This window comes from Pseudoalteromonas sp. S16_S37, from assembly GCF_014694405.1.
Lineage (GTDB): Bacteria > Pseudomonadota > Gammaproteobacteria > Enterobacterales > Alteromonadaceae > Pseudoalteromonas.
In genome coordinates, this window is the sequence record NZ_JAAUWV010000019.1 from 1 (window position 1) to 57,671 (window position 57,671).

General features: G+C 43.1%; 50 protein-coding genes. 30 read left to right on the forward strand and 20 right to left on the reverse strand.

The annotated features are described in order from the left end of the window. Positions 1–275: 275 nt before the first annotated feature. Positions 276–1,778 carry a guanosine-5'-triphosphate,3'-diphosphate diphosphatase gene (gene gppA / locus HC733_RS10285; RefSeq protein WP_190364961.1) on the reverse strand — a complete coding sequence of 501 codons (1,503 nt, stop codon included), beginning with the start codon at positions 1,776–1,778 and terminating at the stop codon, positions 276–278. Positions 1,779–1,823: 45 nt separating this feature from the next. Beyond that, complete coding sequence (rhlB, locus tag HC733_RS10290; protein ID WP_190364962.1) at positions 1,824–3,095, reverse strand: ATP-dependent RNA helicase RhlB; 1,272 nt, start codon at positions 3,093–3,095, stop codon at positions 1,824–1,826. A gap of 91 nt (positions 3,096–3,186) precedes the next feature. On the opposite strand from rhlB, the gene trxA reads away from it, so the two are divergent. The 3 genes from trxA (at position 3,187) to HC733_RS10305 (ending at position 6,384) form a co-directional block, all read left to right on the forward strand. After that, positions 3,187–3,513, forward strand: a complete 327-nt coding sequence (trxA, locus tag HC733_RS10295) for a thioredoxin TrxA (protein ID WP_190364963.1) — start codon at positions 3,187–3,189, stop codon at positions 3,511–3,513. Between the two features lie 214 nt (positions 3,514–3,727). Beyond that, positions 3,728–4,987: a transcription termination factor Rho gene (gene rho / locus HC733_RS10300; RefSeq protein WP_190364964.1), complete on the forward strand. Its 1,260-nt coding sequence runs from the start codon at positions 3,728–3,730 to the stop codon at positions 4,985–4,987. A 125-nt stretch (positions 4,988–5,112) separates the two neighbouring features. After that, on the forward strand, positions 5,113–6,384 hold the full coding sequence (locus tag HC733_RS10305) for a methyl-accepting chemotaxis protein (protein WP_190364965.1): 1,272 nt from the start codon (positions 5,113–5,115) through the stop codon (positions 6,382–6,384). On the opposite strand, the gene HC733_RS10310 is transcribed toward HC733_RS10305, so the two are convergent. Beyond that, positions 6,361–9,165, reverse strand: a complete 2,805-nt coding sequence (locus HC733_RS10310; RefSeq protein WP_190364966.1) for a response regulator — start codon at positions 9,163–9,165, stop codon at positions 6,361–6,363. The genes HC733_RS10305 and HC733_RS10310 overlap by 24 nt on opposite strands. A gap of 95 nt (positions 9,166–9,260) precedes the next feature. On the opposite strand from HC733_RS10310, the gene HC733_RS10315 reads away from it, so the two are divergent. Further along, on the forward strand, positions 9,261–9,845 hold the full coding sequence (locus tag HC733_RS10315) for a DNA-J related domain-containing protein (protein ID WP_190364967.1): 585 nt from the start codon (positions 9,261–9,263) through the stop codon (positions 9,843–9,845). Here HC733_RS10315 and dbpA read toward each other — a convergent pair. Then, on the reverse strand, positions 9,838–11,223 hold the full coding sequence (gene dbpA / locus HC733_RS10320; protein WP_190364968.1) for an ATP-dependent RNA helicase DbpA: 1,386 nt from the start codon (positions 11,221–11,223) through the stop codon (positions 9,838–9,840). The genes HC733_RS10315 and dbpA overlap by 8 nt on opposite strands. A gap of 155 nt (positions 11,224–11,378) precedes the next feature. On the opposite strand from dbpA, the gene HC733_RS10325 reads away from it, so the two are divergent. Together HC733_RS10325 and HC733_RS10330 are read left to right on the forward strand one after the other, a co-directional pair. Next, positions 11,379–12,773, forward strand: a complete 1,395-nt coding sequence (locus tag HC733_RS10325; RefSeq protein ID WP_190364969.1) for a M20/M25/M40 family metallo-hydrolase — start codon at positions 11,379–11,381, stop codon at positions 12,771–12,773. A gap of 143 nt (positions 12,774–12,916) precedes the next feature. Beyond that, a complete protein-coding gene (locus HC733_RS10330; RefSeq protein WP_190364970.1) occupies positions 12,917–13,738 on the forward strand; it encodes a tetratricopeptide repeat protein in 822 nt (273 codons plus the stop codon). On the opposite strand, the gene HC733_RS10335 is transcribed toward HC733_RS10330, so the two are convergent. After that, complete coding sequence (locus tag HC733_RS10335; protein WP_190364971.1) at positions 13,731–16,229, reverse strand: EAL domain-containing protein; 2,499 nt, start codon at positions 16,227–16,229, stop codon at positions 13,731–13,733. The genes HC733_RS10330 and HC733_RS10335 overlap by 8 nt on opposite strands. A gap of 271 nt (positions 16,230–16,500) precedes the next feature. Between HC733_RS10335 and ubiD the strand changes: the two genes are divergently transcribed. Further along, complete coding sequence (gene ubiD, locus HC733_RS10340; protein WP_190364972.1) at positions 16,501–17,970, forward strand: 4-hydroxy-3-polyprenylbenzoate decarboxylase; 1,470 nt, start codon at positions 16,501–16,503, stop codon at positions 17,968–17,970. Positions 17,971–18,056: 86 nt separating this feature from the next. Continuing rightward, positions 18,057–18,770 carry an NAD(P)H-flavin reductase gene (gene fre, locus HC733_RS10345; RefSeq protein WP_190364973.1) on the forward strand — a complete coding sequence of 238 codons (714 nt, stop codon included), beginning with the start codon at positions 18,057–18,059 and terminating at the stop codon, positions 18,768–18,770. Positions 18,771–18,829: 59 nt separating this feature from the next. Here the strand turns inward: fre and add are convergent, their stop codons facing one another. The 7 genes from add to cyaY all read right to left on the reverse strand — a co-directional run bounded on the left by add (position 18,830) and on the right by cyaY (position 25,715). Continuing rightward, positions 18,830–19,822 carry an adenosine deaminase gene (gene add, locus HC733_RS10350; RefSeq protein WP_190364974.1) on the reverse strand — a complete coding sequence of 331 codons (993 nt, stop codon included), beginning with the start codon at positions 19,820–19,822 and terminating at the stop codon, positions 18,830–18,832. Between the two features lie 136 nt (positions 19,823–19,958). Continuing rightward, positions 19,959–21,065: a heme biosynthesis HemY N-terminal domain-containing protein gene (locus HC733_RS10355; RefSeq protein ID WP_190364975.1), complete on the reverse strand. Its 1,107-nt coding sequence runs from the start codon at positions 21,063–21,065 to the stop codon at positions 19,959–19,961. Continuing rightward, positions 21,065–22,867: a uroporphyrinogen-III C-methyltransferase gene (locus HC733_RS10360; protein ID WP_190364976.1), complete on the reverse strand. Its 1,803-nt coding sequence runs from the start codon at positions 22,865–22,867 to the stop codon at positions 21,065–21,067. The genes HC733_RS10355 and HC733_RS10360 overlap by 1 nt, the downstream gene beginning before the upstream one ends. Continuing rightward, the gene (gene hemC / locus HC733_RS10365; protein WP_190364977.1) at positions 22,864–23,802 is read right to left on the reverse strand and encodes a hydroxymethylbilane synthase; all 939 of its coding nucleotides are present in this window, start codon (positions 23,800–23,802) and stop codon (positions 22,864–22,866) included. Before hemC ends, HC733_RS10360 begins: the two co-directional genes overlap by 4 nt. A gap of 20 nt (positions 23,803–23,822) precedes the next feature. Beyond that, a complete protein-coding gene (locus tag HC733_RS10370; RefSeq protein ID WP_190364978.1) occupies positions 23,823–24,725 on the reverse strand; it encodes a DUF2914 domain-containing protein in 903 nt (300 codons plus the stop codon). A gap of 16 nt (positions 24,726–24,741) precedes the next feature. Then, positions 24,742–25,395 carry an alpha/beta hydrolase gene (locus HC733_RS10375; protein WP_190365018.1) on the reverse strand — a complete coding sequence of 218 codons (654 nt, stop codon included), beginning with the start codon at positions 25,393–25,395 and terminating at the stop codon, positions 24,742–24,744. Further along, positions 25,395–25,715 carry an iron donor protein CyaY gene (gene cyaY, locus HC733_RS10380; protein WP_171628022.1) on the reverse strand — a complete coding sequence of 107 codons (321 nt, stop codon included), beginning with the start codon at positions 25,713–25,715 and terminating at the stop codon, positions 25,395–25,397. The genes HC733_RS10375 and cyaY overlap by 1 nt, the downstream gene beginning before the upstream one ends. A gap of 123 nt (positions 25,716–25,838) precedes the next feature. On the opposite strand from cyaY, the gene lptM reads away from it, so the two are divergent. The 8 genes from lptM (at position 25,839) to HC733_RS10420 (ending at position 33,047) form a co-directional block, all read left to right on the forward strand. Then, complete coding sequence (lptM, locus tag HC733_RS10385; RefSeq protein WP_190365019.1) at positions 25,839–26,036, forward strand: LPS translocon maturation chaperone LptM; 198 nt, start codon at positions 25,839–25,841, stop codon at positions 26,034–26,036. Then, complete coding sequence (gene lysA, locus HC733_RS10390) at positions 26,037–27,290, forward strand: diaminopimelate decarboxylase (protein WP_190364979.1); 1,254 nt, start codon at positions 26,037–26,039, stop codon at positions 27,288–27,290. A gap of 66 nt (positions 27,291–27,356) precedes the next feature. Next, a complete protein-coding gene (dapF, locus tag HC733_RS10395; protein WP_190364980.1) occupies positions 27,357–28,187 on the forward strand; it encodes a diaminopimelate epimerase in 831 nt (276 codons plus the stop codon). An 18-nt stretch (positions 28,188–28,205) separates the two neighbouring features. Next, on the forward strand, positions 28,206–28,829 hold the full coding sequence (locus tag HC733_RS10400; RefSeq protein WP_190364981.1) for a DUF484 family protein: 624 nt from the start codon (positions 28,206–28,208) through the stop codon (positions 28,827–28,829). Positions 28,830–28,832: 3 nt separating this feature from the next. After that, positions 28,833–29,765: a tyrosine recombinase XerC gene (locus HC733_RS10405; protein ID WP_190364982.1), complete on the forward strand. Its 933-nt coding sequence runs from the start codon at positions 28,833–28,835 to the stop codon at positions 29,763–29,765. A 44-nt stretch (positions 29,766–29,809) separates the two neighbouring features. Continuing rightward, positions 29,810–30,508: an HAD-IA family hydrolase gene (locus tag HC733_RS10410; RefSeq protein WP_190364983.1), complete on the forward strand. Its 699-nt coding sequence runs from the start codon at positions 29,810–29,812 to the stop codon at positions 30,506–30,508. A 104-nt stretch (positions 30,509–30,612) separates the two neighbouring features. Continuing rightward, positions 30,613–32,100: a peptide MFS transporter gene (locus tag HC733_RS10415; RefSeq protein WP_190364984.1), complete on the forward strand. Its 1,488-nt coding sequence runs from the start codon at positions 30,613–30,615 to the stop codon at positions 32,098–32,100. Positions 32,101–32,177: 77 nt separating this feature from the next. Then, positions 32,178–33,047 (forward strand): dTDP-4-dehydrorhamnose reductase family protein, encoded by an 870-nt coding sequence (locus tag HC733_RS10420; protein WP_190364985.1) that lies wholly within the window; start codon positions 32,178–32,180, stop codon positions 33,045–33,047. 46 nt (positions 33,048–33,093) lie between these two features. Here HC733_RS10420 and HC733_RS10425 read toward each other — a convergent pair whose 3' ends face one another. Next, on the reverse strand, positions 33,094–33,933 hold the full coding sequence (locus HC733_RS10425; protein WP_190364986.1) for a glycosyltransferase: 840 nt from the start codon (positions 33,931–33,933) through the stop codon (positions 33,094–33,096). A 129-nt stretch (positions 33,934–34,062) separates the two neighbouring features. After that, positions 34,063–34,479, reverse strand: a complete 417-nt coding sequence (locus HC733_RS10430) for a hypothetical protein (protein ID WP_190364987.1) — start codon at positions 34,477–34,479, stop codon at positions 34,063–34,065. 248 nt (positions 34,480–34,727) lie between these two features. Between HC733_RS10430 and HC733_RS10435 the strand changes: the two genes are divergently transcribed. The 4 genes from HC733_RS10435 to HC733_RS10450 all read left to right on the forward strand — a co-directional run bounded on the left by HC733_RS10435 (position 34,728) and on the right by HC733_RS10450 (position 37,825). After that, the gene (locus tag HC733_RS10435; protein ID WP_194710034.1) at positions 34,728–35,363 is read left to right on the forward strand and encodes a hypothetical protein; all 636 of its coding nucleotides are present in this window, start codon (positions 34,728–34,730) and stop codon (positions 35,361–35,363) included. A 112-nt stretch (positions 35,364–35,475) separates the two neighbouring features. Then, positions 35,476–36,159, forward strand: coding sequence for a pseudouridine synthase (locus HC733_RS10440; RefSeq protein ID WP_190364988.1), 684 nt, complete (start codon positions 35,476–35,478; stop codon positions 36,157–36,159). A 69-nt stretch (positions 36,160–36,228) separates the two neighbouring features. Further along, positions 36,229–36,606 carry a BlaI/MecI/CopY family transcriptional regulator gene (locus HC733_RS10445; RefSeq protein ID WP_190364989.1) on the forward strand — a complete coding sequence of 126 codons (378 nt, stop codon included), beginning with the start codon at positions 36,229–36,231 and terminating at the stop codon, positions 36,604–36,606. A gap of 1 nt (position 36,607) precedes the next feature. Beyond that, the gene (locus HC733_RS10450; protein ID WP_190364990.1) at positions 36,608–37,825 is read left to right on the forward strand and encodes a TonB family protein; all 1,218 of its coding nucleotides are present in this window, start codon (positions 36,608–36,610) and stop codon (positions 37,823–37,825) included. A 67-nt stretch (positions 37,826–37,892) separates the two neighbouring features. Here the strand turns inward: HC733_RS10450 and HC733_RS10455 are convergent, their stop codons facing one another. Beyond that, on the reverse strand, positions 37,893–38,276 hold the full coding sequence (locus HC733_RS10455; RefSeq protein ID WP_171628035.1) for an MAPEG family protein: 384 nt from the start codon (positions 38,274–38,276) through the stop codon (positions 37,893–37,895). Positions 38,277–38,522: 246 nt separating this feature from the next. On the opposite strand from HC733_RS10455, the gene HC733_RS10460 reads away from it, so the two are divergent. After that, positions 38,523–39,395: a DMT family transporter gene (locus HC733_RS10460; RefSeq protein ID WP_190364991.1), complete on the forward strand. Its 873-nt coding sequence runs from the start codon at positions 38,523–38,525 to the stop codon at positions 39,393–39,395. Here the strand turns inward: HC733_RS10460 and HC733_RS10465 are convergent. Further along, a complete protein-coding gene (locus HC733_RS10465) occupies positions 39,392–40,921 on the reverse strand; it encodes a carbon-nitrogen hydrolase family protein (RefSeq protein WP_190364992.1) in 1,530 nt (509 codons plus the stop codon). The genes HC733_RS10460 and HC733_RS10465 overlap by 4 nt on opposite strands. A gap of 313 nt (positions 40,922–41,234) precedes the next feature. Here HC733_RS10465 and HC733_RS10470 point away from each other — a divergent pair, with 313 nt between their 5' ends. Further along, complete coding sequence (locus HC733_RS10470; RefSeq protein ID WP_238937522.1) at positions 41,235–42,281, forward strand: GGDEF domain-containing protein; 1,047 nt, start codon at positions 41,235–41,237, stop codon at positions 42,279–42,281. Positions 42,282–42,288: 7 nt separating this feature from the next. On the opposite strand, the gene HC733_RS10475 is transcribed toward HC733_RS10470, so the two are convergent. Then, the gene (locus HC733_RS10475) at positions 42,289–44,583 is read right to left on the reverse strand and encodes a penicillin acylase family protein (protein WP_190364993.1); all 2,295 of its coding nucleotides are present in this window, start codon (positions 44,581–44,583) and stop codon (positions 42,289–42,291) included. 240 nt (positions 44,584–44,823) lie between these two features. On the opposite strand from HC733_RS10475, the gene HC733_RS10480 reads away from it, so the two are divergent. The 6 genes from HC733_RS10480 (at position 44,824) to folX (ending at position 51,542) form a co-directional block, all read left to right on the forward strand. After that, positions 44,824–48,162, forward strand: a complete 3,339-nt coding sequence (locus tag HC733_RS10480; protein ID WP_190364994.1) for an ATP-binding protein — start codon at positions 44,824–44,826, stop codon at positions 48,160–48,162. A gap of 24 nt (positions 48,163–48,186) precedes the next feature. Continuing rightward, a complete protein-coding gene (locus HC733_RS10485) occupies positions 48,187–48,810 on the forward strand; it encodes a YceH family protein (RefSeq protein ID WP_190364995.1) in 624 nt (207 codons plus the stop codon). Positions 48,811–48,868: 58 nt separating this feature from the next. Continuing rightward, positions 48,869–49,702: an ammonia-dependent NAD(+) synthetase gene (gene nadE, locus HC733_RS10490; RefSeq protein ID WP_190364996.1), complete on the forward strand. Its 834-nt coding sequence runs from the start codon at positions 48,869–48,871 to the stop codon at positions 49,700–49,702. A gap of 196 nt (positions 49,703–49,898) precedes the next feature. Continuing rightward, entirely contained in the window at positions 49,899–50,606 is a 708-nt protein-coding gene (gene folM, locus HC733_RS10495) for a dihydromonapterin reductase (protein ID WP_190364997.1), read from the forward strand. Positions 50,607–50,618: 12 nt separating this feature from the next. Beyond that, positions 50,619–51,173 carry a GTP cyclohydrolase I FolE gene (folE, locus tag HC733_RS10500; protein ID WP_190364998.1) on the forward strand — a complete coding sequence of 185 codons (555 nt, stop codon included), beginning with the start codon at positions 50,619–50,621 and terminating at the stop codon, positions 51,171–51,173. A gap of 9 nt (positions 51,174–51,182) precedes the next feature. Further along, positions 51,183–51,542: a dihydroneopterin triphosphate 2'-epimerase gene (folX, locus tag HC733_RS10505; RefSeq protein ID WP_190364999.1), complete on the forward strand. Its 360-nt coding sequence runs from the start codon at positions 51,183–51,185 to the stop codon at positions 51,540–51,542. Between the two features lie 4 nt (positions 51,543–51,546). Here the strand turns inward: folX and HC733_RS10510 are convergent, their stop codons facing one another. Then, positions 51,547–51,984 carry a YqaA family protein gene (locus tag HC733_RS10510; RefSeq protein WP_190365000.1) on the reverse strand — a complete coding sequence of 146 codons (438 nt, stop codon included), beginning with the start codon at positions 51,982–51,984 and terminating at the stop codon, positions 51,547–51,549. A gap of 70 nt (positions 51,985–52,054) precedes the next feature. Between HC733_RS10510 and HC733_RS10515 the strand changes: the two genes are divergently transcribed. Beyond that, positions 52,055–52,561, forward strand: coding sequence for a TlpA family protein disulfide reductase (locus HC733_RS10515; protein ID WP_190365001.1), 507 nt, complete (start codon positions 52,055–52,057; stop codon positions 52,559–52,561). Positions 52,562–52,627: 66 nt separating this feature from the next. Here HC733_RS10515 and HC733_RS10520 read toward each other — a convergent pair whose 3' ends face one another. Further along, positions 52,628–56,125 carry a S8 family serine peptidase gene (locus HC733_RS10520; protein WP_190365002.1) on the reverse strand — a complete coding sequence of 1,166 codons (3,498 nt, stop codon included), beginning with the start codon at positions 56,123–56,125 and terminating at the stop codon, positions 52,628–52,630. Between the two features lie 350 nt (positions 56,126–56,475). On the opposite strand from HC733_RS10520, the gene HC733_RS10525 reads away from it, so the two are divergent. After that, positions 56,476–56,904, forward strand: coding sequence for a c-type cytochrome (locus HC733_RS10525; RefSeq protein ID WP_446727638.1), 429 nt, complete (start codon positions 56,476–56,478; stop codon positions 56,902–56,904). Positions 56,905–56,949: 45 nt separating this feature from the next. On the opposite strand, the gene HC733_RS10530 is transcribed toward HC733_RS10525, so the two are convergent. Next, positions 56,950–57,591, reverse strand: a complete 642-nt coding sequence (locus HC733_RS10530; RefSeq protein WP_190365004.1) for a cytochrome b/b6 domain-containing protein — start codon at positions 57,589–57,591, stop codon at positions 56,950–56,952. Positions 57,592–57,671: the final 80 nt, after the last annotated feature.

The window sequence follows — 57,671 nt, forward strand, 5'->3', positions numbered from 1 at the left end:
CTCGCTAGGGGTGTGCATTCTAAGCATTCCCTATTTTTTGTCAACACTTAATTTTTAAGATTTCAAAAGAAGTTTAAACATTAAGTTTTACTCGACGCTGACTCGTTGTTGCTTTGCTTTAAGTTGCTCAGCGCTCCGTGTCAGTGGGGTCGCATTATAGGGCGGCGAATTAAAAGCGCAAGTGATTTTTTTAAGAAAAGTGATAAAAATAGATTGTTCGCGTGATTTTCGAGCGAAATGACTATTTTCGGTAGTTTTATATACAAAAAAAGCGCTTAATCGCGCTTTATTTGTAAAATCCAACCAACTTTAGACTGATATTGAGCTTCTTGTTCCAGCTCACTTTGCATTAGTGGATGCTTAGCCAGCCAATCAGATTCAAAACTTAGTGTCAGTGCATCATCTTTATCAACTGAAATTAATACAGGAGGCACTATATCGTCTTGTCGACGCATCGACAAAATAACAGCTAACCGAATAACTCGTGTTAACCGTTGCGCATAGAGCTCATCTGTACATAAGGCTTTGAACGATTTCATATCAAGATCAGCCCTGTGAGATGCTGTTAATGCAACTATTATCTGCTTTTCGAGTTTTGAATAACCCGGCATACCAGTATGATTTAGAATGTAGGCACTATGTTTATGATAAAGTTTATAATCAACAATGAGACCAATTTCATGTACACAGGCTACAGCTGCTAAAATCTTTTGCGCTTGACTAATATCAAGTTGCCAATATTGAGATAGCTGCTTGACTAAAGATAAACTCAATTCCGCCACATAACTGGCTTGCTGTTTATCTACGTGATATCTGTCCATAAAACTATTTAAGGTGCGCTTGCAAATATCAGAATTATGCAACTCTGGGATCATGCCATAAAGCACGCCTTCTCTAAGCGCACCACCAGCGAGTCCCATTTGCTGTATCTGTAATGACTTAAACAGTGCAATCAAAATGGCAAGCCCAGATACAAATACCAAACGGCGCTCTTCGCTTAAACCTGGCAAATCAAGCTGCTTGATCGTTTTGCAAGCGATAGCCTGTAATTGTATATCTTCAAGCTTCTCTAAAGTCAGCATATCGCTTTGGCCGTTTGCGCTGAGTATTTCTTGAATCGCCTGCACAGTGCCCGATGCACCTATCGCTAACTCCCATCCCATAGCGATGAAATCTTTTTGAATAGGGTTAACAACCGTCTCTGCAGCAACAATGGCATTGGCAAAATTTGCTTTGCTTAAATTACCATCACTAAAAAACTGTTCAAGATAAGTGACACAGCCCATATTAAGGCTTTTATATAGTAACGCATCAAACCCTTTGCCTATCACGACCTCAGTACTAGCCCCACCGATATCAATAACCAACTGGCGCCCTTGGCATGCAGACGTATGAGCTACACCTTTATATATAGTTTTCGCTTCTAATTCACCGCTAATTACATTGATTTTATTTTGCAAAATTTGCTCCGCTCGAGTTTTAAACTCTTCGGCATTTTTTGCTAAACGAAGTGTTGCGGTAGCAACTATACTGATGTTGTATTTAGGAATGTCTTGCAGCCGCTCTGCAAATAACGCTAAGCATTCCCAGCCTCTTTGCATTGCTTCTTTAGACAGAATGTTGTACTTATCCAAGCCAGCAGCCAAACGTACTTTTCGCTTGACTCGACCTATGGTGTGTACACCACCTGCAACATGCCGTGCAATGAGCATATGAAAGCTATTCGAACCTAAATCAATAACCGCAAATACATCATTGTGAGGAGTTTTTTGCACCACTACTTATAAACCTCTAGAAACATCTACCAATGTGATCGCTCTAAATCAATTAGAGCGTTGCTTTTGGTAACTACCTTGGCGACGTCCGTTACTACGGTTTCGTGGTCCAGACGAGTAGTTCCTTTTTCTTTGCATATTAGGCTTAGTCAAATCATCAAGCAATGCAGATTTGTCATAGTGTGACAATGGGATCGCATGCTCTATATATGACTCTATTTCATGCAAGTTGTAAGCATATTGCTCACAGGCAAAGCTAATTGCATAGCCAGATGCACCAGCTCGAGCTGTTCGTCCAATTCTGTGCACATAATCTTCGCAGTCATCTGGTAAATCAAAGTTAAAGACATGACTTACTTCAGGAATATGCAGCCCTCGTGCAGCAACATCTGTTGCCACCAAAAAGTCAACTTCACCTTTGGTAAACTGAGCTAAAATACTCTGCCTTTTTTTCTGATTCACGTCACCAGTGAGTAAGCCCACTCGATGACCGTCAGCTTTTAGCCATGCATACACGTTCTCACAACTTTGTTTTGTATTGGCAAAAATAATTGCTTTGTCAGGCCATTCTTCTTCAATTAATGTTAATAGCAACGGAATTTTATCATCGTGAGATGGATGAAATAATTCCTCTTGAATTCTTTTACCCGTTTTTACGCCCGGTTCGATCTGAACATGCTCAGGATTCGTCATGTGTTCAAATGCTAATTCCTGTACACGGTACGATAGTGTCGCAGAAAAGAGTAAATTCAAACGCTCCGATGTATCAGGCATACGATTAAACAAATAGCGTATATCTTTGATAAAGCCGAGATCGAACATTCGATCAGCTTCATCTAACACAACAACTTCGATTTCATTTAGGCTGTAAGCACCTTGTTTGTAGAAATCGATCAAGCGCCCCGTAGTACCAATTAAAATATCTACGCCATTTTCCAATTGCGCGCGTTGTTTTTCGTAATCTTCGCCACCATATACTAAACCTAGTTTTAAATTACACTGTGGCGCAAGAATTTTTGCATCTTTATGTATCTGAATCGCTAACTCCCTGGTGGGAGCCATGATCAGTGCCCTTGGGTGCTTTCTGGAAACACCTTCTGTCTGCAATAAACGGTGGCAAGTGGCTGTTAAAAAAGCCAATGTTTTACCTGTACCCGTTTGTGCTTGGCCCGCGATATCGCGACCTTCAACAACAAAAGGTAAACACTTTGCTTGGATTGGCGTACAATATTCGAAGCCATTCTCCGTTAAACCGGCGACCACTTCCGGCGCTAAAGCAAAGTCAGAAAATTTTTTATTGGTCAAATGTGTCTTAGTCATAGCAATAAAGCATAACGTTTAAACTTGCAATAAGAAACAAGAGTGTTTAAATACGCATTAAATAATTCGCCAAATTCTAATGGAGAGCGCAATGAGCGACAAAATAATTCAACTTACCGATGACAGCTTTGAAGCAGATGTACTTAAATCAGATAAACCAGTGCTAGTAGATTTCTGGGCTGAGTGGTGTGGTCCTTGTAAAATGATCGCTCCAATTCTGAACGAAGTAGCAGAAGAGTTTGCTGATAAAGTAATTATCGGTAAATTAAACATTGATCAAAACGCAGGCACACCACCTAAATTTGGTATTCGTGGTATTCCAACACTTTTACTATTTAAAGACGGTGCTGTTGTAGCAACTAAAGTGGGCGCACTATCTAAAACTCAATTAGTTGAGTTTTTACAGAGTAACGCTTAATTTACTTGCTCTGAGTGCACCTGCTTTTAGCTCAAAAGCGGGTGCACTCAGTCAAAATTTCCAGCTTAGATAAGATTTTTCACACAAAATTTGTATAAAGACTGGACGCCCATCAACCTAGCTGCTAACTTATATCACCACAAACCTATAGCTTTACCAAATCAACCTCTCTCGTAATAACGAGAATGACAAGTGAAATAAAGAACCCACCAATATGCATTTACGCGAACTTAAAGACAAGTCAATCAATGAACTTGTAAAACTAGCCGAGTCTATGGGACTCGAAAACGTAGCCCGTCTAAGAAAACAAGACATTATTTTTGCCATTTTGAAAGCCCACGCCAAAAGTGGCGAGAACATTTACGGCGGCGGTGTTTTAGAAATTTTACAAGATGGCTTTGGCTTTTTACGCTCTTCAGAAGCTTCTTACTTAGCAGGTCCAGATGATATTTACGTATCACCAAGCCAAATTCGACGCTTTAGTATGCGAACAGGTGATACCATCAGTGGCCTTATTCGTCCGCCTAAAGAAGGTGAGCGCTATTTTGCCTTACTTAAAGTCAACGAGGTAAATTACGACAAGCCTGAGAACTCTCGCACTAAGATCTTGTTCGAAAACCTCACACCTATCCATGCAAATGAACGTTTTGTAATGGAAAGAGGTAACGGTAGTACGGAAGATATCACTGCTCGAGTGTTAGATTTAGCATCACCTATCGGTAAAGGACAACGCGCCCTTATCGTTGCACCGCCAAAAGCGGGTAAAACGATGCTACTTCAAAACATTGCACAGTCAATTACTTACAACAACCCAGACGCAACACTGATGGTGTTGTTAATTGACGAGCGTCCTGAAGAAGTTACCGAAATGCAACGCCTTGTAAAAGGCGAAGTAATTGCATCAACGTTCGATGAGCCGGCCAACCGCCACGTACAGGTTGCAGAGATGGTCATCGAAAAAGCAAAGCGCTTGGTTGAGCACAAAAAAGATGTTGTTATTCTGCTTGACTCAATTACACGTCTAGCTCGTGCTTATAACACCGTGATACCTTCATCAGGTAAAGTACTCACCGGTGGTGTTGACGCTAATGCGCTACACAAGCCAAAACGCTTCTTTGGCGCAGCCCGTAATGTCGAAGAAGGTGGAAGCCTGACAATTATCGCTACGGCACTTATCGATACAGGCTCTAAAATGGATGAAGTTATCTATGAAGAGTTTAAAGGTACCGGTAATATGGAGCTGCACCTTAACCGTAAAATCGCTGAAAAACGTGTTTTCCCTGCAATTGACTTCAATCGTTCTGGTACTCGTCGCGAAGAGCTACTGACTAAGACCGATGAGCTACAAAAGATGTGGATCTTACGCAAGATAGTGCATGAGATGTCTGAAATCGATGCAATGGAATTCCTAATCGATAAGTTATCTATGAGTAAAACTAACGACGAGTTCTTTGACTTAATGCGTCGTAAATAAGCTTCAATTGCATAATAAGAAAAGCCTGTTTTTACAGGCTTTTTTAATGTCATTATTTGCCCATATCCAACTTTATCGACTATATCTTAATAGGTCTCTTCGCCGCTAAAAGGACCTGTGAAATAATGAAGAATACTCCTGCCAACGTACTGTTTGTAACGGGTAATGCTCTTTTGATTTTAGGGGTAAGCTTTTTATTCTCATTGCATGTAATGACCATTTTGACACTCATCGCAGTAACATCAATATCAGCAATTTGCTTTTTCTACTACCAAAGCCACAAAACCTCTAGTTACGAGTATTTAGAAAAACTGCTACAGGCAATCGTGAAAGAAAATAATGTTGACTTAACATTTAGATTTGACGAAAACGATAGCTATCTTCCAAAAGTATGTCTTGCACTGAATGCTAGCCTCGCGACAATTGAACATATGATAGGTGAAATACGTGCCTCTTCAGCCAGGCTTTACCCTATGGCAGATAATTTGAGAGATACCTATGCATCTATGACCCAGAAAGCCTCTATTCAACACGCTCATGGACAAGATCTTGCCGAGTCAATTAATCGGATATTAGAAGTATCTAGAGAATTAGATGAAAACTTGGATAAGATTTATCACTCCGTTGAAGAAGCCACTAACGCAGTAAAGAAAACGCGTAAAGATACAGATAAGAGTCAGCAAAGCCTGCTCGGCTTAGTTAATAATATTGAAGAGACTAGCAAGCAAATAGGTACTTTAAAGGCCGATAGCGACGCTATTAGCTCTGTGATAGATGTTATTAATTCTATTGCAGAGCAAACCAATCTGCTTGCCCTTAACGCAGCCATTGAAGCCGCTAGGGCTGGTGAGCAAGGCAGAGGTTTTGCAGTCGTTGCAGATGAAGTACGTAATCTTGCAGCTAGAACGAGTCAGTCAACACAGCAAGTTCGAGAAATGGTTGCCAAAATTCAGCTCGGTACTGACACTGCTCATAACTTAATGCAAGAGGCGCTAACGCAAACAGAGCAAACAGTATCTCTCTCTGAGGCGTCTACTAAAGAGGTCGATCAGATAGAACAGGCGATGATTGACGTCAATAACATGTCGCAAAACATTCACGCTCAAGTAACACAGCAAAAAGCGGTGTATGATGAAGCGCAATCAAGTATAGAGTCTATGGTAGAACTCAACTCCGATGCATTATCTAACTCAAAAATTCAAGCCGTGTCGAGTAGTGACTTACTAAACCTTGCAGCCACTATTCATGAAAAACTGTCATTGTTTAATGTCGATTGCCCTCCCATTGACGTATCACAACGAGAGATAAAAGACATAAAAAAGTCGGATTCTGGTCAATCTATCAAGCCGGGCACTGGCAGTTCAGGCACAAGCTCATCCAACGTCGAGCTGTTCTGATAAACTTGTATAGTGCAACTCGTCGCAGAGGATTAAATACAAATTCTCAGCTTGTTTATATTCTTCGGTTTTTAGCATATTTTCTAGTTGCCGTGCAGTATTTGCCAAAGACACAAAATTAAAAGTACTTGCGGCCCCCGATAAACGATGACAAGCTCGCTGCAAGTTATACCACTGCTGTGATTGCCAAAAATCTATTATCGATGCACGCTCACTAGCAAGCGTAGCCACAAAACTCAACGCGAGATCGCTCATATCCAACTGACTAACAGATGCCTCTGATACTTTAGATAAGTGTCGTCTAAGTACCTTAATTAGCATTTTTCTATCAAGCGGTTTACTCAAATGTCCCGTAAAACCTGACTTTAAGTAGGACTTAATTTCATGCTCCATCACATTTGCTGTTAGCGCATATACGGGCTGGTCAAAACCTGACACATGCAGCAAGTTGAGCGCCTCTACACCATCCATTTTGGGCATCTGAATATCCATAAGAACGATATCAGGGTACTCTCTCAAGCACATTTCAACGGCTTCTTCACCATTTTTTGCCGCTAGAACTTGCAAACCTAATTGCTCTAATACACGTTTAAACAATGCTCTGTTATCATCATGATCTTCAGCTACTAACACTTTGCCATAGTTCCAATGCTCGGTTTGCGGTTGCTCTTCGCTACTAGGAAGCTCACTATGCTCAGGTGAACAAGGAATAAATACGATGAATTCGCTCCCTTTATCCAACTGACTATTAACACTAATACTGCCATCCATCATTTCTGTAAGCTGTTGGGACAAGCACAACCCTAAACCTGACCCACCAAATCGGCGAGTAATACTATTATCTCCCTGTTGAAAGCTTTCAAATACCCTTCCTAGCTGCTCTTGACTCATCCCAATTCCGGTGTCGAATACTTTAAACACAAGACCAGATGGGTGACAACTGACATACAATCCAACCTTGCCGTACTCAGTAAATTTAACGGCATTACCTAGCAAGTTAATCAGTATTTGCTTCAAACGCATGTAGTCGAGTCTAACCATAATGGAGTCATCAAAGTCACCTTTGACACTGAACTCAAGACCTTTAACCATACACGCGTTGTAAAACATGTCGCTAACATCATCAAGCAAGCTCTTTACAGAGAAATCCGTGTACTCTAGCTCAAGACGTTGCGCTTCTATGCGACTAAGATCTAAAACGTCACTCACCAAAGCTTTCAGGTGCTCTCCTTGACGTTGAATAACGCCTAATGAAACCCTTAAGTCGGGATTACTGGCGTGGTCATTGAGCATTGCTTCCGCTTGACCGATGATAGAAGTTAAAGGAGTACGGATCTCATGGCTAATATTGGCTAAAAACTGATTTTTTACTTGGTTAGCTTTACGCAGCTCATCGGCAACCCGCTGCAATTCAGCGGTTCGTTCAGCAACCTTTTCGCGTAATTCTACTTTTGCATTCTTCTCGGCTTGCTTGTAGTAAAGACTTACCACCGCGATTAACAAAGATAAGACGACCATGGCACTTAGCCAGATCACCTGTTCTCGCTTATCTATCTGTAGCGCCTGCATGGCTTGGTTTTGTTTGAGTTCTGTGATTTCCCGATTGAGTTCAGCAGCTTCTATACGATTCTGATATTCAACCATTTGGGTCAATACATTTTCATTTAAAAACTCTGTCTGCATTGTTTTATAGCGAATAAAACTAACGAGAGCGTCTTTATGCTTACCGGCGCTAGCTTGAACCAAGGCCAATGTTGCCAACTCTTCTCGTTCTAAATATCGAGTGCCAAGTTGCTTGGACAACAGCAACGACTCTTCAATCATTTTTAGTGCCGTATCAACGTCCCCCTTAGCAAACAAAGTTTTCGCCAATGGAAATAACGCGAGCATACGCCCTGATTTACTATTTATTTTTTCTGCATAGTAGAGTGCAAAGTTAGCTTCTTTTTGTGACTGCTCAAAGTCTCCTTGCGCAATACTGACATTGGCAAGATGAGCATATAGAGCCATCAATTGATCTCTATTATTTTCCGCTTCATAGTACTCAATAGCAGCTTGATAATAATGTCGAGCAGAGAGGTTTAGACCTTTTTTGCTATACAACTCACCTAAATATGTATTAGCCAAAGCAATACCGTAGTCATCTTTAAGCTGCTTAAAGTAACTGATAGCGATATCGATCATTTCTTGTGCCGTATCGAATTGATACTGTCGAATATAAAGTGCTGATAAATTAAGCATTATATCAGCTTCATCTTGCAAATTACCCTGCTTTTGATAAAGCTTCTGCGCTTCTCCATAATGAGAAATTGCCTTGCTCAGCTCATTTGTTTCAACATAAACAAGGCCTAAATTATTATGCATATGCGCTTGTTCTAAAGGCTGTTTGCGCTTAGTCGCAATGTTGAGCGCCTTGAGATAACGCTCTAAAGCGATAGTATATTGTCCCTGATGAAATGCGTTAATCGCCAAAAGCTTGGTTGCAAAATAATAGCCTTCACTGAAAGGTTCAGCCTCATACTCCGTTTCAATCTCCTTCAAGTAACGCTCTGTAGTAACATAGTCATCTCGTTTAAAAGCTTCTCTTGCTAATGACTTTAACAATTCGAATCGCAACTCAGGGTTAATATCAGGGTGAGAAAGCAATTGCTGTCCCTTTAATAAGACATCATGCCAATCGTCTAATTCTGCTAATTGTGAAATCTGCGAGGCTAATGTAGGAGGCGATGACGGTTGTGACGAAGCTATACCAATATTAAATAGCAATATTGCGTATATCACGATACGATAAAACACTCCTTGTACCATCCTTGTAATCACCATGTTAAGTAAAAATAATGCTATGCTGAAGATACACTAACTCACATGGTGGAACAATGCTCAACCCACTTATAGATGCCATTTTCATCGTTATCTCAAACCAACAAATACACAAAGTACATACCATAAGTTGCGCTGTGGAGCTCAACAAGGTGCTACCTAAACTAGACAAAGATCCTTATAAAGATTTGTTTAAAAAAAATTTTCTAATCATGAATGCACTCTATCAGCTGCAACAAGAATTGCTTAATGATGGCTACTATCTACATATTAGTAGTATGCACATTCAGCTTTGTGAGTTGAAAAAAAATACACCAGCAGATAAAGAGGCCTTGCGAGATTACTATTTAGATTGGCGAAATTATGAAACTTCACAGCAGGAGATTGTCGAGTTATTAGATGACTTTTGGCAACAATTAGGCACATATAAACCAAAGGAAAAGGTGTCAAACGAGTGTATCAAAGCACTATGTATACAATGGGACTTAAAATATCCCTATGACCTTGCGCAATTAAAAAAATGTTGGCGACAATATGCTGTTGCACATCATCCTGATAAACAAAGTGGCTGCACAGAACGCTTTAAGCAACTCAAAGAAGAGTATGAATTGCTCAAAGCCCACCTAATAATGGTTAATTAACGCGGCGTACTCGAAACTTTCTACCCTTAAGTTTTCCTTCACTTAACTTGCGAAATGCCGGTTTGGCTGCGTCGCGCGCCACCGCAACATAGGCACTGTTATCAAGCACATTGATTTTCCCTATCTGTGCAAATGCAATACCTTGCTCTCCAGTTAAGCTGCCAACAATATCACCCGGACGTACTTTTTGCTTTTTACCGCCATCGATTTGTAATGTCACCATATCTGGCTTGTATGGTGGTTTATCTAATAAACTGTGTGAAGGCACAGGTGTTGGTTCAAAATCACGGTCATAGACATCGCCAATTTGAGCAACTTTGAACGCTTCACTTTCACCATAAATTGAACAAGCTAGCCCTTTTTTACCACCTCGCCCTGTGCGCCCAACTCGGTGAACATGAGTTTGAGAGTCATGCGCTAAGTGGTAATTTATCACCATATCCATATCATCAATGTCCAGACCCCGCGCAGCAACATCCGTTGCGACCAAGATAGAAGCACTTTTGTTAGCAAAGCGAATTAAAGTTTGTTCGCGCTCGCGTTGCTCCAAATCACCATGCAATGCAACTGTATTGAAACCAGCCGCTTGGAGCTCATCACACACTTTTTGCGTTTCAACTTTGGTATTACAAAACACCACACAGCTTTGTGGTTTGTACTGTAACAGCAGTAAGCGCAAAGTGTTAAAACGCAACTTGTTGTTATCTAGCTTAAAGAAGAGTTGCTTGATACTGGTATTGACCGTTTGATCTTCAACTTTAACCATATGTGGATTTTGCATCACACGTTCAGCAATTGCTTCAATACGCTTTTGGTACGTGGCACTGAACAACAATGTTTGACGCTGCTTTGGTAAATACGACACGATATTGTCAAGAGCATCGGCAAAGCCCATATCCAGCATCTGATCTGCTTCATCTAACACTAGCGTAGAAACTTCAGTTAAATTTAGCGTCCCCTTGAAAAGGTGATCTTCTATGCGTCCTGGGGTGCCCACAATAATATGTGCGCCATGCTCCAATGAACCGATCTGAGGCCCAATTGGCACTCCTCCGCATAGGGTTAGAATTTTGATGTTATGAATACCACGAGCAAGCTTACGCATTTCTGTTGCAACTTGTTCCGCCAACTCTCTGGTAGGACACAGTACAAGCCCTTGTACTCTGTAGCGTTCCACATTTAGACGAGATAACACACCTAAACTAAAAGCCACAGTTTTACCGGAACCCGTTTTAGCCTGTGCAATGACATCTTTGCCCGACAAAACCACCGGTAAACTTTGCGCTTGGATGGGTGTCATGCTTTTAAAGCCTAAATCTGTCAACGTTTCTAAAAGCTCTGCAGCTAAAGGTAAGGTATTAAATTCGGCTGTATTCATATGTTATTCTCAATGAATTGGATTGAAGCCGATTCTAGCAGAAATCTCACTGTGCGAATATCGCAGCGATTGAGTATTTAGTCCCATAAAGTTTGCCACCCGAGTCATTAATGCGACAATAGTGGTCTATTTTCTAATCACGACCCAAGGATCCAATGAAAAAACTGCTGACTACACTATGTGCAATAGTGCCACTTATAGGCATGGTACAGGCACAAGAATTCACGCCAAAGCAACTTGAACAAGTAAAGCTAGTAAGAGAGCAAGCCCTCAATAGTGACCTAAGTTGGCAACTTCTTGAGTCTTTAACCTCTGAAGTAGGCCCTCGTTTACCTGGTAGTGAAAATGACAAAAAGGCTGTTGCATGGGCCAAACAGCAGTTTGAGCAACTTGGCTTTGATAAAGTATGGGCCGAGCCTGCAACATTCCCACATTGGCGCAGATATAAAGAAACAGGCAAAATCATTACACCCAGTGAGCAACCTCTGCATTTAACCGCCCTTGGCAATAGCGTAAGCACACCAAAGTCAGGCATTACCGCAGAAGTTGTAATGTTCGAAACCTTAGACGAACTCATTGCCGCCCCCAAAGGTAGCTTGGATAACAAAATTGCCTTTGTGAACTATCGAATGAACAGACACATAGACGGCAATGGCTACGGTCCCGCAGTGCGTGCACGCAATATCGGCTCTGTGGAAGCTGCCAAAAAGGGCGCCATTGCGTATATGATGCGTTCAGTCAGTACCAGCCATCACCGCTTTGCACATACCGGTAACAGCCGCTATCAAGAAGGTGTGAGCAAAATTCCCAACACCGCTGTTGCTAACCCAGATGCCGATCAATTGGCGCGCTTGTTAAAAGCAGGACATGCTGTCTCGGTTAACATCAACCTGCAAACCGAAGATTTGGGAGAAGGAATCAGTTACAACGTCATTGGTGAGATAACAGGTTCAGAGTATCCTCAGCAGTACGTGTTGATTGGTGGACACCTTGATTCTTGGGATTTAGGTACCGGCGCGTTAGATGATGGTGCTGGAGTTGCTCTCACCATGGCTGCAGCAACGCACATCAAACAAGTCGCTCGCCCAAAACGCTCTATTCGCGTTGTACTCTTTGCCGCCGAGGAACTGGGGCTGTGGGGCGCAAAAGCATATTTCAAACAGCATGCCGATAAGCTAGATAACATAGTTGCAGCAGCTGAATCTGACTTTGGTGCAGACCTTGTATACGGTTTTGAGTCAAGTGTATCAGCTTCATCTTTGCCAGTTGTTAGAGCGATTGCACAGCAGTTAGCTCTGCTCAATATCGAGTATATTCGCGCTAACAATGCACATGGTGGACCAGACCTTATTCCTCTTCGCCAAGCCAAAGATGCGCCCATATTCGCTTTACATCAAAACGGCAGCGATTATTTTGACTATCACCATACAGCTGATGATACGTTAGATAAAGTTGACCCTGATAAGCTCAAGCAAAATACGGCAGCTTACGCCGTATTTGCCATGATGGCAGCCAACGCTAAGACAACCCTTACAGGTAAAGCCCAATAGTCAGTAGCGCGGTCACTATCTAGCGACCGCGCTACTTTGGGCGTTTTTCGTTCTCTTTTCGCTAAACCCCCTGCTGTTGGCAATTGGCCCTAACTATTGCTAGAGTGCGCGTTTATAAGAGGATGAAAATTGGGGAACAATGCATGTATTTTAATCGTCAATCAATGCTCCAGCGGCTAACTATGAATGTTCATGATTGGCTGGAGCTGGCAATCGTAAAATACAAAACACGCCTTGTTTTCTTACTCGCGCTTATAATTGTTTTTCATCAAGTCCTCTCATACCAGCAATCGCAACGCCTACAACAAACTCTATTACTCCAACCACAAAAAGACGATGTGTGGATAATCAACATGGGGCACTTGCAAACTCAACGCAAATACCAAGCACAATATCGCGTTGCACAGGTACTGAGTGTCACGGATGAGTATGTTGAGCTGCAACAAGGCAGCTCTACGTACCGTAAAATACGCGGTGCAGAACGTGCGATATCACTCGACTCTCTGATGCTAGATAGCTATTTTAGAAACCAAACACTGACCCTAAAACGCCACGACCTGATGTCATACTTTGAAACTCAGGCCATTGATGCCGTGTATCGCCCCGAAGATATTTACGTGCTCGGTGGTATAGTAAAAAGACGCGCTATGCTCAAAGCCATCAATAGTAATATGCGTACAAAAGTTGCCCTTAACCCTTACAACAACGAAGGCATAACGCTTTTCCAACAAGGCGACTATCAAGCAGCTCGAGAAAGCTTCTTAGTTGCGGCTGAGCAAGGTGACAGTTGGGGACAATATAATTTGGCGGGCATGTTAGAACATGGACAAGGCGCAGAAATAAACTTACAACAAGCGATTTATTGGCTTAAACAAGCTGCTGCACAAGATCATAGTAAGGCAAAGCAGCAGCTCGAAACCTTATGCCTAGCGCAGCAAGCGTTGTGTGAGAATTCAGTTAATTAAGCTCATTGAAGCGCATCAAATACACTTCAAAGTCTTCAGCGCCTAGAGGTCGACTATGGTAGTAGCCTTGCGTGAAGTCGCAGTGTAACTGCTTTAATAAGCCAAGCTGCTCAACCGTTTCGACCCCTTCGGCTACCACTTTAAGATTTAAGTTGGCCGCCATAGAAATAATCGCGCTGACCAGAGCCCTGTCTTCTGCATCTGCTGGAAGGTCACGAATAAATTCTTTATCAATTTTTAGCTTTGACAGTGGGAAACGTTTTAAGTAGCTCAAAGAAGAGTATCCAGTACCAAAGTCATCAATTGCCAGCTCCACACCCATATCTCGCAGCGAATCTAGCTGTCGCAAAATATGATCGGAGTTATCAGCCAGTACATTTTCGGTAATTTCCAATGTTAGGCAATGAGCTGGTAAGCCGGTTTCTCGTAGCACTTTGGCGACAAGCGCTGAGATATCTTGGCGCTTAAACTGAGCACTTGAAACATTAACAGTCACAAAAAATGGTTTGCTTGCTTTGTCATACCAACTTTTCGCTTGAGAGCAAGCTTGATAAAGCACCCATTCACCCATAGCCAAAATCAACCCTAGCTCTTCGCTGACTGGAATAAACTCAACGGGTGACACCTCGCCCAACGCTTCACTTCGCCAACGCAGTAAAGCTTCACAACCAAGACGTTGCCCTTGAATATCATGAATGGGCTGGTAAACAACATATAGCTCTTTGTTTATCAGGGACTTATGAAGAGCCCCTTCAAGTTGGCTACGCGCTTTCGCATTTTCATGCATGGCACTGGTATAAAACTGAAAGCAATTTCGACCATGCTCTTTGGCCTTGTACATGGCACTGTCAGCATTTCTCAGCAATACTTTTCTGTCGTCACCATCATCAGGGTAAAAAGTGATCCCGATACTGCCTGAAACAAACGCTTCATGTCCTTCAAGCACAAATTGACTACTCAATTGATGCAAAATCTTATTGGCTATTCCCTCTACATCCCTGATGCTTTTAATATCCGTCAGTAATATCGCAAATTCATCTCCACCTAAGCGGGCAACCGTATCGGAACTTCTGGTGCAGTCCTGAATGCGCTGCGCTGCCTCGATTAATAGTAAGTCGCCAATATGATGACCGAGCGTGTCGTTAATCGCTTTGAAACGGTCTAGGTCGATAAAACAAATAGCCAAACGTGTTTGCTGTGTTTTGGCATTTGCTAATGCTTGATCAAATTTTTCATGATAATGATGACGATTCGCCAAGCCCGTTAAGGTGTCAAAATTAGCTTGCTGCCACATTATTTGTTCATGATGCTTACGCGACGTAATGTCGTTAAACAGGGCAACATACATTTCAATTTCACCTTTTTTGTCAAACACAGCTGATACTTGTAACCAACTAGGATAAACATCGCCACTTTTGCGGCGATTCCAAATTTCCCCTTCCCAGTGCCCTCGTTCATTGAGTGTTTGATACAATTTACTGAAGTAAGCATTACCATGATGACCTGAATTAAACATGGCAGGCGACTGCCCTATTACTTCATCAGCACCAAATCCAGTGATCTCCGTAAATGCCCTATTTACCATCTGTATGCGGTTATCTCTATCGGAAACCAATACTCCCTCACTGGTTGTTTCAAACACTGTACTTGCTAGACGCTGGCTTTTTTCTTGCGCCAATCGCTCAGTGATATCCTGCAACACATAGATATATCCAACATGCTGTTTTTGGGGATCTAACACTGGGTTTTTGGTAACGCTGAATACACTATTGTGATTTGCAACGCTTAGCTCACACTGCATTTGGTGACAGGTACTCTGTTTTGTACAAGGGCTGTCCTTTAAAAGCGCATCGATGGGCTGATTAAGTAAATCATTGGCAACCCCAAACACATCTTGAACTCGCTGATTAGCCGACAATATAGTGCTTTGCTTATCTGTAAACACCAGCAAATCAACAATGCTATCGAAAATAGCTGTTAGCCTAGCACCTTGTGCCTCTGAACGACGTTTAGCATTGCGCAAACGCACTAAAAGAACCACAAGTACGATTGTTGATATCAGCAATATGACAATGATCACCGCCAATAACAGCATTCGCATACTGCTCATTTGCTGAATTTCTTTTGTTTGTTTGAATACTTGCTCTTCCAAATTATTTTGATAGTACCAAAGCGCATCTTGTAGCTCACGCTGGGCACTGATATCGTGGATCACAGATAACAACTGAGATTGACCATTTTGATCCGTAAAAGGTGTGGAATATACGCTTACAGTGCGTAACGAACCATCAGCAAGTTGATGCCTAAAGATAAAGTAGTTACGCCCCTCTGCCAGCGCTAAAGCCCGTTCTTGTGCGACTTGCTCTGCATTTAGCTGATTAATGTCTTGGATACGCATGCTCTGAAGTTCATCAACAGCATAGCCATAAAACTCTGCCGCCGCGTCATTGGCTGCAATAATGTTTCCAGACTGGGGATTTATAATCATCATCACCGCACTGTGCTGTGAAAATGCCGGGTCGTGCGCAGAGAGTGCAGCTAAGTTGCTACAAAAAAAAGAGAAACACAGAGCTATTATTGTTATTATTTTCAATCGAGCCACCGCAAAAATAAAGGCTTGAGAACGACTATAGAGCAAAGCGCGTCCTTTTAAAATACTTCAAAGCCCTAAGTATTGCACAACATCAAATAAAGCGCAGATTACTGCCATTTCAAAGTCATCTTGTTATACTTGAACACAAATTCAGATGCCTAGTAATCAAATGAAATATAAAGACTTGCGAGATTTTATAACGCGCCTTGAAGAGCAAGGTGAATTAGTGCGTATCTCACAGCCCATTTCAACCAAATTAGAAATGACCGAAATAGCTGACAGAACACTAAGAGCTGGCGGTCCAGCTTTGTTATTTGAAAACCCTATCGGATTCGATATCCCCGTATTAGCAAACTTGTTTGGCACCCCAAAGCGCGTCGCTATGGGGATGGGCCAAGAAGACGTCAGCGCTTTGCGAGAGGTTGGCAAGTTACTGGCCTTTTTAAAAGAGCCCGAACCACCCAAAGGTATTCGGGAAGCGCTAGGACAACTACCTGCGTACAAGCAAGTACTGAACATGCCGGCAAAAGAAGTGCGCAAAGCGCCCTGTCAGCAAATTGTACTCAGTGGTGATGACGTTGATTTAACTAAACTTCCTATTCAGCATTGCTGGCCTGGCGATGCCGCACCTTTGATCACTTGGGGGCTGACCGTCACTCGTGGTCCATACAAAAAAAGGCAGAACTTGGGTATCTACCGCCAACAATTGCTGGGTAAAAATAAGATTATTATGCGCTGGTTATCACATCGTGGCGGCGCGTTAGACTTTCAAGAATGGTGTAAAGAACACCCAGGCGAACCATACCCTGTATCAGTTGCACTGGGAGCCGACCCGGCAACGATTCTAGGCGCCGTGACACCAGTGCCAGATACTCTCAGTGAATATGCTTTCGCAGGGCTATTACGCGGTGCAAAAACAGAAGTTGTTAAGTCCATCTCTAACGATTTGCAGGTACCTGCCAACGCTGAAATCGTACTTGAAGGGTTCATCATGCCTGGCGAGTTAGCGCCCGAAGGCCCTTATGGGGATCACACTGGTTACTACAATGAAGTCGATGATTTTCCGGTAATGACTGTTACCCATATCACTCATCGCAAAGACCCGATATACCATAGTACTTACACAGGCCGCCCACCCGATGAGCCTGCAATTCTTGGCGTGGCATTAAACGAAGTATTCGTGCCGATTTTGCAAAAGCAGTTTCCTGAAATCGTTGATTTTTACTTACCGCCTGAAGGATGTTCATACCGTATGGCGGTGGTGACTATGAAAAAGCAATATCCAGGTCATGCCAAGCGAGTCATGATGGGTGTTTGGTCTTTCCTTAGGCAATTTATGTACACCAAGTTTGTCATTGTCTGTGATGATGACGTTAATGCCAGAGATTGGAATGATGTTATTTGGGCCATCACGACACGCATGGACCCCTCAAGAGATACCACGCTTATCGATAATACCCCTATAGATTATTTAGATTTTGCTTCGCCAGTGTCAGGTCTTGGGTCAAAAATGGGACTTGATGCAACCAATAAATGGCCTGGCGAAACTGATAGAGAATGGGGCGAGCCAATTGTTATGGACGAGGCGACAAAGCAGCGTGTTGATGAGATTTGGGATAGCCTTGGAATTAATACCTAGCAATAGGATCTCAAAAGGCGCTGTGATAAAGTGCCGACACTTTATACAAACTTTTATATTTTTAGCCGCCGTGCGAAAGGTAAAATATGCAATTAGTTAACGCTGAAGTGGTAACTATCAACCCACTTACAGAATTTGTTCACAAGGTAACACTTAAACCCGATACTGCGGTGTCATTTGAAGCCGGACAGTATCTACAACTCGTTTTAGGTGAAAAAGACAAACGCGCATTTTCAATCGCCAGTCGCCCATCGATGCAGCATGAGCTTGAATTACACATTGGTGCCTCTGGTGCGGACTCATATGCAATGCAGGCGCTTGAACACCTTCGACAAGCACACACAAACAAGCAGACTGTTGCGCTTGAAGTAGGGTTAGGTATCTCTCAGCTACGTGTTGATCACCAACGCCCTATCGTATTGCTCGCGGGCGGCACCGGGTTTTCTTACGTAAAATCTATGGCCGATCATCTTGCAGAAATTGAGTTTACTCAGCCTGTGCTACTGTATTGGGGTGTAAAAGAAGAGTCCGCTTTATATGCTAAGCAAGAGATGGAAGCGTGGGCTGCCAGTCGTAAGAACTTTCAGTTTATTCCTGTTGTGGAAAACGCCTCTTCAACTTGGAATGGCCACACGGGTTATGTACATAAAGCCGTTATGAAAGACATCGTATCGCTTGAGCCATATAGCATTTATATGGCTGGCCGTTTTGACATGATAGGCGTGGTCCGTGATGACTTTATCACTCATGGCGCAGAGCGCGAGCACATGTACGCAGATGCTTTCGCGTTTATTAAGTAACGCAAAGTGAGCTGATGAAAAAACGCGCCAAATGGCGCGTTTTTTATACCAAGACTCTATCAGTATTTTGCGCGTAAAGCTTGCTTGTCGCTGTCACTTAAAAATGCGATGTCTATCGCATTTCTTTGTGCAAGTTCCATGTCTGCTTGCGTTAGCCCCGCTTTGGGTGCGGCGACTTGATACTCATAGTCTAATTCAATACCCTGCACGGCTGGGTCATCAGTATTGATACACGCTAAGATACCATGTGCCAAGAATTGCTTTAATGGATGTGCTTCGATGTCATTCACGGTGCTGGTCAAAATATTGCTGGTTAAACATGATTCAATACCGATACGGTTATCACGTAAAAAATCCATCAGCTTAGGGTCTTCAATTGCCTTAACGCCATGACCTATTCGGGTCGCACCCAGTTCATTAATCGCTTGCCAAATGCTCTGCGCACCTCGCGCTTCACCCGCGTGGATAGTGACCCCTAAATATGCGTCTCGCACTTGTTTAAAATGCTCTACAAATAATTCACCTGGATAACCGACTTCATCACCCGCTAAGTCAACAGCCACTAAACCGTCCTTACAAGCCAGTAGCGCATCTAATTCATACTGGCATTTTTCAACGCCAAATGTGCGCGACATAATACCAATCAGATTGACTTTAATATCTTGGCCGCGAGTGGCTGCTTGGACGCCATCAATCACCGCCTCGGTAACCCCTTGAGGATGTAAATTATGGGTTTGCGCCATGTAATAAGGGCTGAAACGCAGCTCGGTATAATCGATATTCTGTGCTATTGCATCGGCGACATTTTCCATCGCGATACGACGACACGCATCATAATCACCTAGCACTTTCACACCCCAATCGAGTTTAGTCAAAAACGCCATCAGATCGGGAGCATTATCGATTACCTGCACATGCTCTCGCAGTCCTTCTAAATCCTGAGCGGGAAGCGCTAGGTTGAATTGTTGGCCAAGGTCCAAAATCGTACTCGCACGCACATTACCATCAAGATGGCGGTGTAAATCAAGTAAAGGTAAAGTTTTATTGATCATAGGTCACTCGGCTGCAGATAAAATTTTTGGGATCATACGCACCCTTAGTTAAAGATCAAGGACACATGTCCATTTTTAGCGCTGTAGACAATTTATGCAAGTACAAAAAAGCCAGCAATTTGCTGGCTGTAGATTCTTACCATTGGTGGCGGGCCAACTGATATGCCCTTTGAAACTGCCCTGTTTGTTCAAAACTATACAATGCAGGCTCAATCCAATATCGCTGCCAATCTTGCTCAGGCAAACTGGCAAATATTTTTGTTGCCAATTCAAAATCTCCCTCAGCATTTGCCATACAGGCTAAACAAAATAACAATTCGCTATGTTCAGGCTTCTTTTTTAACTGCGTTTGGATCGCTTGGGTTAGCTTTATGTCAGCCCCTTTTGCATAAGCAAGTACCTGAGCTAACTGACTGAATTGACCTTTTTTAAGCAGCTTAATAAGCACATCATGAACATTTTCTAAGCAGCTTTGCCCTGCCATACTTTGCAAATAAGCAAGCTGAGCATGCGCTTGCACGGCCTTAGGTAACTGAGAAAAGTAGTCACTCGCCTGTTGTTTTGCACTATCAAAAAAGCGCTTAAAAAAGCTGTGCCATTGCATTGTTGCTAAATCAAGCTGCTTATATTTACTTGATAACGTAGTTACAACGTCTGCCAACTGCTGTTCATGCAATAACCCATCTAAATAACTACTCACAGCCGCCGCATTCGGCTTTTTCTGCTGCATCGGCTGCGATAATAACGCTAAGGCTTGCTCTGATTGATTAGCATTGAGCCACAACTTGGGAACTTGTGCTTGCGATTCATCAGACATGGCTTGTAAATGCTGTAAAGCCTCTGCTTGCTCGCCTGATTGCAGTGCAGCCTTAGCAAGCATCGCATGTTGTTGATCTTGCCACTGCATAGGCGCATCGTTTTTTGTAAATGCACTTTTGATCATCTGCACATCATCGTTAAGTACGCCCCAGATAGCGTCGGTAAGTGCTTGCTCAGACTTAATACGTTTCTTGTTGCTAAAGTGACCTGTGGTTGAGCGGTAACCTTTCCACAGCCACCCAACTACTGCTTTAAGTATCAGCAAGAGTATGAGAACCATCAAAAGTAAAGCGCCGAATGAATACACGGTGCCTTCAAGTGTCGTCTTTCCGAATGCTATCAGCACATAGCCTGCATCACCTACCAGCAAATGCCCTGAGGCTAAAACTGCAGCAAAAACAAAAATGAGTAGCAGTGATTTCATTACTTTAACCACTCCTTTGTTGCATCTGGGGTAAGCAAATCCACATTAGTATGGAACTGTAATGGGATTTGCTGCAACTGCTCGATATTATCTGCGAGCGACTGAACACCCGAGTTGTTCTTGTCGAAATATGTCTCTAATGTTTTTGATGCCCCATCAAGTGATGTAAAAAAAACACTCGCTTTTTTATCCACTAGGGCTAATTGAGCTTGTGATAAATAGCTACGAAGCTGAGCTCTAAGCATCTGCTTTTGCTGACTATCAAGCAGCGGCTGAATATCCGTTATCTCTTGAGACTTAATAGTTAAAAATGTTTCTTTAAACTGTTGCCAAGAACGAGCTAAGTTTATCCGCCAATCACTCACTTCTTTTGACAGTTCATTGCTTGGTTTCATAAATGCTGCGGGTCGCTTAACGCCCTTCAAAGCCAAGTTATCAACTTGCTGCAACATCCCATGAAGTTGCAAATAAAGTGTCTCCACAGCGGGCTTTGGTTGAGCCTGTAATGCAGCAATATCCGTAGCAATAGCGCTCAATAGGGCGGTGTTATCGCTTTCGTTTTTTACCACGTCGTACAGTCTCTTTAATACCGCGATTGCACCTTGATAATCTTGCTCGGCATTAGCTTTAAACTCGGCCATGCGTTGTAAATAAGTGACTTCGCTACTTAGCGCCCCACTGATCTGTTGCTTGGCCTGAGATAACGCTGCATTGAGTTGTGCGTCAACGGTTTGTGACTGTAATGCTAGGCGCTCTTCAAGCTCGCCATTTTGCTGTTGCAAACTACTTTGCAGCAAAGTTAATTGTGACTTTGCTTGGCTGAGCTGCTCGCTCAATTGCGCATTGTCTTTTTGTAATTGCGCCAGCGCCGCATAGGTTTTATCACTGATCTGCTGGCCATGTATGATAAGCCCAGCAGTAGCCACACCACCAGTAACCGCCACCAACAATGCTAACACCGCAAGTTTGCTGATTTTTTGTTTGAACACGGGTTGCGTTAGGGGCGTCTTATTTGACATTTCAGGTCCAGATTGTGTTTCTTGCTCACTCATTTGGCTACCTTGCTGCTGTTGGTTAGGCATTATGCTGTTAAATATCGCCAGATCATCTGGCCCATTGGCAATACTGATACACTGCTGACTCACCTCATAGGTGTTGTGTAAATAGCGCGCGCTACGTTCGCTGATGACAAAAAAGTGTCTACTTTTCAGCCAGTTTAAAAGTTCTTTTTGCCGAGCATTAAATATCGCATCAATAGTTGCATTGCTCGTTACGACTATACCGTCAATTTGTTCACTGCGCCAGTGGTCTAACCAGCCATCGGACGTGTCATGTTGAGCCACCCGTTTATAGACCGCACAGACATTTAAAATCGCCCCACGCTGCTTAAAAGTCTTGGCTAGCAAAGGGCGTCCGCCTTGACCTTTAACTAACACAACTTGCTTAGATTCAAGTTGCTGTAGCGGCGCTAAAGCCAACAAACCTTCAGAGTCTCGCTGCTTTGGCACAATCGCTTTTCGTGAAAAACAACTTTGTATGGCGTTTGCCGTTTGCTCGCCCACAGCAAAAAGCTGCGCTGTGGCGGGCAGACTATCAATCTGAACAGCCAATTGCTTTACTGAATCTTGCGAAATAAATACAATAATATCAGCATCTTGAATTGGCGCTAATTGACTAGAAGACAGCTGACAAGGTTCAATGCGCAGTATCGGTGTATGCAGATTGAAAATACCCTGCTGGCTTAGTAATTTTGCAAGTTCTAATCCTTTTCCTTCAGGACGAGTAATAGCGATACGCATCATTTACTGTCTTTATAAACCTCAGCAAGGATTTTATCTGCACCCTGTGCCAACAACTGTTCAGCCAACTCAACACCAAGCTGCTCAGCCTGCGTGCTCGGACCTGTCACTTGCGCGCGTAAAATTTGACTACCATCAAGCGCCCCTACTAAACCACGCAAAGTGACTTGATCTGCGACCACTTCAGCATAAGCACCGATGGGTACCTGACAGCCCCCTTCTAAACGACGATTCATTGCACGCTCTGCTAGCACTCGAATACGCGTTTGTTGATGCTCAAGTGGTGCCAATAATCGCTTGGTAAGCTCGTCATCACTGCGACACTCAATGCCAACTGCACCTTGTCCGTTCGCTGGTAGTGATTGCTCTGGTGTGATGAAACTTGCAATACGCTCTGGCATCTCTAGTCTGATCAACCCTGCCGCAGCAAGAATAATGGCATCGTACTCGCCGTTATCCAGTTTAGCTAGGCGAGTATTCACGTTGCCACGTAAATCACGAATGTCTAAGTCTGGGCGTAGCGCTTTAATTTGGCACTGACGACGTAAACTAGAGGTGCCGACTACGGCACCTTGAGGTAACTCATCCAGTGCTTTATAGCTATTTGACACAAATGCATCACGCGGGTCTTCACGCTCACAAATGGTGTACAGTTCAAGACCTTCTGGAAACTCAACAGGTACATCTTTCATCGAGTGTACGGCGATATCAGCGCGTCCATCCAACATCGCTTGCTCAAGCTCTTTAACAAACAGTCCTTTACCACCAATTTTTGCTAAAGGCGTGTCTAAAATGATATCCCCTTGTGTAGACATGGGCACAAGCTCAACGTTTAGCTCGGGGTGGAAATGCTCCAATTGCGCTTTTACAAATTCAGCTTGCCATAATGCCAAGGCGCTTTTTCTGGTGGCGATACGTAAAGTATGTTGTTGTGTCATGATTAACCTTTAGTGGCCTGTTACTCGGCCTCTGAAATAATGCGAAAAGATTTTTGTGCTAATAGTTGACCTTGGTCGGTCACCACTTCTACACGCCATGGCCCTGTTTGGCTTGGCATAATATTTTTGCTTGAGTAGGTGCGAAAACGAATTGCACTGATAGTTAATGGGATCTCGGCCATCAGTTGGTCTTGATGAAACCATAAGTGCTGCACAGTCTGCCCTTGCATATTATTTATCTCTGTAAAGAAAAATAACTTATCTGTAAACTGGCTAAGTTCAAGGTTTTCTTTAAGTACATCCACAGGCTCTCTGTCTACAATTCCTGTTGTTAACACGGCCCGCGATACCAAGTTACTATCAATTTGGGCACCCAAAGCAACATTGGTGATGGTGGCATCCTCTGAAAACGTGTTTTCGCTATGCAGCTCACTTTGCACCCCGTCGATTTGCTCATCAACGTCCTGATGTGTAGGTTGCTCATCAATATTGCTTTGTTTTGCGCTTGATGAGGTAGTGATATCGTTAATTGCAACCAGTACAGGTTTTTCTGTTAACTGATTTTGCGCTGCGATTTGCTCTGCGTGTTGCTGCTCGATGGTATTCTCAAGCGTTGACTCAACTGCCTCAACATCCGGGCTTACTAATGCCTCTTTTTGCGCTTCATCAACAGCGGATACATGTGTTGTGCCGCTCTGGATAGAGCCGCTCTGGATAGAGCCACTCTGGATAGAGCTATCCTCAACAGCCTGAATTTCATCGGCATTCACCGAATTCATCAGGCCATATATCAAGGCGCTTGCAAACAATAACACCACGCTACAAGCCATAAATATACGCCGCCAATGCCATTGATAACTTACCGAAGCATTCGCTGTTGGCGCTTTATTTACCGACGTTTTAATAACGATCCTTTGTGTCATTGATTCAGCTCCTAATTTAAGACAGTGTCGCAATTAACCATGCGCGTATTGCAACGAGTTCTTCATAGCAAACCTGATGTTCCATCGGGTAGTCTTGCCAGCTTACCTCATAACCTTGCTCTAGCAAGGTGTTATAAGCTAGTTTTCCTGCCGACATGGCAACCACCGGATCATGGCTACCATGAGCCATAAAGATATTGAGTTCTGGCTGTATGGCTTCATCCGCAAGCTTTTGTGGCGCGCACATATAAGTCGATAAGGCCATCACACCACCAATTTTATACGATAAACGTGGTGCTAAATGTAGCGCTATCACGCCGCCTTGAGAAAAACCAGCCAAGATAATACGCTCAGGCGTGATACCTTTGTCTAATTCAGCTTGGATCAATGCTTCAACCGCTTTGGCAGACTCTCTTACACCACCTTCGTCTGCTCGATTGTCTAAATCCAATGATTTGATGTCATACCAAGCTCGCATCACCATGCCGCCATTGATGGTAACTGCTTGCTCTGGTGCGTGTGGAAAAATAAATCGCACACCAAGTTTGTCAGGTAACTGTAACTCAGGCGCAATGGGTAAAAACCCCTCACCCGAGTCACCCAAACCATGGAGCCAAATAATACTTGCTGTGTGCTCGCCTTTTGCGGCGTACTCTACAAACGGCAACATTAGCTGTGCTGCCATTGAATGGGGGTGCCAGCTTGGCGAGTCGCTGCATCACACATAAACTGCCAAAATTCTGCACCCGAGCGATTATCAATCCATTTGTCACCGTGAAGCTCAAAATGATGACCATTAAACTTGGTTGCTACCCACACTTGATGCAATGGTGCTTGCTTGTTGATCACGATTTTACTTTTATCAGCAAAAATAATTTCTAAGATACCTGCTGCAGATTCATAATCTAAGTCAGCATCACAGTCGTCAATTTGTTCTTCTATGGTGAGCATTAAGGCATCAGCCAATTCATGGTACTCGGAATCAGTCATACGGTATCCCTCATTTGTACAAAGTTTTAGCTATTCAAGCATGAAAATACTTATCGGCAATAGCTGCTTTTTTTGCGAATTCTGTTACTCTGCGATTATAAAGGCACTGACACCATTAATCTAATGAAAGCGACACTCTCTCAATCTAGCTTATTTTTTCTCGTAATATTCACTACGCTTATATTAGCTGGCTGTGGACAAAGTGGGCCTCTTTATTTGCCCGAAAAGCAAAACTCAAAACAGACTAACCAAGAGTTAAGCAAATCTCAAACACAACCACAGCAAAATACCAAAGCGCAAACAAATCAGCAGGAAGGTTAGATGGACTTTTTTCAATATCAACAAAACCAGCTATTTGCTGAGCAAGTCAGCGTAGCTGATATTGCCAAGCAACATGGTACACCTTGTTATATATACTCTCGAAAAACATTAGAACGTCATTACCACGCGTTTACCGATGCCGCGCAAGGACATCCTCACTTGGTCTGCTATGCTGTTAAGGCCAACTCCAATATTGCTGTACTCAATGTCCTCGCCCGTTTAGGTGCTGGTTTTGATATTGTCTCAAAAGGTGAGCTTGCTCGGGTAATAGAAGCCGGTGGCGATACCAGTAAAGTGGTATTTTCAGGCGTGGCAAAAACCGCCGATGAAATTGCATTTGCACTGACCCATAACATCAAATGCTTTAATGTAGAGTCAACCGCTGAGCTCAAACGCATTAGCCAAGTCGCCAGCAGTATGGGTGAAACCGCGCGCGTGTCTATTCGCGTCAACCCAGATATTGATGCTAAAACCCACCCTTATATCTCTACTGGATTAAAAGAAAACAAGTTTGGTATCAACATTAAACAAGCCTTTGACGTTTACCAACTCGCCTATGCGTTACCAGGCATTGAAGTGGTCGGTGTTGATTTTCATATTGGCTCACAATTAACAGAGGTTGAGCCATTTTTAGCTGCGTTAGATAAGGTAATTGACCTCGTTGAGCAATTAAAAACCGCCGGAATTGAGCTGCAACATTTGGATATTGGGGGCGGTTTAGGCGTACCCTATGACAGTGAAAAACCACCGCATCCAAGCGCCTATGCTGCGCAAGTAAAAGCAAAATTGACGAATTACCCTCACTTAGAACTTGTGTTTGAGCCAGGTCGCGCCATTGCCGCCAATGCTGGCATTTTGGTAACCAAAGTTGAATATCTAAAGTGCTCTGACGATAAACACTTTGCGATTGTCGATGCCGGTATGAACGATATGCTAAGACCTTCACTATACCAAGCTTGGCAAAACATCATTCCTGTGGCCCCTCGAGAAGATGACACACCTGTACACGCGTATGATGTTGTGGGCCCAGTCTGTGAGACTGGCGATTTTCTTGGTAAAAATCGTCCATTAGCCATTCAAGAAGGTGATCTTCTAGCGCAACGCAGCGCTGGCGCCTATGGCTTTACTATGAGTTCAAATTATAACTCACGACCAAGAGTTGCTGAGCTGATGGTTGATGGCGATACCTGCTATGTAGTTAGACAAAGAGAGTCGCTTACTTCCCTTTGGCAAGGTGAGCACCTATTACCCTAATTTATTAATGACAGCGGTGCCCCTAGCGTGGCAAAGTTAACTCATTAGGAGTTGTATTAGAACATTATGTTTGTAAATTTTTCTAAAATGCATGGCTTAGGCAATGACTTTATGGTGGTGGATAACGTCACACAAAATGTATTTTTGTCTCGAGATCAAATCAAAAAGCTTGCAGATAGAAACTTTGGTGTAGGCTTTGACCAATTATTACTGGTCGAAGCGCCGTACTCGCCCGATCTGGACTTCCATTATCGTATTTTTAATGCTGATGGCACTGAGGTAGAGCAATGTGGTAATGGCGCCCGCTGTTTCGCGCGATTTGTGCGTATGAAAGGGTTAACTAACCGTCACAAAGTGTGCGTGTCGACCAAATCGGGGAACATCACACTCTATTCTGAAAAAGACGGGCAAGTTACCGTGAATATGGGGCATCCGCAGTTTGCTCCTAGCAGCGTGCCGTTTAAAGCCAGTAAGCCTGAACTCACCTATATTATGCGTGCGCAAGAGCACACCGTATTCTGCGGTGTTGTCTCTATGGGCAACCCCCACTGCGTAATTGAAGTAGACGATATCGACACCGCGGACGTTGAGACGCTGGGGCCTCTATTGGAAAACCATGAACGGTTTCCTGAGCGTGCTAATGTGGGGTTCATGCAAATTATTAATGAAGAGCACATCAAGCTCAGAGTTTGGGAACGTGGTGCGCAAGAGACCTTAGCCTGTGGCAGTGGTGCTTGCGCAGCGGTGGTGATTGGTATTGCTCAGAAAAAGCTAGCAAATACGGTTCGTGTAGACTTACCCGGTGGTAGCTTACAGATACGCTGGCAAGGTGAAGGCCACAGTGTAAAAATGACAGGCCCCGCGGAACATGTTTTTGATGGACAAATCTCTTTGTAAACTGCAAAAGGTGTATGTATGAGTAAAATAAACGACATTGATGAGCAATCAATTTGTGATTATTTAAGTCATCATCCAGATTTTTTACTCAACCATCCGTATGTTTTGCTCGACATGGACCTGCACGGTAAAAGCCTAGGATTGCCAAACTTAGCGCTACAACAGCAACGTCTGTTACGCGAGCAAAACACCCAGCTAAAACAGCAAATAGCAACCATGGCGCGCAGTGCCGTTGAAAACGAGCAGATTTTTAGATTACTCAGCGAGTGCCAGCGACAGTTATGGCGCTGCAACAGTTTAGAAGAACTAACACAAAAACTTGCCGAGTTCTTATGCCAGCAACCTAATATCGTCAGCTGCAAATTGCTCCCCTACAATAATGAGCTTGCCGATTTAACAAAAGCACGCTTGCAAAATGGTATATATCTTGGTCGGCTCTCACAACAAGAACAGCAACTCATTTGGCCCCAAGAAGAGTCCATTAAATCCGTTGCATTATACCTGCTTGGCAGTAGCACCGCGCCAGATGCAATTTTAGCCTTTGCCAGCAACCATGCCGAACACTTCGCTCCCACGAATGACACCTTATTTATGCAAGAGTTCGTCACAACGTTACAGGTGCGTTTAAGCGCTTTGGCCTAAAATATGGCTGATGATAATGTGTTAAGTGAGCTGTGGCTCAAACCTGTAGAAGCTTTTATGGCCTATTTACGCCATGAAAAACAATACTCTACACATACCTTAAGCCAATACCGTATTCAGCTACTACAAGCTGCCAACTACTTTGCACCCAATGCCCAAGACTGGCTGGCAGTCAGCAGTGAGCAAATTCGCCGCTATAGTATGCATCTACGTGGCAAGCAATATAATCCACGCAGTATCAATTTAAAGCTCAGTTGTATTCGTAGTTTGTATAAATATTTAAAAGCAAAACATTCGCAAAACAGCTCATTTATCAATCCAGGGGAAAATATCAGAGGCCCTAAATTTGATAAACCACTGCCTAAAAACCTCGATGTTGATCAAATGGCACAGCTGCTATCAATTAACGACGATGATGTTTTAGCGATAAGAGACAAAGCCATGATGGAGCTGATGTACTCAAGCGGATTGCGGATTAGCGAGCTCGTAAATGTTAATATGGGAGACATACGCGATGGCGAGATCCGTGTGTTAGGTAAAGGCAGTAAAGAACGCGTTATACCCGTTGGTGGTAAAGCGTTACAAGCATTAGAACGCTGGTTGCTATTAAGACCTCAGTTGGCCAATGAGGGCGAACTTGCGGTGTTTTTAAGCAAACGCAAACAACGTATTTCTATTCGCCATGTGCGAGAGCGCATGAAAGAATGGGGCCTTAAGCAAGGTATCAGCACACCGATACATCCGCATAAATTACGCCACTCATTTGCCAGCCATATGCTCGAGTCCAGTGGCGATCTGCGCGCCATACAAGAAATGTTAGGTCACACCAGTCTATCAGCAACACAAGTGTATACACATGTTGATTTTCAGCACCTTGCCAAGGTTTACGATCAGGCACACCCAAGAGCAAAAAAGCGCCCCAGCAAAGACGATTAGCGTTTTGAAACAATGTCCTAAACTCACCAGATAGGTTAGTAACCATGAGATTCAACCGTGCCATAGGCAAAATAAAAGTACTTAGTTTTGACTTAGACGACACGCTCTATGACAACCACCCAATCATAGCGTCAGCGCTACGCGCGCAAGCCGACTACTTGCAACAACTACCAACTTGGCCGCACCAAGACAACCGTTTTTGGATGGCATGTCGCCACAAGGCACTTAAAGCACACCCTGAACTGCTACATGATGTCACGCTTTGGCGGCAACGTGCACTTTACTTTGGGCTATTAGAGTGTGGTTTAACACCCGAAGACGCTCTAGATCATGCGCAAAAAGCCTATGCAGCGTTTGCCCATGCGCGCAGCCAAATCAGCGTATGTCCATCGGTTATCAAGTTACTGAACAACCTTAAACAACGTTACACCTTAATCGCCATTACCAATGGTAATGCTGATGTCGAGCAATTTAACCTCGCTGGTATGTTTTCCTTGGTGTTACAAGCGGGTAAAGACGGAAGATCAAAACCCTTTCGCGATTTGTTCGATAACGCCGTAAATCAGCTAAACATGCACCCAAGTCAGTTACTGCATATCGGTGATAGCTTAGATACCGACGTGCAAGGGGCAAATAATGCAAACTGTCGCAGCGTATGGTTAAACAATCAGAACTGTACTTATCACTACCAAGGCTTAGCAGATATAGAAATAAGCGATATCAAACAGTTACAGTATTTTTAGGCTATTTTGACCCTACACAGAACCACCGCAGTGTGGTTGCATTCGTGAACTCTTTAACGTACTAATAAAGGCTGACTTTTAAAAAATAATAACGGAAGTGAGCTATGTCAGCACAGGATACAGGCTTCTTTGGCCATCCCAAGGGCCTCTCAACACTCTTTTTCACCGAAATGTGGGAACGCATGAGTTACTATGGCATGCGTGCCTTGCTGGTATTATTTATGACTGCCAGCTTACAAGACCAAGGGCTCGGCTTTACCGTTGCCTCTGCGGCTGCTATTTACGGCTTATACACCGGCGCTGTGTATTTCCTTGGTCTACCCGGTGGCTGGGTTGCAGATAGGCTGCTTGGCGGGCAAAGAACCGTTTGGTACGGTGGTATTATTATCATGTGCGGCCATATCATTTTGGCTATTCCAAGCACCCACTCATTTTTTATCGGCCTTATTTTTGTTGCCTTTGGTACCGGCCTGCTTAAGCCCAACATTAGCGCTATGGTTGGGCAGCTTTACAGCTCTGAAGATGAACGCCGCGACAGTGGTTACGCTATTTACTATATGGGTATTAATATCGGCTCGGTCATAGGTTACTACGTCTGTGGCTATTTTATGGAAAATGTGGGTTGGCACTATGCATTTGGCGCGGCAGCAGTTGGTATGGCTGTCGGGCTTATTCAATATCGTAAAACACTGGGCAATATTGCCGGCGTGGGTGAGGCGCCAACAAACCCTTTTAGCCCAGCGCAAGCAAAAAAGGTATGGGCACTCATTGCACTTATCATGGCAGGAGTCGCGGGCATCACCGCACTGACCTACGCAGGGATCATCGTTATCAATCCGGTGATCTTAGCCCAGTATGTTGCCGTCGCCTTTACCGTTATCTTCTTTATTTACTATGCGCTCATCTACTTTAAAGGGAACCTCTGTGAAGATGAGAAAAAGAAAATGTGGGCGCTGTTTTTTGTATGCGTTGCATCGGCATGTTTTTGGTCTGGCTTTGAGCAAGCAGGTTCATCTTTAAACCTATTTGCACGCGATTATACCGATCGCTTAATTGGGTCATTCACTATTCCGACCGCTTGGTTTCAATCTGCAAATGCCATTTTTATCATTGTGTTGTCGCCATTTTTTGCAGCACTTTGGATAAACTTATCAAAACGACTGTTAACCCCTTCTTACAACCTAAAATGTGCGGTGGGATTAGTGATCATGGCCAGCGGTTTTTTAGTGATGTTTATGGCTTCTCAATATGCTGCGCAAGGGCTAAAAGTGGCACCATATTGGTTGATCACAACCTACTTTTTACACACTGTGGGTGAGCTGTGTTTAAGCCCTGTTGCGCTCAGTGCGGTTAGTAAATTATCGCCAAAGCGATTTGCAGGTCAAATGATGGGCGTGTTTGTACTCACTTATTCTATCGGTAATATAATTTCAGGTCTTTTGGCGGGACACTTCGACCCAAACAAAGTAGAAGAAATGCCAAACCTCTATCTACAAATTAGCTTATTTTGTATTGGTGTGGGCATCATTATTGGTTTACTGAGCATCAAATCGAAAAAATGGGAACAAGCAACACAACCGGCCAATACATAAACGTTTTTTCAATAAGTTAAACTTGCTAAGCTAGTGGCTATTGTTTGCCAACTTGGATGCTTAAGGAACCAGCCACTATGCAAAAAATTATGATCACCGGCGCGACCGGACTACTCGGTCGCACACTTTACTCAACCCTAGTAAACGACTTTGACGTTGTTGGTACCGGTTTTAGCCGCGCAACCGCCCCGTTATATCAACTTGACTTAAGCAACCAAAATGCGGTGATTGACTTTTTAGAGCACCATCAGCCCGATGCTTTGATCCATGCCGCTGCAGAGCGTAAGCCTGATGTCTGTGAGAACGAGCCAGAGCAAACCATCGCCCTGAATGTTGCAGCCAGCGAGTTTCTTGCCAAGCAATGCGCACAACGCGATATCGCACTTATTTTTATCAGCACCGACTATGTATTTGATGGCAAAACGCCGCCATATATGGAGTCAGCGCAAACAAACCCATTAAATCTGTATGGCCAAAGCAAACAACAAGCTGAGCAAGCAGTGCTTGCACACTCAACACGTCACAGCGTAGTACGTGTGCCCGTTTTATATGGCGACGTATCAGAATTAGCAGAATCGGCAGTATCGGTAATAGCAACACAGATAAGTGCCACACAAACCACCGCGCATGACAACTGGGCGGTACGTTACCCAACCCATGTTGAAGATATTGCGTTTACATTAAGAGACTTGCTAAAGTGCCCAGAGAATTTGGGCGGGATTTTTCATATTTCCGATAATCAAGCAATGAGTAAGTATGATATGGCCTGCATTATGGCCGATATTTTAGGCTACCCTAAATCGCTGCTAAAACCTCTTGATGAACCCAGTCAAAGCGCGGCTCGTCCACATGATTGTGCACTGGCCGATTCAAGATTAAAACAATTAGGGATTGCTCATGGAAGAGAGTTTAAACAAGCGATTCAAAGTGTTTTAACGGCAATCTAATAACAAAAAAGGGTTAATTCACCATAAAATTAACCCTGCTAGATAATTAGTGTGGCACAAATCGCTGGCTGCATAGTTTAATAAGCCAGTTAGGTAGTGGGTACTTTTTATATACCACATCTAAGAAGTTGTTCCACGCGGCATTGTGCAAACGCTCAATGTCTTGCTGCGGTACAATCCCCTGATATAACTTTGCAAAATCTCTTAAAAATTGCACATCACGACGGCGATTGTTTTTAGCATATCCTCGGCCTGCATAATGAATAAAGTCGGCGTCTAAATACCCTTCTTTACCAAACATATCCATTCTGTTAAATCTGCTTGGCAACGCCTCATGCTTTAGCTGATGCTTAAATATCTGATAATTAAACAATGTTTGTTCATAAAAGCGAATTTCATTGCACACAGATTGCAGTTCATCTAAATCTGCGTACTCAAATAATCTACAAGGCTTAGAGGCGAGGATCACGCCAACATTGTAATAAATACTTGCCTCTTTTTCACTCGGCCAAGCAACTTTTCCACATAGGTCTTCAATCAGTGTACGCTCTTGTGTGCGATCGCATACTGCGCCTTCGTTGAGCATAAATATAGTGTCTAAGTCTTGATATTTTTTAAAAATATCCTCCGCATCAGGTGATACTAAAATATCTGCGTCCAAGTAAAGCACCCTATCGTATTCTTTCAGCAGCTCACCAATTCTAAGCTTTTCAGCCCAAGCGGGATTAGCACCATATTTAGGTTCGCTAATTTTGATGGGGTAATTCAACGTTTCAGACACAACTAGGTCAGCACCTACCTTTTGTGCATAGTGCTGAAAGCTTAATATAGCTGCTTGGTACATTGGATTATCGCCAATAGCGAGTGTAAATATGGCTTTTTTCATAGTGAAACATGTAACTAGTTGATGGATAAGATTATCGCACAGGGTTGTGAAATTATATATGCTGAAAATACGTAAAAGGCAGGTGTCCCTGCCTTTTACGTCAAAATATCAAGCTATTTGATATTGATATTAGAAAAACTTCATTGAAGAAGTCGCGTCATTAAAGCCAATGTTAACGAAATTGCTTTCTTGACCTAACACAATACGGTAGTCACCACCATAATCCCTGTCACGGAAAAGAATAACACCCGGTGAATTAAGAACTTTGATAGAAGAAACTGTATCGTTAAAACCGATATCACGGAAGTTGCTTGTATTGTCGATAACGATACGGTATTCACTACCGTAATCTCTATCTTTGTAAAGAATTGCCATTTTAGCTTGGCTATTGATAGCGTTATCAAATGCGTATAGCTGCTCACTTGATAAGTTTTCTCTAATAGTTTGAGCTTCTTGCATACTTAACTCATTCACAAATTCAATCTGTGCAGCTTGAGTAGTAAGTGATGCAAATGCCAGAACAGGTAACAATAATAGTTTTTTCATTTTAAATTTCCTTTTTAATTTAGGTTACAAAACCGGCACAAAGGTTAACGCACAGAAAACATAATGCAAACAAATTTTTTGTGAATTTTTAAATTTAGAGTCTCTGAAAGTGACCGTTCATAAGAAGTGCCAATGTTTAAGCTATACACTTTTTAACACTTAATATATTTACCCAATAAAAACACAAATGATAATGTTTCATTTGCAAATTAATTGCAAAACAAACATTTTTTTATAAGGATATTAAAATGAAAACACTAGTAACGGCGCTTGCCATCGTAGCCAGTAGTTATGCTGTGGCAGAACCAGAAATGTATGCACCAAGCGGTACAGGCGTAAACTATGACTTTAGAATTGGCCTACAAGCTTTTGACGACCGTGGTCGCGATGCAGGTCGAGTTGAATACACGCAATATCTTTCTTCAGGTTCTAGCACAGAGACTAACTGGGTCGTTGACAGAGACGCATATGATCCAGATGCACTTAAGCTCCACCTGTCTATTTTAAGAAATACACCAGTAAACAAAGACTTCAGACTTGCAATCAGGGCCGCTGATAATAGTGGCCGTGGTGGATATGGCTACTGGCAATATACCCCATGGGCGAGTGAAGGCGGTGGTTGGTCTGGCTTTGCTTTGGACAGCGATGGTTATGACCCTGATGCATTCAAAATCCGCATTGAAACTAGAAATTGGCAAGAATATGTATCTTTAAGAGACTTCCGTATCGGTTTGAAAGTTGCTGACGACCGCGGCAGAGAAGAAGGTTCTGCAACATTTACACCTTGGGCATCTCAAGGTGGTGGCTGGACTTCACTTGCTACAGATGATGATGCCTATGATTTTGATGGTTTTGCTGTAAGCCTTGAAGTACGTAAGTACTAAGATAAAGCACAGACAGCCCTAATTTTGGGCTGTCTTATAATTGACTAAATTAGTATTTCTATTCAACAAAAATATGTTAGGTTTCCACCTTTATAACGGTTGAGTCCTGATTATGTCTACACGCCTTGCTAAATACCTTGGCCATGCCGGAGTATGCTCCCGCCGACAAGCATCTCGCTTGATTGACTCAGGTGACGTCATAGTGAATGGCCGCCCTGCTAATCATATTGATCATGTCAGTGAACAAGACGAGATAATCGTGCTGGGTAAAAAAGTATGTGGTCCTGCGGTCAAGGTACTCTATGCCTATAACAAACCTGTTGGCATAGATTGTAAATTAAAGCCTGACGACCCCAGTAGCCTCCTGCATCACTTGCCAACATCAGAGCGAGTATATCCAATTGGTCGCTTAGACAAAGATTCAAGAGGTTTGTTACTACTTACAAACGACGGTGAATTGTGCCAACGTCTTATCCATCCAGATCACCATGTTGAAAAAGAATATTGGGTTAAAGTTGACCGACCGCTAGACGCTGAATTTTGTCAAAAAATGGCATCGGGTGTGCCTGTTGATGGGCAAATAACCTTACCCTGCCAAGTGAGCTTATTAGATGCCACGCACTTTAAGATTGTGCTTAAACAAGGGCTCAACAGGCAAATTCGTAAAATGGCAAAGCAGTGTGGCTACAAAGTGATAGATCTTTATCGGGTGCGCATCGCTAACTTCACACTTCCCGACACGTTACAAGAAAACCAATATCAACACATCAATATAGCCGCGCTGAAATTTGCTTAAAAACGTGCTTGACAGAATTGATTACAGGTGTAATCTTAAACTTATAGATTACATTTGTAGGCAATAACTATGATTGAACTTTCAAAAGCTGAATTTGCGGTAATGGAAGCGCTCTGGCAAGGCCACCCAGCTAAAGCCAGCGATATTATTCAGCGCTTAAGTGACGATACACAATGGCATGAAAAAACCATCAAAACGCTGGTCAGTCGCCTTGTAAAAAAGCAAGCGGTGAGTTTTGAAAAACAAGGGCGCGAGTACATTTACACCCCTATGATTGGCCGTGAGGCATACACATTAAAAGAAAGCCAAAGCTTTATAGAGCGCTTTTTTAGAGGTCGAATAGCTCCGCTCGTAAGCGGCTTTGCCAAAACTGAGCAGCTGTCTCAACAAGATATCGATGAGTTAAAACAGATCATCAAACAGTGGGAACAAAAACAAGGAAAGTAACATGCTATATCCATATTTAGAGTGGCTGTTAAATCCCAATATGCAAATGGTGTTAAGTGCCCTCATGATCACGTTAGTGCTGTTGCAAAAGTACGCCACAGAGAGGTTAAGTGCCCGTTTGATTTATAGCTTATGGTGGTTAGTGCCACTGAGTATCATCGCGTTAAACTTACCCAGTGAGTTAAAGCCGATTACCAATAATGCAATCAGCTATTTTCGGGTAACACCACAATTGCAACAACGCACAGCAGTTTGGCAATTTAGTGCAACCGCAGTGTATAGCGTCATCACTGTGTTGCTGCTGCTAATGCTTTGGTGGCAGCATTACAAATTTAGCCGTGCTCTCAATATTAAAGCCGTCAAAAACAGCCATTTTGATCAGCCGCTTTTTGTCAGCTCACAATTAAGCACCCCCATGGTGATAGGTTTATGGAAGCCGATTGTTGTGTTGCCCAGCGACTATGACAAACAGTTTGACCACGAAACTTTCAAGCTATTACTCGAGCACGAAAACACCCATATTCACCGCTTCGACAATGTTGCAAACATGGCGCTCATCCTGTTATGCATCGCTTGCTGGTTTAACCCCATTGCGTGGTTGGGCTACCAAAGTTTTCGTCGCGCCCAAGAACTGGCGTGTGACGAAAAAGTACTACAACAAAAATCAACACATCAACAGTTAATGTATGCAAAAGCACTGATAAGTTGCGCACAGAATGCCGGCAATAGCGCCTTAGCATATAGCTACTACGGAGATAAGAGCACTATGAAACAAAGATTGATACATTTACAAAAGTTATCTGGCGCATCCATGGGTGCCAAATGTTTGGTGATCGCTTTAGCGTGCGGTTCACTCAGTGCAATGGCACTTGCAAAGCCAAACGACGTGCAAGCGCATAAACATGAAGGAAAACCGCATCCAGTTATGCGCATAGAGCCCAAGTACCCTGCAGAGGCTGCCAACGCAGGTATTTCAGGGTATGTCACCTTACAATTTACCATTGACGGGCGCGGTCACACTAACAACATCGAAGTGATCGACGCACAGCCCCAAGCGGTGTTTGAACAAAGTGCCATTACAGCACTGCGTCAATGGCAATACACTAGCGCATCGGATACCGCTGAGCATCATGTGGTGCAACTCGATTATGCTCTAGGAGAGTTATCTGAATCGACTAAAACCAAAGTACAGCATGAGCGTATTAAAGTGGCACATTAATAACCACTCGCTTAATTAAATGAATAATTTTAAGGCCAGTGCTCAAGTTATGTTACTGGCCTTTGCATTATAAACTCACCGCAATCATGGCAATCGCACACCCCAAGCCTACCGCCCAGATCAACGAACGAAAAATGTGCAAATTGAGATAATAAAACACACAGTACAGAATACGCGCCACAATATGGCCGATTGCAAGATACTGCACCGTTGAGCCAACTGTATTCGTGCCAAGTACAACGGCAACAGCCACTGCAAATACCGTTAACGATTCAAAACAATTTTGATGCGCAGCCAGCGCTCTTGCACCAAAACCTGTTAATTGAGCTTGCTGAGCCCTTGGGTGTTGATTGTCGTATCCACCAAGACGGTTCATCGCGATGGCTACGGGGGCTTTGGCCAAATACGGCAAAATTACAGCGATGAGCGCACAAATTAAAATCGTTGTCATACCAAGTCCTTGCATGTTTTTTGTTCTTAAAAACCCACCTTAGCATGAGCCAAATAAAAAAGCCGCCTTAAATTGAAAGGCGGCTAAATTGTGTAGCATCAAGTTAAAGTATATGCTCAGGGGCTCACTAATGCACTGCGACAGATTGTCGCACTCAAGCAAGCACAGCACCCCTTTATGAGAAAAATGCGTTAGCCGCTTAGCCTCTGTATTGTTAAACTCTGCAAAAAATAATTTGGATAAGCAATGGCTTGGATAGCATTCACAATATTGGCAGCATTCTCTCAAGCATGGCGTAATGCGCTGCAAAGCCAATTAAGCCAGTCGGCCAGTGTTGCAGGTGTGACGCTTGCGCGATTTTTGTTAGCGGTGCCACTGGCAACAATTTATCTACTGTGTTTGTACCAATATCAACATGTCCCCCCATTAACCGTCAATGCCTCACTTATGGCCTATGTACTCAGTGCCAGCATCATGCAAATCGTGGCTACTGGGCTAATGGTGTTATTATTTAAGCAAAACAACTATGCCGTGGGTGCCGGCTTAGCCAAAAGCGAAGCGCTGATGGCCGCCATATTGGGCATGGCACTTTTTGGTTCGTCTTTATCTGTGACGGGTTGGTTTGGGGTTGCTATTGGCGCAATTGCCGTGCTGATGCTCAGTGGTTTTAGCGTAAAGCGATTTGCGCCCAAAACGGCTTTACTTGGCATCGCCTGCGGTAGCGCATTTGCGCTCACTTCTTTATGGGTAAGAGAAGCTAGCTTAGCAACTGGACTGCCCTTTTTACACAGTGCCGCATGGGTGCTGCTGCTGGTTTTATTCACACAAACTGTGATTCTGAGCCTGTATCTTAGTATCAAAGAAAGACAGACTTGGCAGGTCCTTTGGCAAAAACGCAACCTGCTAAGCGCCATCAGCCTGACTAGTTTTATAGGCTCCGTCGGCTGGTTCAGCGCAATGAGCTTACAGCATGTAGCTTATGTTAAAACGCTGGGTCAAATAGAGGTTTTCTTTACGATGCTTATCGCGGTGTTATGGCTTAAGCAACCAATTAAAAAAAGCGACAATATTGGCCTGCTACTTATCGGCATTGCCGCTGCATTGGTGATGTTAAGCTAGTTTTTTTGCTTAAGTATCACTTGGTACAAGTCAGTGCGTCGGTCTTTTAAGTTACGAACTGTGCCTTCACTGTGTAGTAGCTTGAGCTTATCAAGGTCTAAGTCGCTAAACAGTAACATTTCAGTATTCGGAGTAGCTTCATTTAATGCCGCATCGTGCGGAAAGGCAAAGTCTGAAGGCGTTAAAACCGCAGATTGCGCATACTGCACATCGAGTGAGTCTACTTGTGGCAGGTTGCCTACGCTACCTGCGATAACAACATAACATTCATTTTCAACCGCTCTTGCTTGTGCACAATGTCGCACCCGCAGGTAGCTGTTTTTAGTATCAGTCCAAAAAGGAACGAACAAGATATCAAGGCCACGGCGCGCCATAATGCGGCTAAGCTCAGGAAACTCCACATCGTAACAGATCTGGATGCCCACGCGTCCTGCATCGGTTTCAAATACACCAATCTCATCGCCTCCTTCAATTACCCAGTCATACGCTTCATGCGGGGTAATATGAATTTTACGCTGCTCATCAATTTTGCCGCTGCGGTGACATAAATAACTGACATTATATATTTTATCACCCTCCATTAACGGCATGGAGCCTGTGACAATATTGGCATTGTACTCAATGGCCATGGTCGACATGGCATCTCTAAACTGCTCAGTGTACTCAGCTAAATAACGAATTGCTTCGGTTTGGTTACGGTGCTCTTGCAACCCCATTAAAGGCGCATTAAAAAACTCAGGGAAAATAATAAAGTCACTTTGGTATTCCGACACCGTATCAACAAAATACTCAACTTGGCGCATCAGCTCTGCAACCGACTCTACTTCACGCATCTGCCATTGCACGGCACCAACTCGCACAATGGTTTTTTTCGTTGCGATGACCGTGTCGGTTGGTTGGAACAAAATGTTGTTCCACTCTAACAATGTTGCGTACCCTTCTGAGTCTTCATCCTCAGGTAAATACTGCTTTAGTAAACGCTTTACTTGAAAGTCGTTGGCTAACTGAAAGCTTAAAATAGGGTCATAAATTTCTTTATGATCTACTTTATCGATGTATTCCATTGGCGTCATTTCGTCGCAGTGATTGCTGTAGCGAGGAATACGGCCCCCTGCTAAAATCGCCCGCAAGTTATACTGTCGACACAGCTCTTTCCTTGCATCATAAAGACGTCGACCTAAACGCATACCACGATGACTTTTTGCTATTACCACATCGAGGCCATAGAGCGCATCACCGTTACTATCACTAAACACTCGGTTATGAGCATCCACAATTTCATCGTAAGTGTGCGGGTTAGAAAAACGTTGATAATCAACTTGCACACTCAGTGCTAAACCCACTAAACGACCATCATCTAAAATGCCTATTTGCCCTTCAGGAAACTGATCTATCAATCTAAATATCGTGTGGCTCGGCCACGCGCCGCCGAGGTCCGGGTATGCCTCATCCATCAGAGTTTTAATTTGTGGATAATCTTCTTTGTTGATATTGCACAGCGTAATACGTGCTTTTTCTATCGACATACTCCCTCCAACATAACAACCAGTTAAGTGATAAATGCTTACTACATAACCAAAGCTCTGGATAAATAACAGTCAGCAAGTAAGAATTTATAGGCCTTTGAAAAGTTTACATTATCATCGTGGTTATGCGAGTGCCAGTCATAGCTGGTGAATAAAAACACTTTCGTCGGTATGTATACTTGATTAGGCATTGTTCGTGCCTATTAACACAACACCACGAAAACAGGTCAGAACCATCTATACTGTTATCAGTATTGTCTTTTAAAACGTTTTTGCCACGAGCAAACGAAGAAAGAAACATAAGGGGGCATATTTGGAGCATCCACACCAACAGCCCAATGAAGTGGAACAATTAAAGAATCACTTGCTTAAGCAGGTTGCTTGGTACTGCATGGGACTACACGCCTGCTTGATTTTTGCGTTTTGGTACGCGCAGGTTGAGTTGCTCGCGGTTTTCAATGTGTTGAGTGTCATTACGTGGTGGTTTGGCATCAAACTATTAGAGAGAAGTCAACAATCACTGGCTTTGCGTATTTTTAGCTTAGAAGTAACCATTCACTCAGTATTAGTGTGCGCCGTAATTGGTAATGATTATGGCTTCCAGTTTTATCTTTGGGCCGCTTCATGTTTGCTACTTCTTGACACCCAACTAAAGCTAAAACAGGCGGTGATCTGGTGCACCGCCATTATTGTTATTTTTGCGTTAACCTACACATTGTTCAAGATACCGTTAACATTAATTGATTACCAGACGCTTGCCCCATACTTGCACTTTCTCAATGTTGTGGTTTGCGGTATCCCTATGATTTATACCATCGGCTTGATCAGAGAAATAACCATTGATCAGCAACGCGACTTAGAAACTTTAGCGGCTCAAGACTCTCTAACTCATCTTTTTAATCGCCGCTATGCTCATGGCTTAATTCAGCAAGCATACAAAAGCTGCGTCAAACAACAGCAACCTATATGTGTTGTCATGGCTGATATCGACCATTTCAAGCAGGTCAACGACCTCTATGGCCATGAGGTTGGTGATGAAGTCATTGGGCGAGTTGCGCAGTGCTTGAGTCAACACTTAAATAGCGCAGATATCGCTGTGCGCTGGGGGGGAGAGGAGTTTTTGCTGGTGCTCCCTAATTGTTCACAACCGAGTGCACAAAAACGCTTGGAGTTAATACGCCAGTCAATCGAAGCGATGAATTTTGATAAAGGTGCGCTGCAAGTAACAATGAGCTTTGGACTTGCCACATGGCAAGCACACTGCGATTTTGAAGAGGTGTTAAAACAAGCAGATATAGCGCTTTATAAAAGTAAACACAAAGGGCGAAATACCATTTCTGTCGCCCCTCAAGTTCACTAAACAATAGTTATGGGCTAGGCACAATCACCAGCTGATGTACGGCCTCTCCTGGGAGCAAAGGGGTGGCTTTACCTTGCGCATACTCATTAAACCCCGCCCGATAAAAAGTAGATAACGGATGACCACTTTGGCCACCAGCAATGGTCATTATCGCGTTTTCTAACGCGCCTGGTTGTGCAATAAAACGTTGTGATGCGCCAAAATCCGACTTTTGTACAGCGGGCATAAAAGTATCGCCAAATGCGCTTACTTTGGGCATATCCAGCAATCCACTTAATATTGGCAACTGTTGACTAAACGGATGTTGCACTCGTAACGCATTCACCTCTCCCCATTGCCATGCATTCATATCAGCACCATATTCTTTTTTAAGCTCAGCTTTTGCTTGCTCGTACGCTTTAAGCTGCAAGCTTTGCCAACTGTCATGACCATTTAACCAGCTGCGTGGTTGGTCGTTTAGCAATTGCCAAAGTGCAGGTTCAAGATAGTTCTTAATATCACTAAGCGAGCTGCCTTGCGCCTGCAATTTATCCTCTATTGGCGCAAATATCTCATTAATCAATGCGCTTCTAAAACGCCTAACGAGCGTATAACCTACTGAGTTTGCACACGCGCACCCTTGCCAATTTTGTAGGTGTTGTAAGTCTTCACCAAAGAGCGCTTGCTCTTGTGATGCACCACTTAATAATTGAGTTAAGTGTGTATGCCATGGCATTAGAAAGCGCGCTTCGTTGTCTTGTTGCAACTGATTGAAGTCTTGCTCAGTAAACTGCGATTTCTCATTGAGCCTATCTCTGATCTGTTGAGCCCTCGCTCCCAATGCATATCCACCATCACCGAAACGCTGGTGTTCAGTGACGGACACAACCCGTGCATTTGCAGTCCACAATCTTTGCTCTTGAGGGTTTACTACACTCGGCCTTATAGTTTCATTGTTTTGCCACTGCGGCGAATACTCACTTAGCTTGATAGCCGTATTGGTAGGGTTAGTACGCGCAGGAATAGCGCCCATGGGCTGCCAGCCAGCACTACCTTGAGCGTCAACAACCATTAAATTTTGTACCGGGATCCCAACTTCAGGGGCTAACTGCATCGTCTCAGCTACTGTTGTTGAGCGCTCTAGTTCCAATAAGTTTAGGTTAACCGCATAGAGCTGATGTGCAACCCAGCTTAATGCGTAACTTTTGCCGTTAAAACGTTTGACCGGACCAAACTCACTCATCGTCAACTCGTATTGATGAAAGCGACCTTCAGGCAACGCTATTTGCTCTGTAACCAGCCAAGTTTTAGCGCGCTCATCAAGTTCAACCCAGTCTGCGGTATCTAAGTATCCATTGGTGAAGCCCCAAGCGATGTGATTGTTACTGCCTACCACAATTGAAGGTGCCCCAGGGAGTGATACCCCCGTAACTTGCCATGCTTGCCCTTGATCAGAATAATTAAGTTGAGCACGGTACCAAATGGCAGGCACATTCAAGCCTAAATGCATATCATCAGAGAGCATGGCTTTATTCGTTGTTGTTAATTGCCCAGTAACAGCCCAGTTATTGCTGCCAAAATGAGGCTTCGAGGCAATAGGGTTGACTTGCGCCTGTACAGCCACATCGTCAAGTTCAGGAGGCGGCACTTTCGGCATCTGTATAGTTGAGCCATCTAAAGCTGCTTGATACTGGCTCGGTTGCGTTAAAAACAAACGCATTCTTTCACCAAATATGCTTTCAAGATGAATAAGTGCCTGATCACGCTCGAAGTTGCCTGCCTGTAAGTCTAAATACATCGCAAAGATAACAAGCACACTATCCTCTGGCCGCCACGGCAATTGAGGGGCACCCGTTAGCAAATATTCAAAGCTCTCAAAACCCAGCTGTGCGCGCCCTTCATTAACCCCTTTTGCGTATGCTTGCAAAGCCAGCCTATGTTGTAGTGGTAACTGCATAACAATGTGCTCACTGCGCTGTCTAAACTGATGAAAACGCATTCGCTCATCTAAACTGATGGCTGCATCACCAAATAGTTCACTGAGTTCCCCCGCTGCACTGCGTCTTAATAAATCCATCTGAAAAAATCGGTCCTGCCCATGCGCATACCCCAACCCATAGGCAGCATCTTGGCGATTATCTGCATGAATGACAGCCTGACCCAGAGCATCACGGTTGATAACAACCTTCTTACTCACTGCGTTACTCATTTGCTTACCATCTAACAGCGGCAAGCTTAACGAGAGTACACCGTATAGTGTTGCAGTGAACAGTAAACATGAAACAATGACAAACGCCAGTAGCCACTTGAGTAACTTAAGCATATCCTTTTCTCTCTCAATTATTTATAAGTTCGTAATGTAAGCAATCATTTGTGACATTTAACAGATAACGAGTTACTGTATTCAATATCAACAAATTTCATGTCTCGTCCAAGTTCTAATAAAACCAGACTCTCAACAGTCAACTGCATCATCTTTGGTCATTTTTATTGTAGAACATAGCTGTTTATAAAACGCACAGTAGTCTATAGTTAACAAACGCTCAATAACTCTCGATAAGTAATGTTTGCAAATTTGTCGAATGCACCAAGGAAGACGCAATCCATCAAAATCAGCTTTTGGCTGCTACTTGGTGCGATTGTTGCCTTTGGCGGTTACGTTGATACAGTAAATTACAATCGGCTAGTACAAGAAGAAAAAAGCAGAGCCTATGAAACAGTCAACGTATATAGAACTCAAATCGAAGGTATCCTTGCAACGAATATCCAACTTGTCAGGGGACTCGCCATTGCTGTTGCGCAAGAACAGCAACTCACGCAGGCATCGTTTGAACGGATAGCAGAGCCACTATTTAGATCCAGTGGTGTACTTAAAAATATAGGTGCTGCACCGGATATGGTTTTGCAATTTGTTTACCCTCTTGAAGGTAATGAAAAAGCACTGGGGCTTAATTACCTCACCCACCCGACGCAAAGTATTGAAGCAATCGAAGCGAGAAACTCTGGAGAGATTGTACTTGCAGGTCCTTTAGATTTGCTGCAAGGAGGGCAAGCTCTTATTGCAAGAGTGCCTGTTATGAATAAACAAACTGAGTTTTGGGGTTTGCTCTCCGTCGTCATAGATATACAAAAGTTATTTACGATGGCGCGCTTAGAAGATTTAAAAAACAACTTTAATGTTGCTATCCAAGGGCGCGAGCATTTAGATCAACAAGGTGAATTTTTTTACGGCGACAGCAGCATTGTACTTGAGCAACCTCTATCACTGAGTATTAATGTTGCTGGTGGGCATTGGACACTGTACGTCTACCCCAGAGGTGGGTGGCAACCACAAAGTGCAACCATTTGGCCTTTTCGCCTTGCTTTGGCGACAATTATCTTGCTATTCATCGGGGCGTTTGTATTTTTTAACCGCCTATTAAAGCAGCTACAAGATAATGCCCACTCACTCAGTAGCATGGGCGCTTTAGCTGAAGTAGGTGCGTGGACTATCAATTTAAAAACTAGGAATATTTCCTGGTCTGAAGTGACCAAAGAAATCTTTGAAGTCCCCGCCAACTATCAGCCTTCATGGATTGCTACCACCGAGTTTTTTGTCGCAGGCGCACACCGCAGATTAATGCAAGAAACCTTTGATAATGCAATTAAAAAGGGCATAGATTTTGAACAGGAAATGCTAATAAAAACAGCAAAAGGCAATGAGCGCTGGCTTATGGTTAAAGGTCGAGCTGTTAGACATGGCAATTTTACCAGTCAACTATATGGCTCAGTGCAAAACATCCACGCACGTAAGTGCCTAGAAATTGAGCACAATAAAGTTGCTAAAAACAATGAATTGCTGGCTCGACTAAGTAGTCACGAAGCCGTATTAAATTTGAAATTAGAGCCGGCTCAAAATATTGCGATTCGAGTGATATGTGAGGGCCTAGGGGCGCAACGTGCCAGTGTTTGGTTACTCAACGCAGATGGCTCACAGTTGATCCCCACTGCTTTTAGTAATACTCGTGAAGAAGACTTACAACACTTTCCACCATGGCGAAAAAAACAGCTACCCGAACTCTTCGCGGCTGTTTTTAAGCAAGAATTGATTTTTGCAAACTTTGCTCACACTCACCCATGTACCCGGGACTTAAAGGATAACTATTTAAGCCCTTATGAAGTGAATGCCATATTAGGGTGTAGCATTTCCTATAAAGGGCACACCATTGGCTTACTTTGTGCTGAATATAAGCATCCACATTTGGTGTGGGATACTACCGATGAAAAGTTAATTAAAGCCGTCGCTGCGACCCTAGGTAGCTTATTTGCAAGCAAAGAGCAGCGCCAAGCTAGACAACAAGCAGTAATGGAAAAAGAACTTGCACAGCAATCTGCAAAAATGAAAGCAGAGTTTTTGGCAAGTATGAGTCATGAAATACGTACGCCGCTCAACGGCGTATTGGGTATGCTGCAAATTGTCACCAACTCCGATTTGTCTCCCTCGCAGTTGCATCATTTACAACTAGCACAGAACTCAGCAGAATCATTACTCAGTATTATTAATGACATATTAGATTTTTCAAAAATCGAAGCGGGTAAGCTGCAGGTTGAGCTTATTGAGTGCGATTTAGTCAAAGTTATCAGCGATAGCATTAGTAATTTTGCTCCCAAAGCGCAAGAGCAACATACTAGATTGATTCTGGATACACATGAACTAAAAGTACAATGCGCCAAAACAGACCCAAATCGGTTGAAGCAAGTACTTAATAACTTACTGAGCAATGCCATTAAATTTACTGAAAATGGCACAGTTACGCTGACTTGTTACACGGAACAACAAGCTCAACACACTCGCCTGTGGTGCAATGTTGAAGATACGGGCGTGGGAATTGGCAAATCTCAGCTGAGTAAAATTTTTGATTCATTTACACAAGCCGATGTTTCGACCACCAGAAGGTTTGGCGGTACAGGTTTAGGATTAACTATTGCGCGTCAATTGTGTGAGCTATTAGGTGGCAGTTTGAATGCCTATAGTAAAGTTGATGTAGGCAGCACTTTCAGCTTTTATATTGAACTTTATGAACCACAGCCTTTATCACCCCTTGAGTTTAACTGTGACGCATTGATCATTGTAGACCCGCTATTAAAACAAGAAGCGCAAAAACACTATTTGTTCGACAGTTGGGGAATGCCGTTAATCCATACAGACTCTGTTGCACAAGCAATTGAATATATTGAGGATAAATTATTAACAGATCCAGCTTTAATTATTGCCTATGAGCAAATATTGAAGATATCTAACAAACAACTTAAGCAACTACATCAGCTACACCAGCTGTCTAAAGGGGGCTTTGCGGTGCTGGGAGATAGACTGGTGACCAAAACAGAATTTAACCCTTTAGTTCCTGATTTAACGCTACTGAGGCCACTCACACCTGCAGATATGCTTAAACTGTGTCAATTGTATCAAAACAATTCTGCTCATACTGAAAATACTCACTTAGATCTCAGTCACTTAGAAGTATTGCTAGTTGAAGACAATAAGATTAACCAAACCGTTGCCTTAAAAATGCTAAGTGGATTTGGCATTCATGCACACTGCACCGATGACGGCTTGCAAGCAGCGGATCACTTGAAAACGCGGGATGAACCTTACGATATCATCTTGATGGACTGCCTAATGCCAGAGCTTGATGGCTATCAAGTAACTAATTTAATACGCAGTGGTGGAGCGGGCGCTCAGCATAAACATACGCCGATTATTGCTCTGACTGCAAACGCTATGCAAGGAGACAAGCAAAAATGCATTGCCGCTGGAATGGACGATTATATATCTAAACCAATCAAAGTAGATGAGTTAGAAGAGAAACTTAGATACTGGCAAAATGAGACTAAACAAAACGTTGCCAATAGCGTACAGTGATAAAAAAATATCGTGAGTGTGACTATGGAATTAAATGAAGTTGAACAGCGTATTGTTGGCTGTCTGCTAGAAAAACAAACAACCACTGCAGAACATTACCCACTATCTTTGAACGCTTTAACCAATGCTTGTAATCAAAAATCCAATCGCGATCCGGTGATGAACCTTACGGAGTCAGAGGTGTTAGACGCAATTGAGTCCCTAAAATCTAAGCATGTTGTCACCATAGATGAAGGCTTCTCAGGAAGGGTTAACAAATACGACCATCGATTTTGCAATACTGAATTTAGTCGACTGCAATTTAGCGAACAACAAAGAGCCATTATTTGTCTGCTACTGCTAAGAGGCGCACAAACACCAGGGGAGTTACGGACTCGTAGTGCAAGATTAGCGAATTTTTCGCAAGTTAGTGAAGTGGAAGACGCGCTTGAAACACTACAAACAGAAGGTTTTGTAAAAAAACTTGCTCGAGAGCCTGGTAAACGAGAGAGCCGCTATGTGCACCTATTTCAAGACGCCGAGCATTATTCAGCGGCGCCAACTTCCCCTTCCCAAAAGATAGAAAGCTCAGAACTAGACGCACTACTGATAGAGATAGAGCAACTGAAAAAAGAATTGCTTGCCATCAAACAGCATCTGGGACTTTAAATTAGTTGCCAATCACAACATAATAGCCCCAAATAGCATTGGCAATGAGGAGCATAAAATGCGCCAAGCGATACTCGCAGAAATGCAAGTACAGCCACAAATTGATGTGGCTTTTGAAATCACTCGTAGAATTAACTTTATTAAACAACGCTTAGTTTCTTCGCACTGTCGAACCTTAGTGTTAGGCATAAGTGGTGGTGTTGATTCATCAACCTGTGGCAGATTGTGTCAACTAGCCGTCGATGAGCTTAATGCAGAGCATGATACTGACCAATATCAGTTTATTGCTATGCGTTTACCTTATGGTGTGCAAGCTGACGAAGATGAAGCACAGCTCGCTCTAGACTTTATTAAGCCCTCTCACCGTATTACGGTAAATATAAAACCTGCCGTTGATGCGATGCATGAACAAGCGATGCAGGCAATGCATACAGCACAATTATCTATACCTGCTCCAACATCAGTTGACTTTATAAAAGGCAATGTAAAAGCCCGCCAGCGCATGGTGGCCCAGTACGAAATAGCGGGGTTAACCCAAGGCTTAGTTGTTGGCACTGATCATAGCGCAGAAAATATCACCGGTTTTTATACCAAATTTGGTGACGGTGCGTGTGATTTAGCCCCTTTATTTGGCTTGTCTAAACGTCAAGTTCGCAGCTTAGCAGCACATTTAAATGCCCCTGTTGAATTAGTCACCAAAGCACCGACAGCTGATTTAGAATGCGACAGACCAGGCCTAACAGATGAAGAAGCACTTGGTCTCAGTTATGACCAAATAGATGATTTCTTAGAAGGTAGAGATGTTGCACCTGAGGTAGAAGAAAAGCTCATTGCGATTTACGAGCGCACCCAACACAAACGTCAGCCAATACCCACTGTTTATGACGTTTAACCGCTAAGGCCCACCTCACCTTTAATATTGATGCAACACACGGCAGGAAAACACCATGTAGTGTGTTGCACATTTAACAAATAAGCTAAGCAAACTAAGAATCATCTTGCATTGAAGTGATCGACAATTCGTAACATGACGTAAAAATTACGTTATAGTTAACTTATTGATATTTTTCAGAGGATAAGAGTTTTTAATGACGGCACCGATTTTAATCACTGGCGCTGGCCAACGTATCGGCTTGGCAATAGCACAACATTTTGTAGCAACTGGCCAACCAGTGGTTATTACCTATCGCACCAGACATAGCGTTATTGATGAGTTAGAACAAAGCGGTGTGCATTGCATCAATGTCGATTTTGATAACGCTCAAGCTGTTGAACAGTTACAATATACACTGCGTGCTCACTACGGCTCACTGCGCGCTGTTATCCACAATGCATCTAGTTGGGACTGCGAAGCAAATAACCCAGACTTTGATAGTTTGTTTGATAATATGATGCGAGTTCACGCCAAAGTGCCCTACCAACTAAACTTAGCACTAGCCGATCTACTTTTGGCTTCACCGCTGACGACAGACATTATTCATTTAACGGATTATGTGGTTGAAACGGGTAGCCCAAAACACATCGCTTATGCAGCCAGCAAAGCCGCCTTAGATAACCTTACTCGCTCTTTTGCGACTAAGTTCGCACCGAAAATTAAAGTTAACTCAATTGCGCCTAGTCTGATCATTTTCAATCAACATGACACCCCTGAGTATAAAGAAAAGACGTTACAAAAATCACTTATGGGAATAGAACCAGGCTGCAAGGAAATAATTAATAGCGTTGAGCTACTGCTCAACAGCGACTATATCACTGGGCGCACAATCCCAGTCGATGGCGGTCGTCACCTTAAATAAGCAGAGATCATTATGCACGACAATTTAAAAGACAGTTATAAACAAATCATTGCCGCAGTTGGAGAGGATGGGAATCGTGAAGGGTTACTAGAGACACCTAAACGCGCAGCCAAAGCGATGGAGTACTTAACCAAAGGTTATCGCGAAACACTCGAAGAAATTACTAACAATGCGGTATTTACATCCGATGCAGATGATATGGTATTGGTACAAGACATTGAATTGTACTCAATGTGTGAGCACCACCTTCTGCCGTTCGTTGGTCGTTGTCATATTGCCTATATCCCTAACGGTAAAGTACTTGGACTTTCAAAGTTTGCTCGTATTGTTGATATGTACGCACGCCGATTCCAAATCCAAGAGCAGTTAACACATCAAATTGCAAAAGCGGTTGAGCAAGTCACTGGCGCTAAGGGCGTTGGTGTTATTGTTGAAGCAAAACACATGTGTATGATGATGCGCGGTGTAGAAAAACAAAACTCAAAAATGCGCACCTCTGTGATGTTGGGTAACTTTCGTGAAGACCCAAAAACCCGCAATGAGTTTATGCAGCTGGTAAAAAACTAAGGATAGCCTATGCAAAACGCTATCATTAATGTCACTAATTTACGATTACGTACTTATATTGGCTTTAACCCAGAAGAGCGTGAAAAAAAGCAAGACGTTGTGGTTAATATTGAGATCCATTACCCCGCAGATACCGCTTGCGTCAATCATGATGAGGTCGAGCACGCGCTCAATTATAAAACAGTCACAAAAGCCGTGATAAAACTCGTTGAGGACGGCCATTTTCTGCTGTTAGAAAAGTTAGTGGCAGATATTTTAACTGAGTGTCACCGCCACCCGTCTGTAACTTACGCTAAGGTAAGGGTGGATAAGCCACATGCATTGCGATTTGCAGATTCAGTGTCACTCACACTAGATTGGCGTCAATGAGCAGCTAAAATAGCTGCTCTACTTCTACCGCTAACGCAATTACCATTGCGTACCGCAGCCCTTTGCCAAGAGATACAAGCGGCACAAATAAGCGCTTTTTCATTTTGAATACACCCGCAAACACCGTCAGCGGATCGCCAATAATGGGCACCCATGCAAACAATAAACTAGCACTGCCAAAACGTGTATACTGCAGTTGTGCTTTCTCTAACTGACGCTGTGAGACAGGAAACCATCGCCTATCCTTAAAATGCATCACATTGCACCCTAACCAATAGTTAATACAACTTCCCACAACATTCCCTAACGTTGCAATTAACCACAACATAAGCAGATTTGCGTTTTCTGATATGGCCAACCCTGACAGTAGCACTTCTGATGAACCAGGCAGGAGTGTTGCTGAGCTCAGCGCGGATAGGAATAAGCCTTGATATAGCCACATAATTTATCTCATACACATAAAAATAGGGTATTCTCTAACACTCACTTTGCCACTCAAAAGGAAGATAATAATGATAAAAAAGGTTAATCACTTAATATTTGCATCAGCTTTGTTACTGAATATCTCGGGTTGTGCCACCGTTCAGGCTGATAGCCAGCCGCCAAAAAATTATGAGACTTACATTACTGTCGGTGACAACTTTAAGCACAACGCTTTCACCACTATAAATGGCGATAATATTGAGCTGGGAGATAAACGTAAGCTAGTAATTTTATTCGCAACTTGGTGTAGTGACTCACAACGAACACTGAAAGAACTCAAAGCGTCCCCTCTTATTAATGATCCGAATCTACAGATCATTGCTATTGGTCGCAATGAAAACAATGAATCTATGGCTAAATTTAACGAAGAATACCAGCTGCCATTTGCTTTAGTTGCGGACCCTGAGCGCGAGATTTACAGTCAATATGCCAATGCCGGCATTCCTAGACTGATTTTACTCGATGAGCAAAATCAAGTAGTAAAAACACTTATAGGCGAAGAGCCGAATATTGTTGATAAGGTTGTTTGGAAGTAAAAACAATTGATTTTAAAAACAAAAACGCCAGTCATATGACTGGCGTTTTTAGTTTAAGTGTTACACTTATTTTTGCTTGCGACGACGTAGTGCAGCAAATGGTGCAGCTAATAGCGCTAACCATGCTAATGAACCTGAAGAGCTCTTCTTCGGCTCAGGGGTTACGTCAACAACAGGCGGCTGTTCTGCTGCCGTATCTACCACATTGGTAATATTTACGATAACTTCCGCAGGCTCAGAAATATTACCCATTACATCGATTGCTGAAACAATCAATTTTGCTTCGTTGTTACCCGCTTCAAAATCTAGAAGCTCCCCGTTAGCAACAACAATTTCACCAGCTGCATTTACAGATAAACCAGCATGTGTTGAAGACTTAAGGTAGAACTCAGAAACATCTAGTGTGTTTTCAACTTCTTCGGCCGCAAGTGTAGCGATAACTGTACCAGTCGCAGTGTTTTCAGCAACGCTTACTTCAACACCGTTAAGTACAGGTGCATCAAATGGCATAGGGTTGTTTAATACCGCATCTGTCATCGGCGCAACCACACCCGATAAATCTGCACTAGTAAGTGCAAACGGTGCATCAGCAGTTACATATGCTTTCGCGCCTGGTGCAAGCTTTTCAACTGCTTCACCTGATGCATTTACCAACTTAGCATTTGATGTAGCAAACTTAGCAGTACCAGAAAGTTGGTCATCATAATCAGCTGTATACAAACCTAAGTCATAACCAAAGCCAACTTTAGACTCAAACGCGATATCTTGACCTAGATTGTCAGAACCCAAACCGATCCACTCCGCACAACCTGTGAAGGTTACTGTGTTAGAACCACCTTCATGTGCAAACGCTGTTACAAACGCCTGACCCCAATTCGGTGTGCCATCTACTAAAGGAGCAATCGCAGTACGCGTACGCCCTGGGATTGACGCGCTACGACCTACATCGCTGTACTGAGCTAGTAAGTAATCGTGAGTACCGTCACCATCAACATCTAGACGAGTTTCATAACCACCAACTTGACGTTGATGAGCAAGTGCGTCGCGTAATACTAATGAAGACGTGAACCATAAACCTGACGCACAACCTTCGTTTTCATATACGTTGAAAGTAGTTGCAACTAGGTTAGTAGATTTGTCTTCTTTTGACATCGCTGCACGCTGTGCAACGAGTTGTTCAGTCATAGGTGTGAATTCTTTTGCACCGTTATTTGTAACAGTTACCATCACCTTACCGTCAACTAATTCATAACCTACTTCAATACCCTGTGCAGCTTTTGGAAGTACATGGTAAACCAAGTGTAAGTCATGATCGCCTTCAGTTGCAGGGTCATCAAATACTAATGCACCGTCAAACTCTGCTAGTGTTAGTGCTGGACTAAATGCAGCTAAGTCATCGGCATCTAACGGGTTGCCTAACTTCCACTCTGGAAGTTTCGATGCATCGATTGTTAATGTTACATCAAACTCAATTGTTTGACCTGCAGGTACTGTTACTGATTCTGGCATATTCCAGCTGATTGCGCCTGTTGCAGCATCATTTGCGTAACGAGCTTCAGTACGTAGATTATATGTTCTTTCCTGTGCAGAGAAGTTTTTCAAAGTAACTGTTTTAGTATACTCTGCAGTGCCTTCTACATGCACTAGGCCAAATGATAATGCAGCTTGGTTCGTGTCATATTGCTCTTGATGAACCCAAGCAGCAACCGGAGAATTAACTGCTTTTTCAACATCTACTAAGCCAGCACCAATCATACTGATAGGCGCTAGTTCACTATCAGGGTTAACTGTCAACGCTTCGTTTGTTACGTTTAAGTTCGCCGTATTCATTAACGTTGCTTTAATTTCGTATGCATTGCGCTCAGGTAATGCTTCTCTTACTAGTGCAACTGCACCTGCGGTCATAGGGCCTGAGAATGATGTACCTGTTGCTGGAGCTAGACCATTTTGAGTACCCGTCGCCGCTACCATGATATTTGTACCAGGCGCTGTAATTTCTGGCTTCAATAAGCCATCCATCGAAGGGCCGCGAGATGAGAAGTCAGCAACAGCACCGGCTAAGTTTTTCATTTCAACTTTAACGCTGTACGTTGCCGCACCTGACGCTAATTGCTCTTTTAATGCAGCACCCGCTTCAAAGTTAATACCTACAGAGCGGATCGTTACTTTATCTGAACTACCACCCATTGGCGCTGGAGAACCATCGTTGTTGTTGTTTGCGATAAGTACAAACGTAGCACCTTTTGCTTGTGCATTCAGAACTTTGTCTACGAACGCACACGCACCACGGTCAATAAGAACAGCCTTACCCGTAAAATCAACATCATCAGCGAATGCTTCACAACCGTTTTGATTTGCATCTGGGTAAACTAATGGCGCAATGTCACTTGTCATTTCAAATGCGCCTTGAGGGCCAAAGCTTGCACCTTGAATGATCGTTTCAGAACCAGCCACAGTACCTGAAGCAATTGGTTCAGGAATAGTTGGGTGAGTCATTGCACCTACAGATAGTGCATTTGGCGTTGTACTTGGGCCACCGATGCGGAATGGGTTATCACCGTCATTACCTGCAGAGATGACCATGTTAACACCTAGGTCAACAGCGCGCTGAATTAGGTATTGAGTACCACTTTGTGTGTAAGTATCACCATACTCACCACCTAATGACATATTGATTACATCAACACGGTCGCTGATATCACCATCACCATTAGGGTCCATTGCTGCTTCTAAAGCTGCCGCTTGTGCTGCACCAGGACAACCGCCACCACATACAGAGTAAACATAAAGTTCAACATCTGGCGCGATACCAGTTACAGAGTGAGAAACTGAAGTACCGTGGCTTGTTGGGTCACCTTCTGCAGGACCAATTGACGGATCATTCTCAATTGGATCGGCATCGTTACGCATATAGTCGTAACCACCCTTCACTTGGCCTTGTGGCCATGAAACGCTTGTTGGGTCTTCTTGAGCCGCTTGATAAGCTTCAACTGTGCCTGCACCGCCGAAAATAGCGTGTGTATAATCGATACCAGTATCAAGTACCGCTACTTTTTGGCCCATACCCGTTGCTACGCCTGCAGTTCTAATCGGGGTTGCTTTAACGTAGTCAGAAGATTCTTCAATGTGTAACTCTGAGTCAAACATTGGTAACACTTTAGATACACGAGGGTCATTTTTTAACTTTTCAACTGTCTTCTCTGACGCTTCGATAATTAATGTAGGAGCCAAAACTTTTGTGCGGCCAATTACTTTTGCATTAATGTCGATATTACTTAGCTCTAAGCTAACAGCGTTTTGAATTCGTTCGATTTGTGCAATTGTTGCTCTCGTGTCACCAGCCTGATAGGTGCCTTTAGCAAATAAGTCAGCTGAAGAAGTTGCTTTCAAAACAACTAAATATGAAACCGGTTTTTGCTTTTGAACATCACTAACGTTTACTTTATCTGCTTGAAAGCCAGCATATTTGTTTACTAGTTGAGCTGTTTGTGCAGACACACTAGCTGATAGGATCACACCACCTACCGCCGCTGCAATCGCAGTCTTTTTGATCATATTAGACATGTTTTCCCCTAGGACTTGTTGTTTACTATGTGTTGCTATTATTTTTTTAAAATCGAGTGGACAATTAATATAATGTAAACACACAGGAACAAGCAACATAGATGAGACATAAAAGCAGGTCTTAATTCACAAACCAACATTTAATACACATAAGCAATTGTTTATTAAATATAATTTAATGTAAAAAAAAGTAAACGCACACAAGAAATGTAATAAAACTATGATTCGAAGTACCGAAAAGAACTATGTCCATAAAACCCACCTCATTGTGCTTGCCTCGATAGTCGTTTTCCGCAACACTGACAGACTAAGATAATCTTTAATGGAGTAAGTACGTGAGAAAGTTAGCAATAATTGCATTAGCTCTAGCAGGCTTAAATGCAAATGCGAGTAGTTTATTTGAATCAAATGAAGATGCGATTGAATACCGCAAAGCGGCATTTCAGTTAATACGCTATCAAATTGGTGATATGGGCGACATGCTCAAGGGTAAAGTACCATTCGATGCAAAACGCTTTGAACAAAGAGCAAATAATGCAGCGCAATTATCAACAATACCTTGGGAAGCGTTTATTGCAGGCTCTGACAAGGGTGACACAGATGCATTACCTGCAGTATGGTCAGATAGAGAAACTTTTGATAAAAAAGCTCAAATGTTCGCACAATATGCACAGGAACTTGCGGTAGCAGCTCGTTCTGGTGATAAGGCCGTAATAGGGCCAGCTTTTCAAAACTGGGCAAAAGGCTGTAAAGACTGCCACAAATCCTTTAAAGATTAATGTTAGAAAAGGCCTAAATGTTATCAATTTAGGCCTTTGCTGCTATCAGTTAATTAGTGCATTTAGCGGTTGCACCCCCCAAATGCTCATTATTAATACAGACAGTATAATAAAGATCAAATAAGCCCATTTGCCAGGTACCATCCTAGGCTTTTGCACAATATTATGTTCTTTACCCGTCAAAAGTGTTTTGGCTAAATTCTTTCCTTTTAAGCGGTAGGTAATTATTGCCAATAGATGTAAAGCTATTGCAAACAGCAATATTTCAAAATTTTCATGATGTAATTCAGAGGCTATTTCACTCCAAGCGCTCGGGACATAAGCAACTAACGGCCCCTCTACTAAAATATCATCCGTACTCATTAAACCACTCAGTAGTTGCACCACTATAAGCACAAAAAACAGTAGTACCATGTAGCTTCCAGCTGGATTGTGGCCAACATTTTGATCGCTATTGCGTATGGCTAATAATGCCGCTTTTGGAGAATGTATAAGAGAAGAAAGCTTAGCGGTGTCGCTACCAATAACGCCCCAAATTAGTCGAGTTAACATGAGCGCTAAAACAAGGTAACCAGTCACAAAATGCAAATCTAACCAACCCTCTTCTGCGCTCACATATAGAACAGCAATCCCGATAACCAAAAGCCAGTGAAAGCCACGGATGAATCCATCCCATACCTTTATCATTTATATTCTCCGCCATTATGCTTAATTTAATAACTATGATGCCAACCATATCAAATATCCCCTTGAAAGGCAGGCCAAAG

Bases quoted from the DNA above. Each gene is read 5' to 3' on its own strand.
- HC733_RS10475 (WP_190364993.1), bottom strand. From the start codon at position 44,583: ATGCTTAAGTTACTCAAGTGGCTACTGGCGTTTGTCATTGTTTCATGT.
- HC733_RS10370 (WP_190364978.1), bottom strand. From the start codon at position 24,725: ATGACACAAAGGATCGTTATTAAAACGTCGGTAAATAAAGCGCCAACA.
- HC733_RS10355 (WP_190364975.1), bottom strand. From the start codon at position 21,065: ATGAAATCACTGCTACTCATTTTTGTTTTTGCTGCAGTTTTAGCCTCA.
- folM (WP_190364997.1), top strand. From the start codon at position 49,899: ATGACGGCACCGATTTTAATCACTGGCGCTGGCCAACGTATCGGCTTG.
- HC733_RS10530 (WP_190365004.1), bottom strand. From the start codon at position 57,591: ATGATAAAGGTATGGGATGGATTCATCCGTGGCTTTCACTGGCTTTTG.
- dbpA (WP_190364968.1), bottom strand. From the start codon at position 11,223: ATGAATACAGCCGAATTTAATACCTTACCTTTAGCTGCAGAGCTTTTA.
- trxA (WP_190364963.1), top strand. From the start codon at position 3,187: ATGAGCGACAAAATAATTCAACTTACCGATGACAGCTTTGAAGCAGAT.
- HC733_RS10450 (WP_190364990.1), top strand. From the start codon at position 36,608: ATGCTATATCCATATTTAGAGTGGCTGTTAAATCCCAATATGCAAATG.
- HC733_RS10485 (WP_190364995.1), top strand. From the start codon at position 48,187: ATGGAATTAAATGAAGTTGAACAGCGTATTGTTGGCTGTCTGCTAGAA.
- fre (WP_190364973.1), top strand. From the start codon at position 18,057: ATGCAATTAGTTAACGCTGAAGTGGTAACTATCAACCCACTTACAGAA.
- HC733_RS10440 (WP_190364988.1), top strand. From the start codon at position 35,476: ATGTCTACACGCCTTGCTAAATACCTTGGCCATGCCGGAGTATGCTCC.
- HC733_RS10460 (WP_190364991.1), top strand. From the start codon at position 38,523: ATGGCTTGGATAGCATTCACAATATTGGCAGCATTCTCTCAAGCATGG.
- nadE (WP_190364996.1), top strand. From the start codon at position 48,869: ATGCGCCAAGCGATACTCGCAGAAATGCAAGTACAGCCACAAATTGAT.
- HC733_RS10520 (WP_190365002.1), bottom strand. From the start codon at position 56,125: ATGTCTAATATGATCAAAAAGACTGCGATTGCAGCGGCGGTAGGTGGT.
- HC733_RS10435 (WP_194710034.1), top strand. From the start codon at position 34,728: ATGAAAACACTAGTAACGGCGCTTGCCATCGTAGCCAGTAGTTATGCT.
- HC733_RS10420 (WP_190364985.1), top strand. From the start codon at position 32,178: ATGCAAAAAATTATGATCACCGGCGCGACCGGACTACTCGGTCGCACA.
- rhlB (WP_190364962.1), bottom strand. From the start codon at position 3,095: ATGACTAAGACACATTTGACCAATAAAAAATTTTCTGACTTTGCTTTA.
- HC733_RS10375 (WP_190365018.1), bottom strand. From the start codon at position 25,395: ATGTTGCCGTTTGTAGAGTACGCCGCAAAAGGCGAGCACACAGCAAGT.
- HC733_RS10415 (WP_190364984.1), top strand. From the start codon at position 30,613: ATGTCAGCACAGGATACAGGCTTCTTTGGCCATCCCAAGGGCCTCTCA.
- HC733_RS10480 (WP_190364994.1), top strand. From the start codon at position 44,824: ATGTTTGCAAATTTGTCGAATGCACCAAGGAAGACGCAATCCATCAAA.
- cyaY (WP_171628022.1), bottom strand. From the start codon at position 25,715: ATGACTGATTCCGAGTACCATGAATTGGCTGATGCCTTAATGCTCACC.
- HC733_RS10400 (WP_190364981.1), top strand. From the start codon at position 28,206: ATGAGTAAAATAAACGACATTGATGAGCAATCAATTTGTGATTATTTA.
- HC733_RS10430 (WP_190364987.1), bottom strand. From the start codon at position 34,479: ATGAAAAAACTATTATTGTTACCTGTTCTGGCATTTGCATCACTTACT.
- HC733_RS10425 (WP_190364986.1), bottom strand. From the start codon at position 33,933: ATGAAAAAAGCCATATTTACACTCGCTATTGGCGATAATCCAATGTAC.
- HC733_RS10410 (WP_190364983.1), top strand. From the start codon at position 29,810: ATGAGATTCAACCGTGCCATAGGCAAAATAAAAGTACTTAGTTTTGAC.
- HC733_RS10325 (WP_190364969.1), top strand. From the start codon at position 11,379: ATGAAAAAACTGCTGACTACACTATGTGCAATAGTGCCACTTATAGGC.
- HC733_RS10515 (WP_190365001.1), top strand. From the start codon at position 52,055: ATGATAAAAAAGGTTAATCACTTAATATTTGCATCAGCTTTGTTACTG.
- HC733_RS10455 (WP_171628035.1), bottom strand. From the start codon at position 38,276: ATGACAACGATTTTAATTTGTGCGCTCATCGCTGTAATTTTGCCGTAT.
- HC733_RS10335 (WP_190364971.1), bottom strand. From the start codon at position 16,229: ATGATGATTATAAATCCCCAGTCTGGAAACATTATTGCAGCCAATGAC.
- lptM (WP_190365019.1), top strand. From the start codon at position 25,839: ATGAAAGCGACACTCTCTCAATCTAGCTTATTTTTTCTCGTAATATTC.
- lysA (WP_190364979.1), top strand. From the start codon at position 26,037: ATGGACTTTTTTCAATATCAACAAAACCAGCTATTTGCTGAGCAAGTC.
- dapF (WP_190364980.1), top strand. From the start codon at position 27,357: ATGTTTGTAAATTTTTCTAAAATGCATGGCTTAGGCAATGACTTTATG.
- folE (WP_190364998.1), top strand. From the start codon at position 50,619: ATGCACGACAATTTAAAAGACAGTTATAAACAAATCATTGCCGCAGTT.
- HC733_RS10510 (WP_190365000.1), bottom strand. From the start codon at position 51,984: ATGTGGCTATATCAAGGCTTATTCCTATCCGCGCTGAGCTCAGCAACA.
- HC733_RS10305 (WP_190364965.1), top strand. From the start codon at position 5,113: ATGAAGAATACTCCTGCCAACGTACTGTTTGTAACGGGTAATGCTCTT.
- HC733_RS10330 (WP_190364970.1), top strand. From the start codon at position 12,917: ATGTATTTTAATCGTCAATCAATGCTCCAGCGGCTAACTATGAATGTT.
- HC733_RS10405 (WP_190364982.1), top strand. From the start codon at position 28,833: ATGGCTGATGATAATGTGTTAAGTGAGCTGTGGCTCAAACCTGTAGAA.
- hemC (WP_190364977.1), bottom strand. From the start codon at position 23,802: ATGACACAACAACATACTTTACGTATCGCCACCAGAAAAAGCGCCTTG.
- HC733_RS10465 (WP_190364992.1), bottom strand. From the start codon at position 40,921: ATGTCGATAGAAAAAGCACGTATTACGCTGTGCAATATCAACAAAGAA.
- folX (WP_190364999.1), top strand. From the start codon at position 51,183: ATGCAAAACGCTATCATTAATGTCACTAATTTACGATTACGTACTTAT.
- rho (WP_190364964.1), top strand. From the start codon at position 3,728: ATGCATTTACGCGAACTTAAAGACAAGTCAATCAATGAACTTGTAAAA.
- HC733_RS10445 (WP_190364989.1), top strand. From the start codon at position 36,229: ATGATTGAACTTTCAAAAGCTGAATTTGCGGTAATGGAAGCGCTCTGG.
- HC733_RS10315 (WP_190364967.1), top strand. From the start codon at position 9,261: ATGCTCAACCCACTTATAGATGCCATTTTCATCGTTATCTCAAACCAA.
- HC733_RS10360 (WP_190364976.1), bottom strand. From the start codon at position 22,867: ATGATGCGTATCGCTATTACTCGTCCTGAAGGAAAAGGATTAGAACTT.
- ubiD (WP_190364972.1), top strand. From the start codon at position 16,501: ATGAAATATAAAGACTTGCGAGATTTTATAACGCGCCTTGAAGAGCAA.
- add (WP_190364974.1), bottom strand. From the start codon at position 19,822: ATGATCAATAAAACTTTACCTTTACTTGATTTACACCGCCATCTTGAT.